This is a genomic window from uncultured Caulobacter sp. (genome assembly GCF_947036865.1).
Classification (GTDB): domain Bacteria; phylum Pseudomonadota; class Alphaproteobacteria; order Caulobacterales; family Caulobacteraceae; genus Caulobacter.
The window spans coordinates 1-42379 of sequence record NZ_CAMQSF010000032.1 but is presented as its reverse complement, the minus strand read 5'-3'; the positions used below and the strand labels follow the sequence as shown (position 1 = coordinate 42379).

The window sequence follows — 42379 nt, the reverse complement described above, 5'->3', positions numbered from 1 at the left end:
GGCGTGGCCGCGGCTTCCGCCGAAGCGGGGGCGCGCTCGCCGCCGTAGCGGGCGGTGGCGATCGGCGCGTCCGGGTCGTCGGCGGGCGCGGCGGCGCTGGCGCCAGGGCCGCCGGCCAAGGTCAGGGTCTGGTTGAATTCCTCGGGGGCGCGAGTCGACAGGGCCGTCGCGGCGCTGACCGCCGCGAGACCGATCCCCGCCAGCAGAGTTCCGAGCGCGACGCGTCGCATGCTCGTGATGCTCCCCATACCCCTGGCGCCAAAGCTAATGGCGCCTAGCGTGCCTGTATAGCCGCCTCGCGTGACAAGCGTGGCGCCGGGCCCTGGCCGTTACGCTTTTTCACAATTCAACGACCCGGTCTGGGCTCGAACGTGCGCCGCTCCTTGAGCTTGAGGCAGACCTCGTCAGCCTTTTGACCGTGCTGGGCCTTGGGTTCGGCCTTGGGCAGGCAGAAATTGGTCATGGGGTTCTGGTGCTGGAAGCCACTGGTCATGGTCTTTCCTCCCGCGCGCTCGTCCAGCATATCACGCCGCCGCGTCGACTTCATCGGCCAGGCGCACGTCCACGGAGACGTGAAGACGCGAGGCGCCCGGATCGCCGATGATCGCGCCCGACACCGGCAAGGCCTGGGCCGGCGTGCGGGTGGCGGCGACGCGGATCAGGTCGGACGACTCGGCCAGGCCGTTCGTCGGATCGAATTCCAGCCAGCCCAGGTCCGGCAGGAACACCTCGCACCAAGCGTGGGTGGCCCCCGAACCCCGGATCTCGCCGCCAGGGGAGTGGATGTAGCCGGTGGCGAACAGCGCCGCGTAGCCGAGGCGGCGCAGGCTCTCGACCATCAGCCACGCGAGGTCGCGGCAGGCGCCGCCGCGGTTCAGCAGGGTCTCGACCGGCGTCTGGACGCCTTCTTCCTCGCGGGCGCGGTATGCGAACCCCTCATGGATCAGGCGGTTGAGGCGCAGCAGGAAGGCGAGGGCGGACTCGTCGCGACCGCCGTCCAGCTCCCGCAGCCAACGCAGCAGGATGGCCTCGGGATCGTCGGTGGCCGGCGCGATGAACGGCTCCAGCGTGAAGCGGTCCTCGGCGGCGTAGATGATCGGGGTGAGGGTGTGCGGATCCTCGATGCGCGGCGGCGCCAGCGGGGCCGGATAGCGGTCGATCAGCAACTCGCTGGCCACCCGCATGGAGTCGGCCTCGCCCTCGGGCTGATAGACGCAGACGCAATTGCCGTTGGCGTCGTAGCTCCACCGCGTCTCGCCGGCCGGGAAAAGGGTCAAGGACGCCTCGACGATACGCAGGCCATGGCTGTCGCGCGGGCGGATGATCAGCCGCTGGGGGCCGAACCGCACCGGGCGTTCGTAGACGTACCGTGTCTCGTGGAAAATGCGCAGCCGTCCCATGCCCTGGCGCTAACGCGCCGGAGCCTGGGCGGTTGCGGGCTTGGGCTCTAGGCGCGGAAGCCCGCCTCGGCGAAGGCCAGCATGCGGTTCAGCAGGGCCACGACGTCGGCCTCGCTGGTCTGGCCCTCGGACAGCACGTTCAGGCGGTCGAACTCGGCGAAGCGGTTGTTGTGCAGCATGCCCAGCGTGAAGTGCAGCCGCCAGTAGACCTCTTCCGGCGACAGGTCCGGGCGGGCGCGCAGCAGGGCGTCGGAGAAGCGGCGCAGGTGCGAGACGTCGGTCTTCAGCACCTGGCGAATCTCGTCCGTGCCCTCGCTGCGGGCGCGGATCAGGAACTGCAGCGAAATGCGCCGCTCGTGGTCGGGCGCCAGCCAGCGCAGCGGTGGGGTCAGCAGGGCGGCCAGGATCTCGCGCAGCGGCGGCGAGCCGGCGTTCCGGTCGTTGGCCTCGTGCAGCATCTTGGCCCGCTCGCGGTTGAGCTCGGCCGTGCGCCGCTTGAAGATCTCGAACAGCAACGCGTCCTTCGATCCGAAGTGATAGTTCACCGAGGCCAGGTTGACGCCCGCGGCGGCGGTGATGTCGCGCACCGAGACGTTCTGGAAGCCGTGCAGCGCGAACAGGCGCTCTGCGGCGACGAAGACCAGGTTCTTGGTGGCGGCTTCGGTCTCGGCGGTCTCGGCTTCGTGCGAAGCGGCGCCGTCGGTGGTCGGACTCACTACTTATTCCCCTTTACCCACGGGGAAGTCTTACGGGCGTTCGAATTTGGCGCAAGCGTCAACATCGCCGGGATGCGCCCAAACGGCGGATGTTTGCCCCCTTCGCGGGGAAAATGGCGGCGCTGGCGCTTTGATCGGCAGGCTGACGGTTCGGGCGGTGCGCGCCGATCGTCCGCCGCTCAGTTGGCGCAGCAGCGGGCGGGCCAACGCGGCGCCGAGGATCAGCGGCGCCACCATCAGGACGAGCGCCTTGCGCGACGCGCCGTCGGCTCGCTTGAGGAAGTATCGGATCAGGCCACGCCCCTTGTGCCATTCGATCACGAGCGGGCTCTTCCGACTGGTCGAGCCGAGGTGGACGACGCGCGCGTGCGGCTGGAACAGAACGCTTCCGCCCTGGCGACGAGCCCGCCAGCACAGGTCGATGTCTTCGACGTGCAGGAAGAAGCCTTCGTCGAAGCCGCCCAGGCGGGCGAAGTCGGCCGCCGACATGTAGAAGCAGGCGCCCGAGATGGTGGGGGTATCCACCGGGTGCGAAGGGGGAGCTTCGCGTTCCCGGTGGATCTCGAAGCGGCGCAGCGGGGGCAGGGTGGCGCTAAGCTTCGAGAGGGTGAGCAGGGTCGTGACGGGCGTGATCTCGCCGCGCCGCGCGCCCCGCTGTTCCGTGCCGTCGGTGTCGAACACCCGCGCCCCGACCACGCAGGGCGATGGACGGTCGCGCGCGGCGTCCACCAGCGCTTCGACCGCGCCGGGGGCGAGAAAGGCGTCGGGATTGAGGAAGACCAGATGCCGGCCCCTGGCCGCCGCCGCGCCCAGATTGGCCGCGCGGGCGAAGCCGATATTGCCCAGCCCCTGAAACAGGCGCACGCGCGGCTCGCGGCGCGCCAGATCGCGCAGCCAGGCCGCGTCCGCCCAGGAAGAGCCATTATCGACGATGATGAACTCGTCGACCGCCGGCTCGGCCAGCACGTGACGCACGCTTTCCATCAGCGCGGGTCCGGTCATGAAGACGACCATGACCAGGGACAGGCGCGGGGCGGCCAGACCGGGGGCGACGGGCGCGGCGATGGGGTCGTGCGAGCGGTACATTATGGATGCATTCGAACTAGTTTCATTAAAACTGTATATGCGATGACGCCGTGTCGCAAGGGCCGCGCGTCTCAAGCGAGTGTTGCGTTTTTACACAATGTGTAACAACTAGGGCCGCGGCCCGCGAACGGGCGCGAAAGCGGCTAGGCCATGTCACGAACGGCGATGAATCCCGCCAAGGCGGCGCTCACCAAGTCCCTCCGTCGCGAGGCGGGGCGGTGGCTCAAGGCAGCGCGCGAGGCCGCGGGCCTGACCCAGGCCGAATTGGCCGAGAAGACGGGGCTGCGCTACTACACCTTCGTCTCGCAGGTGGAGAACGGCCTGGGGCGCGTGCCGATCGAGGCGCAGGCCGTCTGGGCCGAGAGCCTGGGCCTGGACCCGACCCAGTTCGCCCGCACGCTGCTGCGCTATTACGAGCCCGAGCTGCATCGCCTGTTGTTCGACGGCGAGGCCGAACCGGTGGTCGCCGATCGCGCGGCGCGGGCCTGATCGAGCCGCGCCATGGGTGAGATCCTGGCCTTCAACCCCAAGCCGCTCGGCGGAGACTGGTCTCCCAACGAACGGGGCTTGCTGGCGCTGTTGACCCGGCAGCTGGCCGAAAGCTACGGGGCGGTCGACGGCGTCTTCGGCAAGACGGATTCGGGCGATCCCTGGTACGTCGTGACCGACGCCAACCAGGACGTCCTGGTGCACATCGCCCGGATCGACGGTCAGTTCGTGGTCCACGACGCGGCCGTCGACATGTACCATCAGGTCAGCAGCCTCTGGGGCGCGCTGCGCCAGGTGTTGTCCTCCGGCGCGCCGCAGGAGGCGGGGTCGGTCGTCGTGGCGTTCAATCCGTCCAGCCGAGAAGCCCAGTCGTTCCTGTCGCTGGTGATCGCCGTCGGCCTTTATCTCGAGCTGCGCGGACCGGATCCCGGCGAGGCCGGCCGTCTGAATTTCGAAACCCTGCCGCACGTCGACGATCTGGTCGTCGAAGACCTGAGCTCGAAGCTGATCGCCGCGCTGAGCGTCGAGGCCGGTCGCGTCCAAGGCCACGTCGCGGGGCCGACCGCCGCGCCCGTCGCGAGCCCGCCGGCCGAGGCCCCGCAGAAGACGACGAGCCTTCAGAGCGCGCCACAGGCGCCGCCGCCGCCGCCGGCCGACGCGCTGCCGGTCGTCCATATCACCCCGGTCGCGCCGGCCGCCGCGCCCGCCAAGCTGGCCTCCGAGGATGCGCGCGCGCCGGTCCAGGAGCCGGCGCCGGAAGGGCGGTATGAACTGCCGATTTCCGGTCCGGCCTTCGCGTCGACGGGCTTGGCCAGCGCCAAGGCCACGATCTCGGGCACGGTCGGCAACGACGTCCTGGTCGGCGGCCCCACCGGCGAGGTCATCGCCGGCGGGCCGGGCAACGACTATATCGACGGCGGCGGCGCCGGTAAGGGCGAGGTCGATCGGATCGACGGCGGCGCGGGCGACGATCGCATCGTCATGAACGCGCGGGTCGTGGCCTCCGGCAGCGCCGGCGCGGACACCTTCCTGGTCTCGGCCAAGCCGCCGGCGACCCCCGCCGACGCGCTGCTGGGCGTCGTTCTCGACTACTCGGCCGCCAAGGGCGACCACCTGGCGGTGCAGGGGCAGGGCCATCTGACCGTGGTCAACACCGCCAACGTGGCGGATGTTCTGGCCGCGCAAGGCCACGCCCTGGGCGAGGGCAGCACCGCCGCGGCGGCGGGGATCGGGCAGATCGTCAGCGGCGCGCGCGTGGGCTTCGACATCGACGGCGACGGGCGCGAGGACGTCTTCATCCTGCTGGGCGGCGCCGTGGCCGGAACCTTCAAGGTCGGAACCACGATCGCCAACGATCACGACCCTACGCCGCCGGTGCCGCTGGTCGGCCAGCCCAGCGCCGACGTGGGCCACGTCGGCGAGACGCCGCCGCGGTTCTAACCCCGCACGAGCTCGCGCATTGCCTTGTCCAGGCCTTCGAGGGTCAGCGGGTACATGCGGTTCGACAGGATCTGCTTCATCACGCCGATCGACTGGGTGTAGTCCCAATGCCGCTCGGGCGTCGGGTTCAGCCAGACGCAGCTCTGATAGATGTCGGTGACCCGCTGCATCCAGATCGCGCCGGGCTCCTCGTTCCAGTGCTCGACGCTGCCGCCCGGATAGGTGATCTCGTAGGGGCTCATGGTCGCGTCGCCGACGAAGATCACCTTGTAGTCGGCCGGGAACTTGTGCAGCACGTCGAAGGTCGGGATCTTCTCGGTGTGACGGCGCTTATTGTCCTTCCAGACCGCCTCGTAGAGGCAGTTGTGGAAGTAGTAGAATTCCAGGTTCTTGAACTCGGTCTTGGCGGCGCTGAACAGCTCCTCGCAGAGCTTGATGTGGCCGTCCATCGAGCCGCCGATGTCGAAGAAGATCAGCACCTTGATGGCGTTGCGGCGCTCGGGCCGCAGCTGGATGTCCAGATAGCCCTTCTCGGCCGTGCCCTTGATCGTGCCGGGCAGATCCAGCTCTTCGGCCGCGCCGGTGCGGGCGAACTTGCGCAGGCGGCGTAGGGCGACCTTGATGTTGCGGGTGCCGAGTTCGACGCTGTCGTCGAGGTTCTTGTACTCGCGCTTGTCCCAGACCTTAACCGCGCGGCCGTGGCGGCTCTTGTCCTGGCCGATCCGGACGCCCTCGGGATTGTAGCCGTTGTTGCCGAACGGCGAGGTGCCGCCCGAACCGATCATCTTGTTTCCGCCCTCGTGGCGCTTCTTCTGCTCGCGCAGGCGCTCCTGCAGGGTCTCCATCAGCTTCTCGAAGCCGCCCATGGCCTCGATCTGGGCCTTTTCCTCGTCGGTCAGGAACTTCTCGGTCAGGGCCTTCAGCCATTCCTCGGGAATGTCGGCGGCGAGACCCTCGTTGACGGTCTCCAAGCCCTTGAAGACGTGGCCGAACACCCGGTCGAACTTGTCGAGGTTCTTCTCGTCCTTCACCAGACTGGCGCGCGACAGGAAGTAGAAGTCCTCGACCGTGCGGTCGATGACGTCCTTGTCCAGGGCCTCCATCAGCAGGAGGTATTCGCGCAGGGACACCGGCACCTTGGCCTGGCGGAGCTCGGAGAAGAAGCGAAGGAACATCGGCGCGGCTTTCGAACAGATGTTCGGATTGTGTAGGGGATCGCGAGCCGACGCAATCCAATCCTCCCCCCAGGGGGGAGGCGGCGCGAAGCGTCGGAGGGGCAAGCCCCGCGGACCTTGCCTCTTCCCCCTCCGTCACCGCTTCGCGTCGACACCTCCCCCACTGGGGAGAGGAGATTTCGCGCGGCCCTCAGCCCCGCCGCAGGATGAACTCCAGGTCCCGCGTCTCGCCAACGGGGAAGTGGTATTCACCCACCTTCTCGAAGCCCAGGCGACCATACAGCCTCTGCGCCCCGTAATTCTCCGACCAGACGCCGATCCAGATCCGGCGGGGCCCCAGCCAGTCCAGCGCGGTCTCCAGCAGCCGCGAGCCCCGGCCGCCGCCCTGATGCGACTTCAGCACATAGATCCGCTTGAGCTCGCCATCGCCCGGCGCGACCTCGTCGTGCGGCAGGTCGCAAGGGCCGGCGAGGGCGTAGCCGATCGCCTCGCCGTCCTCGTCCTCCAGCAGCCAGGTGGCCTTGTCCGGATGGGCCAGATCGTTCCGCGTTCGCTCCAGGCCGTAGGCATAGGCCAGGAAGGTCTCCAGATCCTCGGTCGGATAGAGGTGAGCGAAAGTCTCGGTGAAGGTCCGCGCGCCCAGGCTGGACACGGTGTCGGCGTCGTCGATCGTGGCGCGGCGGATGGTCGTGGCGTCGTGCAAGGTCTAGAACCCCCTGATGGCTCTGGCGCTGTACACCCATCTGGACATGCTCGACCACCAGCCCGGCGACGGGCACGTGGAGAGTCCCGCGCGGCTGCGGGCGGTGCTGGACGCGCTGGACGACGATCCGAACCTGGCTCTCGACCCTCGCGAGGCGCCTCTGGTGGCGGTCGAGGATCTGCTGCGGACTCATCCGAAGGCCTATGTCGAGGCGGTGTTCGACGCCGCCCCGGCGGCCGGCCGCGTGGCGCTGGATCCCGACACGGTGATGTCGCCCGGCAGCCTGGCCGCCGCGCGCCGCGCCGCCGGGGCCAGCGTCGCGGCGGTCCGGGCCGTGGCGGTGGGCGAGCTCGAGCGCGCCTTCTGCGCCGTTCGACCGCCGGGTCACCACGCCGAGCCGAGCGTGGCCATGGGCTTTTGCCTGTTCTCCAGCGTCGCCGTCGCCGCCCGCGCGGCCCAGGCGGCGGGGCTGAAGCGGGTGGCTATCGTCGACTTCGACGTCCACCACGGCAACGGGACCCAGGCGGTGTTCGAGCATGATCCGACGGTGCTGGTCGCCTCGATCCACCAGTCGCCGCTCTATCCCGGCACCGGCGATCCGTCGGAGACGGGCCTCGGCAATATCATCAACGCCACCGTGGCGCCGCACGCGCCGCGCGAGGTCTGGCGGTCGCGATTCGAGGGCCTGCTGGACAAGGTCGACGCCTTCGCGCCCGAGCTGGTGATCGTCTCGGCCGGCTTCGACGCCCACGCGCGCGATCCGCTGTCGGCCCAGAGCCTGGACGAGGACGATTTCGCCTGGGCGACCCGGGCGATCGTTTCGGTCGCGAACGCGCGGGCCAAGGGCCGGGTTGTGTCGTCGCTCGAGGGCGGTTACGACCTCCAGGCGCTCGGGCGGTCCGCCGCCGCGCATGTTCGCGCTCTGCAGGAGGGGTGAGGGCGGGGCGGCCAAGCGGCCGAACGGCTCTTCGACAAGATGGCCGACGTCACGACCGCCGACCCATCGTCTCCGCCCGCCCGGTCGGGGACCATCACCCTGGCTCGCCACGGCGAACCGGCCCTGTCGCGCGATCTCACGCTGAACGCGCCCGAATACGGCGACTGGTGGGCGCGCTACGAGGTCGGCGGGCTCAAGGCCGGGCAGACGCCGCCCGACGATCTGATCCGGATCGCCCGCGAGGCCGGCGTGATCATCGCCTCGACCCGCCGACGCGCGATCGAGACCGCCCAGGCGGTGGTCGGCGACCGCGCCTTCGCCACCGACGAGATCCTGATCGAGGCGCCGCTGCCGCCGCCGCCCTGGCCGCCGTGGATTCGTATGTCGCCGAAGCGCCTGGGCTTCTTCTCGCGGTTCTGGTGGTGGTTCTTCGACCATCACGGCGGGCAGGAGACCCGCGCCCAGGCCGAGGTCCGGGCCGGCCAGGCCGCCGACCGGCTGATCGCGCTGGCCGATCAGGGCCAGGACGTTCTGGTGCTGGCGCACGGCTTCTTCAACTGGATGATCGCCAACGCCCTGAAGCGGCGCGGCCTGACCCAGCTGCTTGATCAGGGTCATGGCTATTGGAGCCTCAAACGCTTCCGTCGCGTCTGATCCGCAAAGCCTCTTCCCTTAACCACGCCCAGGCTCTAGGCCGTTGCTCGCGCCGGCCGTCGCCACTAGGCTGACCGGCGTTCACCTGAGAGTTGAAATGACCGAAGCCGCGACCATTCCCGCCGACATCGCCGCCCTCAGCTTCGAGGAAGCCCTGGCGCAGCTGGAGCGGATCGTCCAGGAGCTGGAGTCCGGCCAGGCGGCGCTGGAGCGCTCGATCGACATCTACGAGCGCGGCGCGGCCCTGAAGGCGCACTGCGAGAAGAAGCTGGAGGCCGCGCGGCTGAAGGTCGAGAAGATCGTCCTGGGCCAAGGGGGCGCCGTCTCCGCCGAACCGGCCGAGTTCAACTGATGGCGGCGGCTAGCCCCAGGACGGCCGCGTGCAAGGCCGGGGAGCGAGGCGCTTGAACGACGCCGACGACCTTTCGCGGCGGATCGTCCAGGCCGCCGACATCGTCACCGTGGCGCTGGACGAGCTGCTGCCGCGCGCCGACGGCCCCGAGACGCGCCTGACCGAGGCCATGCGCTACGCCGCGCTAGGCCCCGGCAAGCGGCTGCGGCCGTTCTTCGCGCTTGAAACCGGCAAGATGTTCGACCTGCCCGAGCGGCCGGTGCTGCGGGCGGCGTGCGCGCTGGAGTGCATCCACGCCTACAGCCTGGTGCACGATGACCTGCCGGCCATGGACGACGACGACATGCGGCGTGGCCGGCCGACCGTGCACAAGCAATACGACGAAGCCACCGCGATCCTGGCCGGCGACGCGCTGCAGACGGCGGCCTTCGAGATCATGGCCCACCCCGACACCCACGACGACGGCCACGTGCGCTCGGAACTGGTGCGCAAGCTGGCGATCGCCTCGGGCGCCAAGGGCATGGCCGGCGGCCAGATGATCGACATTCTGGGAGTCCGCGACGACCTGGGCGCGGTGGCGCGGATGCAGCGCCTGAAGACCGGCGCCCTGATCGCCTTCGCCTTCGAGATCCCGCTGATCATCGCCCGCGCCAAGGAGGCCGAGCGCGCCGCCCTGATGGCCTTCGCCCAGGACCTGGGCCTGGCCTACCAGATCGTCGACGACATCCTCGACGCCGAGGGCGACGAAGCGATGCTGGGCAAGGCCGCCGGCGGCAAGGACGCCGCCAAGGGCAAGGCCAACTACGTCACCCTGCTGGGACTCGACGCGGCCAAGGAGCGCGTGGCGCTTTTGGCGGCCCAGACGCGTTCCCATCTCGATATCTTTGGCGAAAGGGCCGAACATCTGCGCGCGAGCGTCGATTTCGTGCTGGACCGCCGCAACTGACCGCGCTTTCTTCCGACATGTCCTCCAAAACACCCCTGCTCGACACCATCGCCTCGCCGGCGGATACGCGCGGCCTCTCGATCGCCGAGCTGAAACAGCTGGCCGCCGAGGTGCGCGCCGAGACGATCGACGCCGTTTCGGTGACGGGCGGGCACCTGGGCGCGGGCCTGGGCGTGGTCGAGCTGACCGTGGCCCTGCACCACGTGTTCGAGACGCCCAAGGACATTCTGATCTGGGACGTCGGCCACCAGGCCTATCCGCACAAGATCCTGACCGGCCGCCGCGACCGCATCCGCACCCTGCGCCAGGGCGGCGGGCTGTCGGGCTTCACCAAGCGGGCCGAGAGCGAATACGACCCATTCGGCGCGGCCCACGCGGCGACCTCGATCTCGGCGGCCCTGGGCTTCTGCGCCGCGCGCGACGCCCGCGTGGCGGCCGGCGGCGAGGACAACAACGTCATCGCCGTGATCGGCGACGGCTCGCTGGGCGCGGGCATGGCCTATGAGGCGATGAACGCGGCGACCGACACCACCAAGCGCCTGATCGTCATCCTGAACGACAACGACATGTCGATCGCCCCGCCGGTGGGCGGCATGAGCGCCTATCTGGCCAATCTGGTCTCGGGCGGCGCCTATCGCTCGGTGCGCAAGCTGGGCAAGACCGTCGTCGAGAACCTGCCGCTGCCGACCCCGATGCGCGAGGCGGCTCGCAAGGCCGAGGAATACGCCCGCGGCATGGTCACCGGCGGCACCTTCTTCGAGGAGCTGGGCTTCTATTACATCGGCCCGATCGACGGCCACGACATGGACGCCCTGGTCAGCGTGCTGAAGAACGCCAAGGCGTTCGAGGACAAGCCGGTGCTGGTCCATTGCGTGACCCAGAAGGGCAAGGGCTACGCCCCGGCCGAGGGCGCGGCCGACAAGCTGCACGCGGTGGTCAAGTTCGACGTGGTCACCGGCCAGCAGCAGAAGGCCGCCGGCGGCCCGCCGAGCTACACCAAGGTCTTCGCCCAGGAACTGATCGCGCAGGCCAGGAAGGACGACAAGATCGTCGCCATCACCGCCGCCATGCCCTCGGGCACGGGCCTGGACCTGTTCCAGAAGGCCTTCCCCGAGCGGACCTTCGACGTCGGCATCGCCGAGCAGCACGCGGTGACCTTCGCGGCGGGCCTCGCGGCCGACGGCATGAAGCCGTTCGCGGCGATCTATTCGACCTTCCTGCAGCGCGGCTACGACCAGGTGGTGCATGACGTGGCCATCCAGGGCCTGCCGGTGCGCTTCGCCATGGACCGGGCGGGCCTAGTCGGCGCCGACGGCCCCACCCACGCCGGCAGCTTCGACATCGGCTTCATGGGGGCGCTGCCCGGCATGGTGCTGATGGCCGCCGCCGACGAGGTGGAACTGGCCCGCATGGTCGCCACCGCCGCCGCCATCGACGACCGCCCCAGCGCCTTCCGCTATCCGCGCGGCGAGGGCCTGGGTCTGGAGATGCCGGCAAGCATCGACCCGCTGGAGATCGGCAAGGGCCGCATCGTCCGAGAAGGGACCAGCGTCGCCATCGTCTCGTTCGGCACGCGCCTGTCCGAAAGCCTGAAGGCCGCCGACTTGCTGGCCGCGCGCGGCCTGTCGGCCACCGTCTGCGACGCCCGCTTCGCCAAGCCGCTCGACATCGACCTCCTCCTGCGCCTGGCGCGCGAGCACGAGGCGATCGTGACGGTGGAGGAGGGGGCGATGGGCGGCTTCGGCGGCTTCGTGCTGCAGGCCCTGGCCCAGCATGGCGCTCTGGATCGCGGTCTGAAGGTCCGCACCCTGTGCCTGCCCGACATCTTCCAGGACCAGGACAAGCCCGACGCCATGTACGCCCAGGCGGGTCTCGACGCCGAGGGCATCCTGCGCGGCGCGCTAGCGGCGCTGGGCATGGACAATGTCACCGCGGCGGGGGCCGGGCGGCGGGCTTAGGGGTGGCCGAGAGGGGGATTGGCTTCCCGAGAGCGGTGTGAAGGGCGGGTTTCTGAAGGGGGGCGAGGCTGCTCACGGCCCCTAGCGGCCTATGTGGCGATGACGGCCATGACCACAACGAACGTCAGGACAGAAAGCCACAGCAACCCGATTGGCATTATTACAAGCCAAGCGACGCGCCGAAGTATTGTGCCTTGGAATCTCTTGGGATCGAGCGAGCGATAGACAGTTCACCCGGTCGGTAGGCTGGTTCGAACTTCACCCGATCGCCGGGCTTTCAAAAACGTCGGCGACGCCGTTTATCCAAGCGCCAGCCAACGATCCAAAAAGCAAAAGCATAAAAGCTGCATGGAGGATGGAAGTCAGGCAATCCATGACGGTTAGCTTAGCAACAACGTGGCCGCCTTCCATCCATGGTAGACGTGCAGCTCGATCTCTTGAATGAGTTTCTCAGCCGCATTTTGACGCGAACCTGTGTGGGATGCGCGCGAGGTTTCCGGTGCGAATGGCGTAGGCGCCGTTAGCCGGCGTGAGGACAAGCCAAAGGTCGACGTCTTCACGCAACTGACCATGCGAAAACCCGCTCACCGGAACAACCCGACGGGTTTCTTTGCCCCGAAGCACGCGCTTAATCCTGAGCTGCATATCATACCGGTCGTGGCCGAGCACATCGCCGCCACTGGTTAGGTCTGCATATGCGACTGTCTTGACGCGCCCGACGACGACAACCTCACCGCATCCATAAGCGACCGGCTCATTGCCGTCCGGCGTGCTGGCGTTACCTGCTCCGACAAGGACCGGCAGGATGAACACCAGGAGGGCGAGGGAGATCGTCTTCACGTGCCGGAGGTTAGAGGACACGACGTCTCCGTTCTACCCTTCTCAGACCTTCATCCGTTCGCCATCCCGCGCTTCTTTGTGCGCGGGATGACGGTTTCTAAACGCCGCACGCCCTGAAGAACGCCCGCACGCGTCCGCGATCCACACCGTCCGCCGTCAGGCCGTGCCGCTCGCCTTGGGTCACCAAGGTCAGCTCGCCCGAGCGTTTGAACGCCGCCAGGGCCGGGGCGCTGGCCTTGCCGTGGGCTTCAAGGTGACCGGTCTCGCTCATCTCGTCCTCTACATGCGCGCCGGGGAAGCGGCTCTCGATCCGGCCGGACGCCAGGACCAGCTCCTTGCCGGGGGCTTCGGCCCAGACGCTCACCTGGTCCCGACCCGGCTGACAGGTGAACATCAGCACCACGTCGTCGCTGTCCGGACGGCCATAGGCGAGGCGGGGGCCCTCCGCGCCCGCTTCCAGATAGGCCCAGTGGTAGCCGTCGAGGCCCGCCTTCTCGTGCGCGCAGCCCGCCAGCAGCGCGGCGAAACCCAAGGCGGCGAAGGCGATGCGGCGTTTCATGACGGCCCCTCCTTCCCCGATCAACGCCGGACGAAGCTGAACGGCTCCTGAAACGGAACGGGCGCGGAAGCCTCGCGGCCGCCGCGCCCGAAGGTCTTGGATGTCTCGCGCGTTCAGAACGGCGAGAACTTCTCGACCAGCGACTGGCCGGCCGGGGTCTTCTGGACGCGGCTGATGTCGCCTCGGCCGCCGTAGCTGATACGGGCCTCGGCGATCTGGGTGTGCTTGATGGTGTTGGCGGCCGAGATGTCCTCGGGGCGCACGATGCCGGCGACGGTCAGCTGGCGCAGCTCGGCGTTGGTGCGGACCTCCTGGGTGCCCTGGATGACCATGTTGCCGTTCGGCAGGACCTGGCTGACCACGGCGGCGATGGTCAGGCTTATCTTTTCCGACCGCTGGACGCTGCCGGCGCCGGCGTTGGTGGTTGCCGACTTGGTCTCCAGCGCGTTGGCCGGGTCGAACGCGCCCGGCAGGATCTTGCCCAGGCTGGACTCCAGGCCCAGGAAGTGCGGCACGCCGGCCTTGGTGGTCGAGGTCCGCGAGGAGTCGGTCTGGTTCTTGGTGTTGGCGCTGTCGTCGATGTCGATCATGACGGTCAGGATGTCGCCCACGCGGCTGGCCCGCTGATCCTTGAAGAAGGCGCGGGCGCCGACCCGCCACAGCGAGTTGGCGGACGCCGCCTGCGGGGCCGGCTCGCGGGCGGAGACATATTGCTGCTGCATGGGGGCCAGCTCGGCCGGATAGCCGACGGGCGCCAGTTGCGGGCCCTTCACGGCCTCGGTGACGGTGGAGCAGGCGGCCAGCGGGGCCAGCAGGACGGCGGCGGCGAGGACGACGGGGCGACGCATGGGCGGAATACCTCTTAGCGGGCGGCGAAACGGAGGGGTTGGGAGCGGGCCTGCAGCGCCAGGGCGCGCGGGCCGACGGCGGCGGTTCCAGGGCCGGTGGCGACCGCCTGGATGATCTTGTTGGACAGGGTGTTCTGGACGGTGAAGACCTCGCCCGCGGCGGCGGCGGTCATGGCCTTGGCCTGCAGCGCCAGGGAAATCCCGCCGTCGTCATAGGTGACGGTGATCAGATCGCCGGCCTTGATGACCTGGGCGGCGGCGACGTCGCGGGTGGAGACGGCGGCCCCCTCGCGCAGGGGGCGCTTGGCGGCCATGCCGATCACCGCGTCGGCGTCGCGCGGCGCGTCGACCGGCGCGCCGGCCATCTTCACATAGACCAGGTCCTGCGGCTGGACGATTTCGCCGGCCGCGAGGCTGCGGGCATAGGCAAGAACTTCCACATTGCCGCGCGGGGCGCTGGCCTGGACGGCGCCGTTGGCCGAGACGCCGCCGTTGTCGACGCCCTCGCGCACGATGATGCGGCGGATGCCGTTGGCGTTGTTCCAGTCGAACCCGGCGCGGCGGGCGGACATCTGCACCTGGCTGGCGTCGAGCACCGCGGTCGGGCCGACTCGGGCGGCGATCACCAGATTGGCGGCGGGGCCGCTGACGCCGTCGAACAGATCTCCCAGGGTGATGCGACCATCGGCGTCGGTGGTGTCGAGCCGCAGGGTGACCGGCGTCCCGGCGAAGGCGGGAGCCGAGAGCGCGGTGACGACCAGGGTCGCGGCGGCGGCGAGGAGCAGGGATCTCATCGGCTTACGACCTCATCTGCGAGGTGGTCTGCAGCATCTGATCGGCCGTGGTGATCACCTTCGAGTTCATCTCGTAGGCGCGCTGGGCGGTGATCAGGGCGGTGATTTCCGAGACGGCGTCGACGTTCGAGGCCTCGGTGTAGTGCTGCAGCAGCATGCCAAAGCCCGGCTGGCCCGGGGCGGCGAGGTTGGCCGCGCCCGAGGCCGCGGTCTCCAGGAACATGTTGTCGCCGATCGCCTCGAGCCCGCCCTCGTTCATGAAGTTGGCCAGCTGGATCTGGCCCACGGTCTGCGGCGCGGTCTGGCCGTCCAGCTTGACCTGCACCAGGCCGGTCTTGCTGATCGTGATGTCGGTGGCGTTCTGCGGGATCGTGATGCCCGGCTGGACGGTGTAGCCGTCCTCGGTGACGATCTGGCCCTGTTCGTTGGTCGAGAAGTTGCCGGCCCGGGTGTAGGCGGTCTCGCCCGAGGGCAGCAGGATCGGCAGATAGCCCTTGCCCTGGATCGCGACGTCCAGCGGGTTGTCGGTCAGGGTGGGGGTGCCCTGTTCGGTGATCCGATAGGTCGAACCGGCCTTGACGCCGCCGCCGACCTGCACGCCCGTCGGCACGATGTTGCCGTTGCTGGACGACTGCGAGCCGGCGCGCTCGATGGTCTGGTACAGCAGGTCCTGGAACTCGGCCCGCTGACGCTTGAAGCCAACGGTGTTCATGTTGGCGATGTTGTTCGAGATGACTTCGACGTTCAGCTGCTGAGCAGCCATGCCCGAAGCGGCGGTGCGGAGAGCTTGCATCGGCTAGCGTTCCCTTAGTTCAGCTTGCCCAGGCGCTCGACGGCGCTGCGCGAGAGTTCGGCGGTGTTGTCCATCATCTTGGCCACGCCCTCGTAGGCGCGCTGGATCTCGATCAGCTTGGTGATCTCGAGGACCGAGTTGACGTTGGAGGCCTCCAGCATGCCCTGCTGGACCTGCGCGTCCTGGACGGGCTGCAGGCTGGTGTTGGCGGTGTTGCGGTAGAGGTTGTCGCCGTCCTTGGCCAGGCTGGACAGGTCGTCGGGGCGGACCACGGCGATCTTGCCGACCCGGACCGCGCCCTGGCTGACCGTGCCGTCCTTGCCGATGTGCACCGGCCCGAGCGTGGGATCGATGGTGATCTGGCCGCCGCCCTCGTCGAGCACCTGGTTGCCCGCCTGGGTGACCAGCACGCCTTCCTGGTTGGTCGTGAAGCGTCCGTCGCGGGTGTAGCGCTCGCCGCCGGCCGTCTGGACCTTGAAGAAGCCCTTGCCTTCGATGGCGAGGTCGAAATCGCCGCCGGTCTTGGTCAGGGCGCCCTGGCTGAAGTCGCGGGCCACGCCCGAGTCGAGCACGAACTTGACCGGCGCGGCGCCGTCGAGGGTCTTGGCCGGCTTGGCCTGCTCGGTGCGGACCATCAGGTCCTCGACCTTGAAGCCGGTGGTGTTGGCGTTGGCGACGTTGTTGGCCACGATGTCGAGCTGGCGGCGCAGCGTCATCTGACGCGAGAGGCCGACGTAGAGCGCGTTGTCCATGGCGAGTTAACTCGGGCGGCTGGCGCGACAATTGCGCCGAACCTCCTGAAGCAACCTTCGTGCCAGGCCGAAAAGTTCCGATAAATCAGAGAATAGGAAGGTTAACGCGGGGTGGTGGGTCGGAGTCTGCCGGGCAGATTCAGCCTGCGACCAAATGGCCGGCAAAACACATCGTTAACCATGCCTCGCGCATGAGTACGGGTATAGATTCCAAGGAACCGCGCGCGTGGCCAACAAACCCGAGAAGGAAGCTCCCGCTCCCGAAGGCGAAGAGGGCGCCGAGGGCGAAGCTCCGGCGAAGAAGAAGCCTCCGATCCTGATCATCGCGATCGCCGCGGGCGTGCTCGTCCTGGGCGGCGGCGGGGCCACGGCCTTCTTCCTTCTGAAGCCGAAGCCGGCCGCCGAGGCGGGCGAGCACGGCAAGGAAAAGAAGGAAAAGAAGAAGGAAAAGAAAGAAGAAAAGGGCGGCGAGAAGAAGGGCGAGGGCAAGGACGCCGCGGCCGGCGGCGCCGGCGTGCCGACGATCAAGGAAGGCCCCGACGGCGTGGTCTTCTACACCCTGCCCGACATCGTCGTGAACATGCAGACGGCCGACGGCAAGTCGACCTTCCTGAAGCTGAAGTTGACGTTCGAGCTGCCCGACCAGGATACGGCCGACGCGCTGACGCCGAATCTGCCCAGGCTGCAGGACATGTTCCAGACCTTCCTTCGCGAACTGCGCCCCGAGGACCTGAACGGCTCGCAAGGCACCTACCAGCTGCGGGTCGAGCTGCTGCGCCGGGTGAACCTGGTCGCCGCGCCGGCCAAGGTGAACGCGGTGCTCATCGAGGAGATGCTGATCAACTAAGCCCTCGGGCGGGTTGGGGCGAACCATCATGGCGGACGAACTCGACGATCAGGAGGCGATGGCCCAGTGGGCCTCGCAAAATCCCCCCGGCGCCTTCGACGGCGCGGGCGAGGGGACCAATGAGTTCGGCGACTTCTCCGGCGGCATGGGCGGCTGGGACGACGGCGGCGGCGAGGGCGGCTCCGAGCGCATCCTGAACCAGGACGAGATCGACAGCCTGCTGGGCTTCGATCTGTCCGGCGACGGCGCCGACGACCGCACCGGCATCCGCGCGATCATCAATTCGGCGCTGGTCAGCTACGAGCGCCTGCCGATGCTGGAAATCGTCTTCGACCGCCTGGTGCGGTTGATGACGACCAGCTTGCGGAACTTCACGTCCGACAACGTGGAAGTCAGCCTCGACAACATCAGCTCGATCCGCTTCGGCGACTATCTGAACTCGATCCCGCTGCCGGCCATCCTGGCGGTGTTCCGGGCCGAGGAACTGGACAATTACGGCCTGCTGACGGTCGACTCGAACCTGATCTACTCGATCGTCGACGTGCTGCTGGGCGGCCGTCGCGGCACGGCGGCGATGCGCATCGAGGGTCGGCCCTACACCACGATCGAGCGCGTCTTGGTGCAGCGGATGATCGAGGTGGTGCTGCACGATCTGAAGAGCGCCTTCGAGCCGCTGCATCCCGTCTCGTTCAGCCTTGACCGCCTCGAGACCAATCCGCGCTTCGCCGCCATCGCCCGGCCGGCCAACGCGGCGATCCTGGTCAAGCTGCGCATCGACATGGAAGACCGGGGCGGGCGCATCGAGCTCCTGCTGCCCTACGCCACGCTGGAGCCCATCCGGAAGATGCTGCTGCAGCAGTTCATGGGCGAGAAGTTCGGCCGCGACAACATCTGGGAAGGCCACTTGGCCACCGAGCTGTGGACCACCCAGATGGAGGTGCGCGCCGTGCTCGACGAGCAGCAGGTGCCGCTGTCGCGCGTGCTGAACATGCAGGTCGGCGACACCCTGATGCTGAACGCCACGCCCGACAGCCTGGTCGAGCTGCGCGCCGGCGCCATTCCGCTGACGCGCGGCCGCATGGGTCGCCGCAACCACTCGATCGCCGTGCGCGCCGAGGCGCCGCTGACGCCCGCGGCCAAGAAGGCGGTTCAGAAGCTGAAATGAGCGTCGTCGCCCTGGCCATGAACGGGTTTCTGGCGGTGCTGCTGATCGCGGCGCTCGCCTTCGGCTGGCGTCTGGAGCGGCGGCTGAAGGCGCTGCGCGACAGCCACGAGGGTTTCGCCAAGGCCGTCAAGGACTTGGACACCGCCGCCGCCCGCGCCGAGCAGGGGCTGGCCGATCTGCGCGCGGCCACCGACGAGGCCGCCGAGACCCTTGCGGTGCGCATCGAGCGCGCCCAGGCTCTTGCCGCCCAGCTGGACGAGCGGATCAATCGGCCGCTGGCCGCGCCTTCCGCGTCGACGCCGCGTCCCACGCGCGCGTCGGAGCCGCCGCCGACCGTCGCGCCGGCCCCTGGCGAGCGCCGTCTGTCGGCCGCCGATTTCGAGCGCCTGCTGGATCGCGAGGACCGGGTCGAGCGCGCCGCGCGCGGCGAGCCCCTCCCGCGCCCGATTTCACGCCCGACTCCGCCCGCCGAAACCCCGCGTTCACGGGCGCGGATCGATGATGACTTGTTCGACGGGCCCGCCGACGGCCCGCGTCCTGGAAGCAATCCAAGAGCGCCCCGCCGATGAAGAACGTTCCGCGCATCCTGCCCCTGGTCGGCGTCGCCGCCGGCGGCGTGCTGGCGATCAACGCCCTGGCCGGCGCCCGGTCGCTGCCGGATCTGGTGGGCGGGGCCAAGGCCTTCGCCGAGGGCGTGGCCAAGCCCGACTCCCAGAAGGGCGCCAAGAAGGACGCCGCCAAGGACGGCGAGCAGGCGACCTCCGCCGAGAGCGCCGGCCAGCCGGCCGCCGCCAACGCCCCGCCGCCGCGCGTCTGCGCGCCCTCGGCCGACGCCCTGGCCAAGGAGGCGGGTCTGTCGCCGGCCGAACTGCGGGTGCTGCAAAGCCTGGGCGCGCGTCGCGGGCAGCTGGATCAGCGCGAGCAGGACATCGACGTCCAGCTCCAGCTGCTGGCCGCCGCCGAAGCCAAGCTCGACACCAAGATGAAGGCGCTGAGCGGTCTGAAGGGCGACATCCAGGGCCTGCTGGGCCAGGTCGACGCCCAGAAGCAGGCCGAGACCGACCGTCTGGTCACCGTCTATCAGGGCATGAAGCCCAAGGACGCCGCCGCTCGCATGACGTTGCTGTCCGACGAGGTGCGCCTGCCGATCGCCGCCAAGATGAAGGAGCGGGCGCTGTCGCAGATCCTGGCCAATATGGCGCCGGGCGACGCGAAGATCCTGACCGAGCGCCTGGCCTCGCGCATGGCCAATCCGGCCGTCGAGAAGGGCAAGGCCGCGGTGGCCGACAACGCCGCCGCCACGCCCGCCGCCTCGGGCTCCGCGCCTGGCCAGCAGGCCGACGCGGCCTTGGCCGGGGCCGCGCCGAAAGGGGCCAAGTCGCCCGCCAAGAAGGCCGGTTAAGGGAGGACCATGACCCTTCGCCAGCTCCTGCGCTCCAGCGTCGCCGCCGCGTGCATCGCGGGGACGCTGGCGCCGTCCGTGCAGGCCGCGCCGCCGCCCCAGGCGGCGCGCGGCGCGCTGGACGTGCGCGTGGCGCAGGCGGCGGACTTCTCGCGCCTGGAATTCCACTGGGCGGGCGGGGCCAAGATGGTCTCGCACCGCGAGGGGCAGACCCTGGTGCTGCGGTTCAGCCGCGACGCCAATCCGGACCTCTCGACCCTGAAGATCGCGCCGCCGCGCTGGGTGAAGGCCTCCGAGGCCCGTCACGTGAACGGCGCGCTGGAACTGGTCGTCACCCTGACCGACGACGCCGACGCGCGGCTCGGAAACGCCGACGGCGTCGACTTCGTCAACATCTTCGCCAAGCCCGGGGCGGCGCAGGCCCCGCAGGCGGCCACGCCGGCCGCGCCGATCGGGCGGCCCAATCCGATGCCGGCCGGCGGCGTGGTCAAGGTCGGTTTCGAGCGGCAGGACCAGCAGGTCACGCTGGTCTTCGACTGGGCCGCGGCGGCCGGCGCCGCCGTGTTCCGGCGCGGCGAGGCGATCTGGGTCGTGTTCGACACGCCCGCGCGGCTGGACATCTCCAAGCTGCCGACGTCCAGCGTCCGCTATTCCAAGGTCCAGGCCTTCAAGGGCGCCGACTACACGGCCCTGCGCATCGTCGCCCAGGCCGGCACGCCCTATGTGGCCGAGGGGTTGGGCGGGCAGTGGAAGATCAGCCTGGGTCCCGGCTCGCAGCAGACGCCCGACGTCATCAAGGTGGCGCGCGACGAGAGCGTGCACCCCGCGACCCTGTCGGCCACCGTCTCGGGCGTGACCAAGGCGGTATGGGTCGACGACCCGGCCGTCGGCGACAAGATGATCGTCGCCCCGGCGCTGGCCCCGTCCAAGGGCCTGCCGTCGCGCCGCGACTATGTCGAGATGGCGCTGCTGCAGTCGGTGCAGGGCCTGGCCATCGAGACCTACGCGCCCGACCTTCTGGTGCAGGCCAATGGCGACCTGTTGCGGATCGGGCGGCCCAAGGGGCTGGCGCTGTCGCCGATCTCGGCCTCGACCCCGCCTGAAGAGGCCGCCGCTGGCGCGCCGCAGCCGATGTCGATGCCGGCCCTAATCGATCTCGACAACTGGCCCAAGACGGGCAGCGGCGGGTTCCTGGCCCGCTACAACGCCCTGCAGAACGCCATCCCCGCCGCGCCGGAGGGCGACGGCAAGGACAGCGACACCGGCGCGCGGATGGCGCTGGCCCGGTTCCTGGTCGGCTCGCAGATGTCGTTCGAGGCGATCGGCGTCCTCAACGCGGCTGGCCGCAAGCACCAGACCCTGCTGGGCGACGCCGAGTTCCGCGGCCTGCGTGGCGTGGCCAAGGTGATGGCCGGGCGCTTGGCCGAGGCCGACGCCGACTTCTCCTCGCCGGTCCTGGCGGACGATCCGTCCAGCGCGCTCTGGCGCGGCTACATCTCGACCAAGCAGGGCCAGTGGGCCGACGCGCGGACCAAGTTCGTCGGCGGGGGCAGGGCGCTGGACCTCTTCCCGCCGCTGTGGCGCGCCCGCTTCCTGCACGCCGAGGCGCAGGCGGCCCTGGGCGTCGGCGACCTGACCGGCGCCATGCAGTTCGTTCAGAAGGCTCTCGCCCAGCCCAAGGTCCCGATCGAGGATCAGCTGGACATCCGCCTGACCCAGGCCCGGATCTTCGAGGCCAAGGGCGAGAAGGTGCGCGCGCGCCGGATGTTCGAGGCCATCGCCAAGGCGCCGATCGATCGGATCGCGACGCCCGCCATGCTGCACGCCACCGAGCTGGGCTACGCCAAGGGCCAGATCAGCGCCGCCCAGGCCGCCGACACCCTGAACCAGCTGCGCTATCGCTGGCGCGGCGACGGGGTGGAGCTGGAGGTCATCCGGGCGCTGGGCAAGCTGTTCATCGACCAGGGCCGCTATCGCGAGGCGCTGGAGGTGCTGCGCTCGGCGGGGCGTCAGCTGCCGGACCGCCCCGAGGCCGTGGCGCTGCAGAACGACCTCTCCAACACCTTCCGCCAGCTGTTCCTGCAAGGTCTTGCCGACGGCATGCAGCCGATCCAGGCCGTGGGCCTGTTCTACGACTTCCAGGACCTGACCCCGATCGGCGCCGACGGCGACCAGATGGTTCGCAACCTGGTGCGGCGCCTGGTCGATGTCGACCTGCTGGACGACGCCGGCAAGCTGCTGAAATACCAGGTCGACAACCGCCTCGACGGCGTGCCGAAGGCTCAGGTGGCCACGGACCTGGCCTGGATCTACCTGATGAACAAGAAGCCCGAGGACGCGCTGGACACCATCAACGCGACCCGGACGACGATCCTGCCGCCGGCCCTGAACGCCGAGCGCCGCCTGGCGACCGCGCGCGCCCTGATGGGCCTTGGCCGCTACGACGCCGCGCTGGAGCTGGTCGACAAGGACACGAGTCGCGATGGCCAGGAGATCCGCGCCGAGATCGCCTGGAAGCAGCACGCCTGGCCGCTGGCGGGCGCGCTTTACGAGCGGGCGCTGGGCGACCGCTTCAAGGCCACCGGACCCCTGAGCCCCGGCGACGAGGCGCGGCTGCTGCGCGCGGCGGTGGCCTACAGCCTGGCCGACGACAACGCCTCACTGGCCCGCCTGCGGACCCGCTGGTCGGGCTTCGTGGATCTGGCCGGCAATCCGGACGGACTTCGGGTCGCCTTGCAGGGCATGAACGTCGAGTCGCTGTCGGCCGCGGACTTCAGCCGCGTCACCGCCGACAACGAAGCCTTCAGCGGCTGGATCGGCCGGATGAAGGACCGGTTCCGCACCGGCCAGCCGGCCGGCTCCCCCGCACGCGCGGGGCGGTAGGGCAAGGTTTTCTCGTGGAGGCGCGTAGCGCGCCGCCATCCGGGCACGCGCCGCCTCGAAAGGCGGCCTCGCGCCACAAAATATCCGCCAAAACCCGATTGGTCTTATGGCGGGCTCCAGACGTTTGGCCTAGTTAGGGCCCGCCGTCCTTCCGCGAGGGAACGGCGCTCGCCGACCGCTTGCCTTTGTCTCGAAGGCATGCCATGACAACGTTGTCATAGGGTGGAAGACATTGGCTAGGAACAAGACCGAAGACGCCGAGGCCGGCGAAGTCCTGGTGCTGCTTGGCGGGGCGGGGGATCTGGCCCTGCGGATGCTGTTGCCTTCGCTCTATTTCTTGGAAGTCGATCGACTGCTGCCGCACGACCTTCGCATCGTCGGCGTGGCGCGCGCCGACCACACCGCCGAGAGCTACAAGGCCCTGGTACGCGAGCAACTGGCCAAGCGCGCGACGCTGGAGGAGGCGGCCTGGAAACGCCTGGCCGAGCGGCTCGACTATGTCGCCGTCGACATCACCAAGCCCGAGGATACCCAGCGCCTGGCCGATCGGATCGGCCCGCACGGCCTGATGGTGATCTTCTTCTCGCTGTCGCCCAGCCTCTATGGGTCCGCTTGCGCGGCGCTGCAGGCCGCCGGCCTGACCGGCCCGACGACGCGTCTGGTGCTGGAGAAGCCGATCGGCCGAGACCTGGAAAGTTCGAAGAAGACCAACGCCGCCGTCGCCGCCATCGTCGACGAGAGCCAGGTCTTCCGGATCGACCACTATCTGGGCAAGGAGACGGTCCAGAATCTGACGGCGCTGCGCTTCGCCAACGTGCTGTTCGAGCCCTTGTGGGACCGCAACACGATCGACCACGTGCAGATCACCATCGCCGAGACCGAGAAGGTCGGCGACCGCTGGCCCTATTACGACGAGTACGGCGCGCTGCGGGACATGGTGCAGAACCATATGCTTCAGCTGCTGTGCCTCGTCGCCATGGAAGCGCCGTCGGGCTTCGATCCGGACGCGGTGCGCGACGAGAAGGTCAAGGTTCTCCGCAGCTTGCGTCCGTTCACCCGCGAGACGGTGGCCCACGACACCGTGCGCGGGCAGTACGTGGCGGGCGTCGTGGAGGGCTCGGCGCGGCCCGGCTATGTCGAGGAGGTGGGCAAGCCCACCAAGACCGAGACCTTCGTGGCCATGAAGGTGGCCATCGACAACTGGCGCTGGGACGGCGTGCCGTTCTTCCTGCGCACCGGCAAGAACCTGCCGGACCGCCGCACCCAGATCGTGGTCCAGTTCAAGCCGCTGCCGCACAACATCTTCGGTCCGGCCACCAGCGGCGACCTGCACGCCAACCGGCTGGTCATCGATCTGCAGCCGGACGAGAACATTGTCCTTACACTGATGAACAAGCGACCGGGCCTGTCGGAAGAGGGCATGCGCCTGCAGTCGCTGCCGCTGTCGCTGTCGTTCAGCCAGAGCGGCGGCCGTCGCCGGATCGCCTACGAGAAGCTGTTCCTGGACGTGTTCCGCGGCGACCGCACCCTGTTCGTGCGCCGCGACGAGGTCGAGGCGGCGTGGAAGTTCATCGACGACGTCTCGGCCGCCTGGGCCGACGCCAATATCGAGCCGGCCCACTACGCCGCCGGCACCTGGGGGCCGCAGTCGGCCCAAGGGCTGATCTCGCCCGGCGGCCGGTCCTGGAAGGCTTGAGCGTGATGTCCAAGCCCCAGATCGAAGCCTTCCCGACCCGCGAGGCGCTGTACGACGCCGCCGCCGCGACCATCGTCCAGGCGCTGACGACGGCGGTGGCCGCCCACGGCGTCACCGGCTTCGCGGCGACCGGCGGCACGACCCCCGCGCCGGTCTATGACCGCCTGGCCCAAGCGACCGCGCCCTGGGACAAGGTCATGGTCACCCTGACCGACGAGCGCTGGGTTCCGCCGACCGATCCCGGCAGCAACGAGGGCTTGGTGCGCCGTCACCTGCTGACCGGCGAGGCGGCCAGGGCGGGCTTCTCGCCGCTCTATTTCGAGGGCCTCGGCCACGAGGAGGCGGCCCTGAAGGCTCAGGCCGGCATCGCCGCCGCCGCGCCGTTCGGCGTGGTGCTGCTGGGCGTCGGCGCCGACGGCCATTTCGCCTCGCTGTTCCCGGGAAGTCCCGCCCTGGCCCAGGGTCTGGACCCCGCGTCCGAGCGGCTGGTGCTGGCCGTGCCGCCTGGCGACCCGGCGCCCGACATGGCCCGGATCAGCTTGACCTTCAACGCGTTGACCAACACGGCGCTGATCGTGCTGCTGATCACCGGCCAGGCCAAGCGCGCCCTGCTGGACGGCGAGGTCGACCCGGCCCTGCCGATCGCCGCCATCCTGAACCAGGACCGCGCCAAGGTCCGCATCCTCTGGGCGGAGTAGATCGCCATGAGCCTGAACCCCGTCATCGCCGACGTCACCGCCCGCATCGTGGCCCGCAGCCGCGACAGCCGCGCGGCCTATCTGGCGAACATGCAGGCGGCGATCGACAGCAAGCCCGGCCGCGCCAAGCTGTCCTGCGCCAACTGGGCCCACGCCTTCGCCGCCTCGCCGGGCGTCGACAAGGTCCGCGCGCTGGATCCGAACGCGCCGAACCTGGGCATCGTCTCGGCCTATAACGACATGCTGTCGGCCCACCAGCCGCTGGAGGCCTATCCGGCGTTGATCAAGGCGGCCGCGCGCGAGGTCGGGGCCACGGCCCAGTTCGCCGGCGGCGTGCCGGCCATGTGCGATGGCGTCACCCAAGGGCGTCCCGGCATGGAGCTGTCGCTGTTCTCGCGCGAGGTCATCGCCATGGCGACGGCCGTGGCCCTGACCCACGACGCCTTCGACGCGGCGCTGTATCTCGGCGTCTGCGACAAGATCGTCCCGGGCCTGGTGATCGGGGCCCTGACCTTCAGCCACTTGCCGGCCTTGTTCGTGCCCGCCGGCCCGATGACCTCGGGCCTGCCCAACAGCGAGAAGGCCCGCATCCGCGCCCTCTACGCCGAGGGCAAGGTCGGCCGCGCCGAACTGCTGGAGGCCGAGCAGGCCAGCTATCACGGCCCGGGCACCTGCACCTTCTACGGCACCGCCAACACCAACCAGATGCTGATGGAGCTGATGGGCTTCCATCTGCCCGGCTCGGCCTTCGTGCATCCCAACACGCCGCTACGCGAGGCGCTGGTCAAGGAGGCCGCCCGCCGCGCCGCCGCCGTCACCGCCAAGGGCAACGAATATATCCCAGTCGGGCGGATGATCGACGAGAAGTCGATCGTGAACGGCGTCGCCGGCCTGATGGCCACCGGCGGCTCGACGAACCTCGCTCTGCACCTGGTGGCCATGGCCCACGCGGCCGGGATCATCCTGACCCTCGAGGACATGGACGAGATCTCGCGCGCCGTGCCGCTGCTGGCCCGGGTCTATCCGAACGGCTCGGCCGACGTGAACCACTTCCAGGCCGCCGGCGGCATGGCCTTCGTGGTCCGCGAACTTTTGAAGGCGGGCCTGGTCCACGAGGACGTCCAGACCATCGCCGGCCCCGGCCTGTCGCGCTACGCCCAGGAGCCCTATCTGGACGGCGGCGAGCTGAAGTGGCGCGACGGCGCGGCCGAGAGCCTGGACCCGGCCATCGTTCGCCCGGTCTCGAACCCGTTCAGCCCCGAGGGCGGGCTGCGACTGCTGCACGGCAATCTCGGCCGCTGCGTTATGAAGATCTCGGCCGTGAAGCCCGAGCACCACGTGATCACCGCCCCGGCGGCGGTGTTCCAGGAGCAGGAACACTTCATCGCCGCCTTCAAGCGCGGCGAGCTGGATCGCGACGTCGTGGTGGTGGTCCGCTTCCAGGGGCCGTCGGCCAACGGCATGCCGGAGTTGCACAATCTGTCGCCGTCGATCTCGGTGCTGCTGGATCGCGGCTACAAGGTCGCCCTGGTCACCGACGGCCGCATGTCGGGCGCTTCGGGCAAGACGCCGGCCGCCATCCACGTGACGCCGGAAGCGGCCAAGGGCGGGCCGCTGGCCTATGTCCAGGACGGCGACATGATCAGCGTCAACGCCGAGACCGGCGAACTCAACATCCTGGTGGACGAGGCCGTACTGCGGGCTCGGACGCCGGCGAACGTCCCGGCGTCGAAGCCGGGCTTTGGGCGGGAACTGTTCGGATGGATGCGGGCGGGGGTCGGCGCCGCCGACGCCGGCGCTTCCGTCTTTGGCTGAGGAAGCGCTGGACCATGGACGGCAATCATAGCGGCGGGCTGGGCCTCGTCGGCGACATCGGCGGCACCAACGCCCGCTTCGCCCTGGTCGAGTTCGACGGCCCGGATCCGCGCCTGATCGAGCCGACCGCCTTCAAGGGCGAGAACTATCGCCGCGCCGAGGACGCGATCGAGGACTATCTGCGGCAGGTCGGCGTGCGCCATCCCGACCAGGCCGTGGTCGCCGTGGCCGGTCCGATCGAGCACGGCTCGGTGCACATGACCAATCTGGACTGGCGGATCTCCGAGGACTCCTTGCGCCGGGCCGGCGGCTTTCGCGCCGCCAAGCTGATCAACGACTTCACCGCCCAGGCCCTGGCCGCGCCGCGCCTCGGGCCGAAGGACCTGCGCCAGATCGGTTCTCTGCCGACCTCGGGAGAGGGGGATCTGGCGATCCTCGGCCCGGGTACGGGTTTTGGCGTCGCGGGCCTGGTGCGCCGTCACGGCCAGGAGATCCCGTTGGCCACCGAGGGCGGCCACGTCGCCTTCGCGCCGGTCGACGAGGTCGAGATCGAGGTGCTGCGCGCCCTGACCCGACATCTGGACGGCGGCCGCGTCTCGGTCGAGCGGATCCTGTCGGGCCCGGGCCTGGAAGACCTGCACGTGATGCTGGCCGCCGCCGAGGGGCGGAAGGTCGAGGCGCTCTCCGCCAAGCAGATCACCGAACGCGCGGTCGAGGGCTGCGCCGACAGCCTGGCCACGGTGAACCGCTTCTGCGCGATCCTGGGCTCGACGGCCGGCGACATCGCCCTGACCCTGGGCGCGCGCGGCGGCGTGTTCATCGCCGGCGGCATCGCGCCGCGGATCATCGACATCCTGGAAAAGAGCCCGTTCCGCGCGCGCTTCGAGGCCAAGGGCCGGCTGTCGGGCTTCACCGTGGCGATCCCGACCCACGTGATCCTGCACCCGCACACCGCCCTGATCGGCGCGGCCGTGGCTCTGACGCCGGAGGGCCGGGCGGCGGTGGGGTAGGGGAGGGGGCAAGGCTGGCTCACGTCTCCCTTCCCCCTTGATGGGGGAAGGGTCGGGGATGGGGGTGACCTGCTGAGGCGGGGCCCTGCGCGACCTCCGCCGCCGTATCACCCCCACCCCTGCCCCTCCCCCATCAAGGGGGAGGGAACTAGCCTTCACGAACTTCCGCCACCCACCCGTTGCGGTACTTCGCTGCGGCTGCTTCTCACCACCGGTTGCGGACCTGGGCCGAAGCGCTAGCCTGCGGTCATGAAAAAGAACCGAGCGCATCGAGCCGCGACGCTCCTGATCGGGCTCGCCGTACCCGCTCTATCGGCGTGCAAAGGTGAAGCCCTTCGGTCAGCCGCGCCGGAAAACGCTACGGGTGTTTGCTATCGGCGACTTGAATGGTTTGACGCGGGTGCGCTTCACGACCGCTTCGAGACGCTTGTCGTCGTGCAGTCGTCCAAGGCTGCGACGGATATGGCGCGCTTGGCCGATATGGAAGAGGCCGGCCTAGGTTCGCCGTCTCGTCATCATCTGGTACCCAATCGCTGGCATAGCGCTTGGCTGACCGACACGATGCATGACTTCACTCACGGGCCTTCGTGTGCGCACCTACCGGCATTTGCCGAGCGCCGATGAAGTCTGCTCACCACCCATTGGTGACGTTGCCTGGTCCGTTCTGGCGCAACACCGCAAGGGGCTCGCCATGACAACCCTGTCATGGCTAAGTATCCGCCGCGCCGGACGGACTCGGCGGGGCGGGGAACGGAATTGAGCGTCAAAGTCACGATCCACGATGTGGCCCGCGAGAGCGGGGTGTCGATCAAGACCGTTTCGCGGGTCCTCAATCGCGAGCCCAACGTCAAGGCCGATACCCGCGACCGGGTGCAGGCGGCCGTGGCCGCGCTGAACTACCGACCCAACATCTCGGCCCGGAGTCTGGCGGGTTCGAAGGCCTATCTGATCGGCGTCTTCTTCGACAATCCCAGCCCCGGCTACGTCACAGACGTGCAGCTGGGCGCCATCGCGCGGTGTCGGCAGGAGGGCTATCACCTGATCGTCGAGCCGATCGACTCGACGGCCGACATCCACGAGCAGGTCGAGCCGATGCTGGCCACCCTGCGCATGGACGGCGTAATCCTGACGCCGCCGCTCAGCGACCATCCGGTGGTGCTGTCCGCGCTGGAGCAGGCCGGCGTGGCCTATGTCCGGGTCGCGCCCGGCGGCGACATCGATCGCGCCCCCTGGGTCAGCATGGACGACCGCCTGGCCGCCTACGAGATGACCCGGCATCTGATCGGCCTGGGCCACCGGGACATCGGCTTCATCATCGGCCACCCCGACCACGGCGCCTCGCGGCTGCGTCACGAGGGGTTCCGGGACGCCATGCGCGACAGCGGTCTGGCCGTCCGCGAGGGGCGGGTGGAGCAGGGGATGTTCTCGTTCCGCTCGGGCTTCGAGGCGGCCGAGCGGCTGCTGGGCGGCGCCGATCGCCCCACCGCGATCTTCGCCTCGAACGACGACATGGCGCTGGGTGTGATGGCCGTGGCCAATCGCCTGCGGCTGGACGTGCCGGCGCAGCTGTCGGTGGCCGGCTTCGACGACACGCCCGGCGCCAAGATCACCTGGCCGCAGCTGACCACCGTGCGCCAGCCGATCGCCGCGATGGCCGGCGCGGCGGCCGACATGCTGATGCGCGGGGTCGAGCGCGAGGACGGCGCGCCGCCGCCCTCCCAGGTGCTGGATTTCGAACTGGTGGTGCGGGAATCGACCGGTCCCGCGCCCCGGTGAGGCCGTACCGCCGCCAAGAGGGCCGCTCACCTCTTCATTTGACTACTTGACAGCGCTGTCCAACCCAAGTGAGATCGGGGCGATCAAGACGGTCGCCCACGGAAGGCGGCGTCGGGAGGAAACGCCATGATCCCGCCATTCAGCGCCCGTCGCACCCTGCGTGCACGATCACTCCCCTCCAAGCGGACCTAAAGCCGCTGCTTTTCGCTCGGCGCGGTCCCCTCGCAAGCGCCGCGCCGAGCGCTTTTCCAGACCTGCTATCGCTCCGCCCGCCGGAGGCCCTCCGAGGACCGCCCATGCTTCCCCGTCGCTCCGCCCGCGCTTCCGCCCTGGCCCTGATCCTCGCCTGCGGGCTGACCAGCCAAGGCTTGGCCGAGGCGCCCGCCGCCACGGCGCACCCGGCGCTGTGGCCTAAGGCGGCGAGCCCTCCGGCGATCACTGACGCCAAGACCGAGGCCTTCATCACCGACCTGATGAGCAAGATGAGCCTGGAGGAGAAGGTCGGCCAGACCATCCAGGCCGACGGCTCGACGATCACGCCCGAGGATCTTCGCAAATATCCGCTGGGTTCGGTGGAGGCGGGCGGCAACACCGCGCCGGGCGGCGACGACCGCGCGCCGGCGCCCAAGTGGGTCGAGTGGATCGAGGCCTATCGCGCCGTGGCCCTCGAGAAGCGGCCCGGCCACACGCCGATCCCGATCATCTTCGGCATCGACGCCGTGCATGGGCACAACAACATCGTCGGCGCCACGCTGTTTCCGCACAATATCGGCCTGGGCGCGGCGCGCGATCCGGACCTGATCCGCCGCATCGGCGAGGTGACCGCGCGCGAGGTCGCCGCCACCGGCGTCGACTGGACCTTCGGGCCGACGGTGGCCGTCCCGCGCGACGAACGCTGGGGCCGCGCCTATGAGGGCTATGCCGAGGATCCGGAAGTGGTTCGGAGCTATGCAGGCCCGATGACCCTGGGCCTGCAAGGCGCGCTGGTCGCCGGCAAGCCGCTGGCGCACGAACACGTCGTCGGCTCGGCCAAGCACTTCCTGGCCGATGGCGGCACCGAGAACGGCAAGGACCAGGGCGACGCCAAGATCTCGGAAACCGACCTGATCCGGCTGCACGCCCAGGGCTATCCGCCCGCCATCGACGCCGGCATCCTGACGGTGATGGTCTCGTTCTCCAGCTGGAACGGCGTCAAACACACCGGCAACAAGAGCCTGCAGACCGACGTGCTGAAGGGCCGGATGGGCTTCCAGGGCTTCGTGGTCGGCGACTGGAACGCCCACGGCCAGGTCGAGGGCTGCACCACGACCAACTGCCCGAAGGCCTACGACGCCGGCATGGACATGATCATGGCCCCCGACAGCTGGAAGGGCCTGTTCGAGAACACCCTGGCCCAGGTCAAGGACGGCACGATCCCGATGGCGCGGCTGGATGACGCCGTCCGACGCGTGCTGCGGGTCAAGGTCAAGGCGGGGCTGTTCGACAACAAGCGGCCGCTCGAAGGCAAGTTCGAGCTGCTGGGCGCGCCGGCCCACCGCGCGGTCGCGCGCGAGGCCGTCCGCAAGTCGCTGGTCCTGTTGAAGAACGAGGGCGTTTTGCCGCTGAAGAGCTCGGCCCACGTGCTGGTGGCCGGCGACGGGGCCGACGACATCGGCAAGGCCGCCGGCGGCTGGACCCTGACCTGGCAGGGCACCGGCAACAAGAACAGCGACTTCCCGCACGGCCAGTCGATCTATGCTGGGATCGCCGAGGCGGTGAAGGCGGGCGGCGGCAGCGCCGAGCTGTCGGTGGCGGGCGACTTCAAGCAGAAGCCAGACGTCGCCATCGTGGTTTTCGGCGAGAACCCCTATGCCGAGTTCCAGGGCGACCTGACCAATGTCGAGTACCAGCCGGGCGACAAGACCGACCTGGCCTTGCTGAAGAAGCTGAAAGCCGCCGGCGTACCGGTGGTGTCGGTGTTCCTGAGCGGCCGGCCGCTGTGGACCAATCCCGAGATCAACGCCTCGGACGCCTTCGTCGCGGCCTGGCTGCCCGGCTCGGAGGGCGGCGGCGTGGCGGACGTGCTGATCGGCGACAAAGCCGGCAAGCCGCGCTTCGACTTCAAGGGCAAGCTCTCCTATTCCTGGCCCAAGCGCGCCGACCAGGAGCCGATCAATGTCGGCGACAAGGGCTATGACCCGCAGTTCGCCTATGGCTACGGCCTCAGCTACGCCAAGCCAGGCAAGGTGGGGAAGCTGTCGGAGGATCCGGGCGTCGCCTCGGCGGCCGTCAATGTCGACCGCTATTTCGTGGCCGGCCGCGCGCCCGCGCCGTGGGCCCTGACCGCCACGGGCGCTGTTTCGCTGAAGACGGTGGACGCCGGGGCCCAGGAGAACGCCCGCGAGGCCGCGTGGAACGGGGAGGGCGTCGGAGCCCTCACGGTTCAGGGCCAGCCGGTCGATCTGTCGCGCCAGACGACCGGCGACATGGCGGTGATGTTCCGTTACAGGGTGGACGCGCCGCCGGGGAAACCGGTTTCCTTGAGCCTCGCCTGTGGCGAATCCTGCGGGGCGGCGGTAGACGTAACGTCAACGTTGTCAGGTGCGAAATCGGGCGAATGGCGTACGGCCAAGATCAAACTTTCCTGCTTCAAGGCCAAGGGCGCGGACATGACGCATGTTTCGTCCCCGTTCACGCTGTCGACCTCCGGACGCATGACTCTGTCATTCACCGAAATCAGACTGGCCTCCAACGAGGGCGACGCTTTCTGCCCGCCCAGCTGATTCTAGAAGGAGCGACGGCATGATCCGCGCCCGTCGCTCGCGCATCGTCGCCACCCTGGGTCCGGCGTCGAGCTCGCTGGAGATGATCGTCAGCCTGGCCAAGGCCGGGGCAGACGTCTTCCGGCTGAACTTCAGCCACGGCGCGCACGAGACGCATGCCGGCGTCTATGGCGCGATCCGGCAGGCGGAGACGATCGTCGGGCGTCCGCTGGGCGTCCTGGCCGATCTGCAGGGGCCGAAGCTGCGGGTCGGCAAGTTCAAGGACGGGCCGGTCATGCTGAAGCCGGGCCAGGCCTTCCGCTTCGACGACGATCCGACGCCCGGCGACGATACCCGGGTTTGCCTGCCGCATCCCGAGATCCTGACCGCCATGCGGTCGGGCGCGACCCTGTTGCTCGACGACGGCAAGCTGCGGATGACGGTGACGGAAGCGGGCCCTGGCTATGCCGCGACCACCGTGGTCAACGGCGGCAAGCTCTCCGAACGCAAGGGCGTGGCGGTGCCGGACGTGGTCATCCCGATGTCCCCGCTGACGGCCAAGGACCGCGAGGACCTGGCCTTCGCCTTGCGTCTGGGCGTCGACTGGATCGCCCTTTCGTTCGTCCAGGCCCCCGAGGACATGGCCGAGCTGCGTCGCATCGTCGAGGGCCGCGCCGCGGTGCTGGCCAAGATCGAAAAGCCCCAGGCCTTGAAGGTGCTGGGCCCGATCCTCGACCTCTGCGACGGCGTGATGGTGGCGCGCGGCGACCTCGGGGTCGAGATGGCCCCGGAAGAAGTGCCGGTGGCGCAGAAGGAGATCCTGCGGGCGGCGCGCGAGCGCGGCATCCCGGTGATCGTCGCCACCCAGATGCTGGAGTCGATGATCAGCTCGCCGACGCCGACCCGAGCCGAAGCCTCGGACGTGGCCAACGCCGTCTATGAGGGCGCGGACGCGGTGATGCTGTCGGCGGAGTCGGCGGCCGGGGAGTATCCGGTCGAGGCGGTGTCGATGATGAACCGGATCATCGAGCGGGTCGAACGCGATCCGCGCTGGCCCGAGCTGATGCAGGCCGAGCAGAGCCACGACGATGTCGACGCCGACGTGCTGGTGGTCGCCGCCGCCGGCGCGGCCAAGTCCGGCTCGACCAAGTGCCTAGTGGCCTTCACCACGACCGGAGCCACGGCCCGGCGGCTGTCGCGCGAGCGTCCGTTGCAGCCGGTCCTGGCCCTGTCGCCGGACCTCAACGCCGTGCGCCGCATGGCCCTGTGCTGGGGGATCGAGCCCCGCGTCAGCGCCCAGCCCGACAGCCTGGAGGTCGTGACCACCGACGCTTCGAGCAAGGCGCTGGAACTGGGCCTGGTGGCGCCGGGCGAGCGCCTGCTGGTGGTTGCGGGGACGCCGTTCGGCGCGCCGGGCGCGGCCAATCTGCTGCGCCTGGCCCACGCGCCCGCGCCTGCCCGACGCCGCTAGAACCCGTTAGCCGAACGAAGCGGGCAACAGCCGCTCGTAGCCCCGTCGCACCGTGCCGTAGCACTCGCAGGCCGCCGCCTCGAGGCCGGCGCGGTCGAGGATGTCCACGACCCCGCGGCGATAGCGGATCAGGCCCTTGGCCTGCAGCGCGCCGGCGACGGCGGTGACGGTGGTCCTCTGAACGCCCAGCATGTCGGCCAGGAATTCCTGGGTCAGATTGACCGTGTTGCTGTCGATGCGGTCATGGCACGACAGCAGCCAGCGGCAGAACCGCGCCTCGACCGCGTGCAGGGCGTTGCAGGCCACCGATTGGATCGTGTGGCCGAAGAGCGCCTCGTTATGGCGGTCCGTCAGATCGCGCAGCGCTGGGCTGCGCGACCAGACGTCGTGCAGCGCCCCGGCGGCGACACGCGTCGCCGCGCCCGACGCCTGAACGAGGACGCGGCTCAGCGACTGTCGCGGCGCCACGGCGGCCATCAGACCCACGGCGCCCTCGCGGCCGATGGTGGCCGACTCGATGGCCGCGCCGTTCTCCATAAGGGTCATCATCGAGACCACGCAGTCTTCGGGGAAGTAAACCTGATCGATGGGGTCGCCAGGGTCATAGAGCAGGCGGCCCTTATCCAGGTCGACCATGGAGAGGTGCGGTCCGAGCAAAGCTCTGTCTTCGGAGGGCAGGGCGGTAAGCAGGCGGTTCTTCAAGATGGCTAACGGCCCAGTCATGTCGAATCGAACGCCGTCTTACGGCAAGGGTTGCAAGCTATAGGTTGCGTTGAAAACGCACGCCGTCGCGTACCCGACACAATCGATCGCCGTACGACATGAAAGCAGATGTCGCACCGCGATGGCATCTGTTCGGCCAACATTTGTTATGCGATCCATTCGTCGACTGGTCGACTTAAGGCTCCACGTAGGGCGTGCCTTAATTTCGGATCGGTTGGGCCGCGCAAAAGAAAAGGCTGTTTTAGCCTTGCGTGTTGATGGCCCCTACAGTGCCGTCCGCCCTTCGAAAGGCTCGGGTCAAAGGGCGACGGTCGGCCCCGCGAGCACGAAATCCTCATCCCGGGCTTGTCGAAGGACTAGGATTTCGATCCGGACCAACCTCCACATTCAACGTCAACACAGCCAAAGAAAAAGGCCGCCCTGAAGGGCGGCCTGTGACACGCGCGGTCGAGGCGATCAGGACAGGGTGACGTGATCCTGATGGCCGATATCGGGGAGGGTCCCGGTGATGTTGGCCTTGGCGATCTCCCAGGCGAAGCGGACCGCGCCCTTGGACGCCCAGGTCTGCGCGTCGCTCATGTCGAAGCGCAGCAGGGTCAGGCTGGGATCGTCCTTGCCTCGCGGAAACCAGGCCGCGACCATCGGGTTCCAGTAGCGCTCGATGCGCTCGCGGTCGGGGTCCTCGGACAGTCGGCCGGCGACGCAGGCCTGGAAGTCCTGGTCCTTGGCCTCGACGATGAACATGGCCTTGTCCTGCCCGTCGCGCACGGACTTGAGAAGGTCCGTGTCCTTGCTGGTGAAGAACCAGAGGGCCTTGTCTTCCGGCTCGGCGAAGGCCGTCATAGGCTGGAAGTGGCCGCCGGTGGCCGGGATGCCCAGCATGCCGAAGCGGGCGTGGTCGATTTCCTTCCACAGGCGGCGTTCGGCGTCGTCCTGGTCGTGAGAGGCGTCGTGCATGGGAGCTCTTCCTTGCGATCGTGGAATCGCAAGGAAGAACCGTCAGCGCTGGCGGCGGTTCCTCGACGCCGCCGGCCGCCTCAGAAGCCCATCAGCCGGGCATAGCGATCGCGGTGGAAGCTGGCGCCGCCGAACAAGGCCTCGGTGACCCGCGCGCGCTTCATGTAGAGGCCGGCGTCATGGGCGTCGGTCATGCCGATGCCGCCGTGCATCTGGACCATCTCGTTGGACGCCAGGTGGACCAGTTCCGAGGCCTTGGCCTTGGCGAGAGACGCGAGGGCGCGCGTGTCCCCACCGGCGTCCAGGGCCTCCAGGGCGGCCTCGACGCAGGAGCGGGTCGTCTCCAGGTCGGTGAACCACTTGGCGGCGCGGTGCTGCAGGGCCTGGAACGTGCCGATGACCTGGCCGAACTGGGTGCGGGTCTTCAGATAGTCCAGGGTGATGTCGAAGGCGGCCGAAGCGCTGCCCAGCATCTCGGCGGCGACGCCGGCATAGGCGCGGTCCAGGGTCGGTTCCAGAACGGCCCAGCCCTGGTCGACCTGGCCCAGCACGGCGTCGGCGGCGACCTGCACGCCGTCGAAGGCGATCCGCGCCGCGCCGCGCGAGTCGGCCAGCGCCAGATGCGTCCGGGTCACGCCAGCCGTGTCGCCGGGAACCAGGAACAGGGTCAGGCCGTCGGTCCCGGAGCCGCTGGTGCGGGCCGCGACGATCAGCAGGTCGGCGGCCTCGCCGTCCAACACGAAGGTCTTGGTCCCGTTCAGCACGAAGCCGTCGCCGCTCTTGGTCGCGGTCAGGGCGATGCGGGCGGGGTTGTGGTGCGAGCCTTCGTCGACGGCCAGGGTGGCGACGGCCTCGCCGGCGGCGATCCTCGGCAGCCACGCCTGCTTCTGGGCGTCCGAGCCGCCCAATTGCAGCGCCGAAGCGGCGATCATCGCCGTCGACAGCAGCGGGGAGGCGGCCAGGGTGCGCCCGGTCTCCTCCAGGATCAAACCTAGGCCTAGATAGCCGAAGGCCGAGCCGTCATAGGCTTCGGGCACGATCACCCCGGCCCAGCCCATCTGGCCCATCTCGGCCCAGGCGGCGGGGTCGAAGCTCTGCTTGGAGCCGCCGTCGCGAAGCTTGCGCAGGGCGGCGACGGGGGCGCTCTCGCTGGCCCAGCCCTTGGCGGCGTCGCGCAGCATCGTCTGTTCTTCGGTCAGGACGGCCATATCAGGCGTGCTCCCTGGATTGATGACGGGCGGCCCAGTCGAGGGCCTGTTCCAGACGGTCGTTGCCCCAGAAGAGCTCGCCGTCGGCGGTGAGGAAGCTGGGGGCGCCGAACAGGCCGCGCTCGCGGGCCTGACGGACGTGATCCTTCAGCCGGGTCTTGATCGGTTCGGATTGGGCGGCGGCCAGCACGTGGTCTGGTCCCGCGCCGACGGCCGCGATCAGCGGCGCCAGGACCTCGGGGCTGCCGATGTCCCGGTCGTCGACGAAATTGGCCTCGTAGACGGCGCGGCTGAAGGCCGGCGTCCAGCCGTCCTCCAGACCGACGATCGCCACCCGGGCGGCCAGCAGGCTGTTGCGCGGGAACTGGCTGGGGTGGCGCAGGGGCAGGCCCGACGCCTCACAGACCCGTTCCAGGTCGCGCCACATGTACTGACCTTTCACCGGCACGACGTTGAAAGGACTGTCGTTCAGGCCCTGCTGCTCATGGAACAGCGGACCCACGATGAAGGGCCGCCACGCCACCGCCACGCCCCGATCGGCCGCCATCCGCTCGATGCGCATGGCGGCCGGATAGGAGTAGGTCGAGGCGAACTCGTACCAGAACTCGATCATGGCCTTACTGGTGATCCAGGAGGCCCAGAACGCGCTTGGCGACGACGTTCAGGTTCACCTCGCTGGTGCCGCCCTCGATCGAGTTGCCCTTGGCGCGCAGCATCGACCGCATCGCGCCCAGCTCCTCGCTGGAGAACCCTTCGCCTTCCCAGCCGAGGCCTTGCAGGCCCAAGGCCTCGACCAGCAGTTCGGTGCGCTCCTGGTTCATCTTGGCGGCGGCGTACTTGATGATAGAGACGGCGGCGCTGGGACCCGAGCCCTGCTTCGACTCCGCCTCGGCCCGGCGCACGGTCAGCATGAAGGCGTGGGCGTCCATCGAATGGGCCGCCAGGCGGGCGCGGAAGTCGCCGTCCGCGATGCGGCCTTCGCCGTCGACGCCGATCTCCTTCCTGGCCGCGTCGACCGGCGAGAGACCGCCGCCGCCGCCGAAGCCCGACGCCGAGATGTTCTGGCGCTCGTACTGCAGGAGCCGCTTCGCGATGTCCCAGCCGCCGTTCAGCTTGCCGACCAGCTGGTCCTTGGGGACCTGGACGTTGTCGAAGAACGTCTCGCAGAAGGGCGAGGAGCCGCTGATCAGCTTGATCGGCCGCGCCTCGACGCCGGGCGAGGTCATGTCGAACAACACGAACGAAATGCCCTCGTGCTTCTTGCTGGTGTCGGTGCGAACCAGGCAGAAGATCCAGTCGGCCTGGTCGGCGTAGCTGGTCCAGACCTTCTGGCCGTTGATCAGGTAGTGATCGCCTTTGTCCTCGCACTTGGTTTGGAGACTGGCCAGGTCGGAGCCCGCGCCGGGTTCGCTGTAGCCCTGACACCAGCGGATCTCGCCGCGCACGATCGGCGGCAGGAACCGTTGCTTCTGCTCCTCGGTGGCGTATTCCAGCAGCACGGGCCCCAGCATCCAGACGCCGAAGCTCATCAGGGCGGGGCGGGCCTTGATCCGGCGCAGCTCCTGCTCCAGCACCTTGTTCTGGGCCTTCGACAGGCCGCCGCCGCCATACTCCTTGGGCCACATCGGCGCGGTCCAGCCGCGCTCGGCCATGCGGTCCAGCCACAGCTTGGCGTCGGGGTTCTTCCAGACCATCTTGCGGCCGCCCCACGGGGCCTCGTCCTCGCCCATCGGCGCCTTCAGCGACGGCGGATAGTTGGCCTCCAGCCAGGCGCGGGTTTCGGCGCGGAAGGCGTCGAGTTCGGTTCCGCCGAAGTCGGCCATGGTCTCGTCTCCCTAGGTTCGTTGCGCCCCACACTACGCGCGGCGGCGACGGCGGCAAGTCGATTCAAACGCTCGTTCGCATCTTGGCCCGCGACCACGCCGACGTTTGCGGGGTATAGGAGGGGCCTCTGCTGGATCCCCTCGGGGATTCGTCATTCCGGGATCTGGATGCCCTCGACCGTTTTCAGGCCCGCGGCCCTGGCCATCGCCCCCACCTTGGCGGCGATCCTGACCGCGTCGGCCGGGGTGATGCTGCTGGCCTCGGGCGCGACGCCGTCGGAGCCGACCCGATTTCTGCTGCTGCTGGCCTTCGCCCCGGACCTGCTGATCGAGATCAGCCACTTCTTCTCGTCGATCCTGGGGCTCGTGCTTCTCCTGCTGGCGTTCGGCCTGCGGGCGCGCCTCGGGGCGGCCTGGTGGGCGGCGCTGATCGTGCTGGCGGCTTCGGCCGTGCTGGCGATCTTCAAGGGGCTGAACTGGGAAGAGACCGCCACCTTGTCGGTGTGCTGCCTGGTGCTGCTGCCGTTCCACGACGCCTTCCCGCGTCAGGCGGCGCTGACCAAGATGGAGATCACCCCCGGCTGGCTCCTGTCGGCCGCCGCCGCGATCGGCGGGGCGGGTCTCCTGGGCTGGTGGTCGTTCCACCACACCGAGTTCGCCGACAAGTCGTGGATCAAGGTCCTGCAGGACCACGACGAGGCGGCGCGCGCCATCCGCTCTTCGGTGGCGGCGGCCATCGTGCTGCTGGCGGTCGGCGTCTGGCGCCTGGTCGCCACGGCCGCGACGCCGTCGGTCGTCGACGACACCGATCCCGAATTCGACCGCGTCCGGGCGATCCTGGCCAAGGCCGAGGGCGCCGAGCCCAGCGCCAACCTGGCGCTGCTGGGCGACAAGCGGTTCCTGTTCTCGGCCTCGGGCGAGACCTTCCTGATGTTCGGCGTGCGGGGGCGATCGTGGATCGCGCTCGGCCCGCCGGTCGGCAAGCGCGAGGAGCGGATGGAGCTCTTCTGGCGCTTCCGTGAACTGGCCGACGCCCACGCCGCGCGCGCGGGCTTCTACGGCCTCGGCCCCGACGACCTGCCCGACACCGTCGATCTGGGTCTGGCGATCCAGAAGACTGGCGAGAGCGCGGCCGTGCCGCTGGAAGCCTTCAGCCTGGCCGGCCGCCGTCGCGAGGTGCTGCGCCGCAACTGGCGCAAGGCCGGGGAGGGCGGGGCGGCCTTCGAGGTGCTGCCGGCCGGCGCGGCGCTGGAGATCATGGATCAGCTTCGCGCCATCTCCGACGACTGGCTGGCCCACCACGCGGGCGGCGAAAAGAGCTTCTCGATGGGCGGCTTCGAGCCGCGCTACGTGGCCGAGTTCCCGGTGGCCGTGGTCCGCGCCGAGGGCAAGATCGTCGCCTTCGCCACCCTGTGGCTGACGGCGGCCAAGACGGCGTTCTCGATGGACCTGATGCGCTATTCGGACGAGGCGCCCAAGAACGTCATGGACTACCTGTTCGTCGAGCTCCTGCAGTGGGGCAAGGACGAGGGCTATCAGGCGTTCGAGTTCGGCGTCGCGCCGCTGGCGGGCCTGGAGGATCGGCCCCTGGCGCCGATCATGTCCCGCGTCGGCCGACTGCTCTACGAGCGCGGCGAGGAGATCTATAACTTCCAGGGCGTGCGTCGCTACAAGGACAAGTACGACCCGGTCTGGCAGCCGCGCTACATTGCCGCGCCACAGAAGTGGGCCATCCCGTTCCTGCTCGCCGATATCGGTCTCTTGTCCTCCGGCGGGGTCTCGGGCCTGGCCAAACGACCCAAGAAGGCGCCCGCCGCGCCCGCGACCTAGTAGCGCGGCTGGCCCCCGGTCGAGACCCCCAGCAGGTTGACCAGATGCACCGCCATCAGCATCAGGCCGACCACGCAGGCCATCATCATCGGACGCCACGGCATCAGGCGCGGACCCTTGAGAACATTGATCGGACGGGCGCCCAGCCAGCCGAAGATCACGGCCAGGATCAGGAAGGCCGCGCCGGCGGCCAGGGTCACGGGAAGGTCCATGGCCGCTTCTAGGCCTGCGACAATCGGCCTGGCAAATGGTTAACGTGTGTTAACCCTCTTGCTTTTGAAGCGCGCTACACAGTCCTGGGACTCTGTCCTGATTCCTCCACAGTGAATCGCGTAGCCACTACATCTGGCGTTTCCGTCGCGTTTACACCCCAGGAATCGGTGACTAGCGTTTTCCCCAGATGCGGGGAGATCGATTCGCATGACGGCGGCTTCGCCATGGAGCGTTAAGGGGATAGACCCCAAGGCACGGGAGGTCGCGAAGGACCTCGCCCGCCGCTCCGGCATGACCCTGGGCGAGTGGCTGAACCGCATGATCATCGAGGGCGATGGTCAGGCGACGGAGCACCGCGCCAACGATGAAGGCGCTCCGAACCGCGCCTATCTCGAGATCGTCAAGGAAAACGACGCGCCGCCGCGCATGGAGATCGCCGAGCATCCGGCCGATGAGGTCGGGCGCGTGGCGTCCGCTCTGGATCGTCTGACCCAGCGCATCGAGGCCGCCGAGGGCCGCAACGCCGCCGCCATCACCGGCATTGATCATTCCGTCCGCGAGGCCCTGGCCCGTCTGGGGCGTTCGGAGCGCGAGCAGATCGCCGTCGCCGCCCGCTTCGAGGGCGTGGTGGACGAACTGCGCACCGAGCAGGCGCGCGCCGCCGAACGGGTGCGCCGCATCGAGGCCGAGGCCGCCGGACCGCGCTCGGCCGAGGCGCTGCGCGCGCTGGAAGGCGCGCTCGGCAAGGTCGCGGGCCATCTCTACGAAGGCGAGGCCCGCACGCGCGAGGCGATCGCCGCCCTGGAAGCTCGGGTCGACGCGCAGTCGGCGGGCGCGGCTCCCGACCCGTCGGCCGTCGTCGACGCCGTCGTCGCCCGGCTGTCCGAGCGCCTGGAAGCCGCCGAGACCCGCACGGCCGAGGCGCTGCGCGAACTGGGCTCGTCCTTCTCGGCCCTCGACCAGCGGCTCGGCGCGGTGGAAGCCGCCAATCCGGCCTCGGGCGTGCAGGAACGCCTCGACACCCTGGCCGCCAGCCTCGGCCAGAAGATGGAGGCCGCCCGCCTCGAGATGGCGGCCAAGCTGAGGGAAGCCGCCGACGGCCGCTTCGACCGCATGGAGCGCAAGCTGGGCGAGATGGCCGCGCACGTGCAGGCCGCCGAGCAGCGCTCGGCTCAGGCCATCGAGCGCATGGGCCGCGAGATCGTCGGCGTCGCCGACGCCTTCAACCGCCGCGTCCACGCCGCCGAGAGCCGCAGCGCCGCCGCCATCGAGCAGGTCGGCGGCGAGGTGGCGCGCATCGCCTCGAGCGTCGAGCACAAGCTGAACCGCGCCGACAGCGTCCAGGCCCAGGCCCTGGAGAAGCTGGGCGCCGAGATCGCCCGCATCACCGAAAAGCTGGCCGAGCGCATCAGCAGCGCCGAGCGTCGCAACGCCCTGGCGATCGACGACGTCGGCGAGCAGGTGGCGCGCGTCACCGAACGCCTGAACCAGCGCCACGAACGGTCCAGCCAGGAACTGGTCGATCGCATCCGTCAGAGCGAGGAGCGGACGCTCCGCATGCTCGAGGAGGCGCGGGACAAGATCGACACCCGCCTGCACGAGGCCCAGCGCAAGCTGGAACAAGCGCCGCCGGCGGCGGCGGCGGCGCGCGAGCAGGCGCAAGCCGCGGGCGTCCCTCT

General features: G+C 69.2%; 37 protein-coding genes and 3 pseudogenes. 21 read left to right on the top strand and 19 right to left on the bottom strand.

From position 1 onward, the window contains the following. From Q0V34_RS15585 to Q0V34_RS15565, 5 genes and pseudogenes are all read right to left on the bottom strand, one after another. A pseudogene (locus Q0V34_RS15585) lies at positions 1 to 230 on the bottom strand (hypothetical protein); the annotation flags it as partial. Between the two features lie 116 nt (positions 231 to 346). After that, on the bottom strand, positions 347 to 493 hold the full coding sequence (locus tag Q0V34_RS15580; protein ID WP_297513500.1) for a hypothetical protein: 147 nt from the start codon (positions 491 to 493) through the stop codon (positions 347 to 349). 31 nt (positions 494 to 524) lie between these two features. Continuing rightward, positions 525 to 1400: a transglutaminase family protein gene (locus Q0V34_RS15575; protein ID WP_297513498.1), complete on the bottom strand. Its 876-nt coding sequence runs from the start codon at positions 1398 to 1400 to the stop codon at positions 525 to 527. A gap of 47 nt (positions 1401 to 1447) precedes the next feature. Then, a complete protein-coding gene (locus tag Q0V34_RS15570) occupies positions 1448 to 2116 on the bottom strand; it encodes a TetR/AcrR family transcriptional regulator (RefSeq protein ID WP_297513495.1) in 669 nt (222 codons plus the stop codon). A gap of 132 nt (positions 2117 to 2248) precedes the next feature. After that, positions 2249 to 3202: pseudogene (locus Q0V34_RS15565) on the bottom strand (glycosyltransferase); the annotation flags it as partial. A gap of 150 nt (positions 3203 to 3352) precedes the next feature. Between Q0V34_RS15565 and Q0V34_RS15560 the strand changes: the two are divergent. Together Q0V34_RS15560 and Q0V34_RS15555 are read left to right on the top strand one after the other, a co-directional pair. Beyond that, a complete protein-coding gene (locus Q0V34_RS15560) occupies positions 3353 to 3691 on the top strand; it encodes a helix-turn-helix transcriptional regulator (RefSeq protein ID WP_297513493.1) in 339 nt (112 codons plus the stop codon). 12 nt (positions 3692 to 3703) lie between these two features. Further along, positions 3704 to 5131 (top strand): calcium-binding protein, encoded by a 1428-nt coding sequence (locus tag Q0V34_RS15555; RefSeq protein WP_297513491.1) that lies wholly within the window; start codon positions 3704 to 3706, stop codon positions 5129 to 5131. Here Q0V34_RS15555 and Q0V34_RS15550 read toward each other — a convergent pair. Together Q0V34_RS15550 and Q0V34_RS15545 are read right to left on the bottom strand one after the other, a co-directional pair. Further along, positions 5128 to 6306: a VWA domain-containing protein gene (locus tag Q0V34_RS15550; protein WP_297513489.1), complete on the bottom strand. Its 1179-nt coding sequence runs from the start codon at positions 6304 to 6306 to the stop codon at positions 5128 to 5130. The genes Q0V34_RS15555 and Q0V34_RS15550 overlap by 4 nt on opposite strands. A 190-nt stretch (positions 6307 to 6496) precedes the next feature. Then, on the bottom strand, positions 6497 to 7009 hold the full coding sequence (locus Q0V34_RS15545; RefSeq protein ID WP_297513487.1) for a GNAT family N-acetyltransferase: 513 nt from the start codon (positions 7007 to 7009) through the stop codon (positions 6497 to 6499). 16 nt (positions 7010 to 7025) lie between these two features. On the opposite strand from Q0V34_RS15545, the gene Q0V34_RS15540 reads away from it, so the two are divergent. The 5 genes from Q0V34_RS15540 to dxs all read left to right on the top strand — a co-directional run bounded on the left by Q0V34_RS15540 (position 7026) and on the right by dxs (position 11856). After that, a complete protein-coding gene (locus tag Q0V34_RS15540; RefSeq protein WP_297513485.1) occupies positions 7026 to 7946 on the top strand; it encodes a histone deacetylase family protein in 921 nt (306 codons plus the stop codon). Positions 7947 to 7985: 39 nt separating this feature from the next. Then, a complete protein-coding gene (locus Q0V34_RS15535; protein ID WP_297513483.1) occupies positions 7986 to 8600 on the top strand; it encodes a histidine phosphatase family protein in 615 nt (204 codons plus the stop codon). A 97-nt stretch (positions 8601 to 8697) separates the two neighbouring features. Further along, on the top strand, positions 8698 to 8952 hold the full coding sequence (locus tag Q0V34_RS15530; RefSeq protein ID WP_297513481.1) for an exodeoxyribonuclease VII small subunit: 255 nt from the start codon (positions 8698 to 8700) through the stop codon (positions 8950 to 8952). 52 nt (positions 8953 to 9004) lie between these two features. Then, positions 9005 to 9898 (top strand): polyprenyl synthetase family protein, encoded by an 894-nt coding sequence (locus Q0V34_RS15525; RefSeq protein ID WP_297513479.1) that lies wholly within the window; start codon positions 9005 to 9007, stop codon positions 9896 to 9898. 17 nt (positions 9899 to 9915) lie between these two features. Further along, positions 9916 to 11856 (top strand): 1-deoxy-D-xylulose-5-phosphate synthase, encoded by a 1941-nt coding sequence (gene dxs / locus Q0V34_RS15520; protein ID WP_297513478.1) that lies wholly within the window; start codon positions 9916 to 9918, stop codon positions 11854 to 11856. A gap of 450 nt (positions 11857 to 12306) precedes the next feature. On the opposite strand, the gene Q0V34_RS15515 is transcribed toward dxs, so the two are convergent. The 6 genes from Q0V34_RS15515 to flgF all read right to left on the bottom strand — a co-directional run bounded on the left by Q0V34_RS15515 (position 12307) and on the right by flgF (position 16442). Further along, entirely contained in the window at positions 12307 to 12717 is a 411-nt protein-coding gene (locus tag Q0V34_RS15515) for a hypothetical protein (RefSeq protein WP_297513476.1), read from the bottom strand. 76 nt (positions 12718 to 12793) lie between these two features. After that, the gene (locus Q0V34_RS15510; protein ID WP_297513474.1) at positions 12794 to 13255 is read right to left on the bottom strand and encodes a hypothetical protein; all 462 of its coding nucleotides are present in this window, start codon (positions 13253 to 13255) and stop codon (positions 12794 to 12796) included. A 113-nt stretch (positions 13256 to 13368) separates the two neighbouring features. Next, positions 13369 to 14103 (bottom strand): flagellar basal body L-ring protein FlgH, encoded by a 735-nt coding sequence (gene flgH / locus Q0V34_RS15505; RefSeq protein ID WP_297513472.1) that lies wholly within the window; start codon positions 14101 to 14103, stop codon positions 13369 to 13371. Between the two features lie 14 nt (positions 14104 to 14117). After that, complete coding sequence (flgA, locus tag Q0V34_RS15500; protein ID WP_297513470.1) at positions 14118 to 14897, bottom strand: flagellar basal body P-ring formation chaperone FlgA; 780 nt, start codon at positions 14895 to 14897, stop codon at positions 14118 to 14120. A gap of 4 nt (positions 14898 to 14901) precedes the next feature. After that, positions 14902 to 15690: a flagellar basal-body rod protein FlgG gene (gene flgG, locus Q0V34_RS15495; protein WP_297513468.1), complete on the bottom strand. Its 789-nt coding sequence runs from the start codon at positions 15688 to 15690 to the stop codon at positions 14902 to 14904. A gap of 14 nt (positions 15691 to 15704) precedes the next feature. Continuing rightward, positions 15705 to 16442 carry a flagellar basal-body rod protein FlgF gene (flgF, locus tag Q0V34_RS15490; protein WP_297513466.1) on the bottom strand — a complete coding sequence of 246 codons (738 nt, stop codon included), beginning with the start codon at positions 16440 to 16442 and terminating at the stop codon, positions 15705 to 15707. Between the two features lie 226 nt (positions 16443 to 16668). Between flgF and fliL the strand changes: the two genes are divergently transcribed. The 12 genes from fliL to pyk all read left to right on the top strand — a co-directional run bounded on the left by fliL (position 16669) and on the right by pyk (position 33946). Continuing rightward, entirely contained in the window at positions 16669 to 17289 is a 621-nt protein-coding gene (gene fliL / locus Q0V34_RS15485) for a flagellar basal body-associated protein FliL (RefSeq protein WP_297513464.1), read from the top strand. Between the two features lie 28 nt (positions 17290 to 17317). Beyond that, positions 17318 to 18454, top strand: a complete 1137-nt coding sequence (gene fliM / locus Q0V34_RS15480) for a flagellar motor switch protein FliM (RefSeq protein ID WP_297513462.1) — start codon at positions 17318 to 17320, stop codon at positions 18452 to 18454. Continuing rightward, a complete protein-coding gene (locus Q0V34_RS15475; RefSeq protein ID WP_297513460.1) occupies positions 18451 to 19023 on the top strand; it encodes a DUF6468 domain-containing protein in 573 nt (190 codons plus the stop codon). Before fliM ends, Q0V34_RS15475 begins: the two co-directional genes overlap by 4 nt. Further along, entirely contained in the window at positions 19020 to 19856 is an 837-nt protein-coding gene (locus tag Q0V34_RS15470) for a MotE family protein (RefSeq protein WP_297513459.1), read from the top strand. The genes Q0V34_RS15475 and Q0V34_RS15470 overlap by 4 nt, the downstream gene beginning before the upstream one ends. Positions 19857 to 19865: 9 nt before the next feature. Beyond that, positions 19866 to 22739 (top strand): endoglucanase, encoded by a 2874-nt coding sequence (locus Q0V34_RS15465; protein ID WP_297513458.1) that lies wholly within the window; start codon positions 19866 to 19868, stop codon positions 22737 to 22739. Between the two features lie 232 nt (positions 22740 to 22971). Next, on the top strand, positions 22972 to 24435 hold the full coding sequence (zwf, locus tag Q0V34_RS15460; protein WP_297513457.1) for a glucose-6-phosphate dehydrogenase: 1464 nt from the start codon (positions 22972 to 22974) through the stop codon (positions 24433 to 24435). 5 nt (positions 24436 to 24440) lie between these two features. Then, entirely contained in the window at positions 24441 to 25133 is a 693-nt protein-coding gene (gene pgl, locus Q0V34_RS15455; RefSeq protein ID WP_297513455.1) for a 6-phosphogluconolactonase, read from the top strand. Positions 25134 to 25139: 6 nt separating this feature from the next. Further along, positions 25140 to 26948: a phosphogluconate dehydratase gene (gene edd / locus Q0V34_RS15450; protein ID WP_297513452.1), complete on the top strand. Its 1809-nt coding sequence runs from the start codon at positions 25140 to 25142 to the stop codon at positions 26946 to 26948. A 14-nt stretch (positions 26949 to 26962) separates the two neighbouring features. Then, positions 26963 to 27958, top strand: coding sequence for a glucokinase (glk, locus tag Q0V34_RS15445; RefSeq protein WP_297513450.1), 996 nt, complete (start codon positions 26963 to 26965; stop codon positions 27956 to 27958). 756 nt (positions 27959 to 28714) lie between these two features. After that, the gene (locus tag Q0V34_RS15440) at positions 28715 to 29734 is read left to right on the top strand and encodes a LacI family DNA-binding transcriptional regulator (protein ID WP_297513448.1); all 1020 of its coding nucleotides are present in this window, start codon (positions 28715 to 28717) and stop codon (positions 29732 to 29734) included. A 296-nt stretch (positions 29735 to 30030) separates the two neighbouring features. Next, a complete protein-coding gene (locus tag Q0V34_RS15435; protein WP_297513446.1) occupies positions 30031 to 32496 on the top strand; it encodes an exo 1,3/1,4-beta-D-glucan glucohydrolase in 2466 nt (821 codons plus the stop codon). A 19-nt stretch (positions 32497 to 32515) separates the two neighbouring features. Further along, a complete protein-coding gene (gene pyk / locus Q0V34_RS15430; protein ID WP_297513444.1) occupies positions 32516 to 33946 on the top strand; it encodes a pyruvate kinase in 1431 nt (476 codons plus the stop codon). Positions 33947 to 33952: 6 nt separating this feature from the next. On the opposite strand, the gene Q0V34_RS15425 is transcribed toward pyk, so the two are convergent. From Q0V34_RS15425 to Q0V34_RS15405, 5 genes are all read right to left on the bottom strand, one after another. After that, a complete protein-coding gene (locus Q0V34_RS15425; RefSeq protein WP_297513441.1) occupies positions 33953 to 34582 on the bottom strand; it encodes a Crp/Fnr family transcriptional regulator in 630 nt (209 codons plus the stop codon). Between the two features lie 543 nt (positions 34583 to 35125). After that, positions 35126 to 35626: a pyridoxamine 5'-phosphate oxidase family protein gene (locus Q0V34_RS15420; RefSeq protein ID WP_297513439.1), complete on the bottom strand. Its 501-nt coding sequence runs from the start codon at positions 35624 to 35626 to the stop codon at positions 35126 to 35128. Between the two features lie 80 nt (positions 35627 to 35706). After that, complete coding sequence (locus tag Q0V34_RS15415; protein WP_297513437.1) at positions 35707 to 36834, bottom strand: acyl-CoA dehydrogenase family protein; 1128 nt, start codon at positions 36832 to 36834, stop codon at positions 35707 to 35709. Position 36835: 1 nt separating this feature from the next. Beyond that, positions 36836 to 37447, bottom strand: coding sequence for a 2-hydroxychromene-2-carboxylate isomerase (locus Q0V34_RS15410; protein ID WP_297513435.1), 612 nt, complete (start codon positions 37445 to 37447; stop codon positions 36836 to 36838). A 4-nt stretch (positions 37448 to 37451) separates the two neighbouring features. Beyond that, on the bottom strand, positions 37452 to 38657 hold the full coding sequence (locus tag Q0V34_RS15405) for an acyl-CoA dehydrogenase family protein (protein ID WP_297513433.1): 1206 nt from the start codon (positions 38655 to 38657) through the stop codon (positions 37452 to 37454). A gap of 168 nt (positions 38658 to 38825) precedes the next feature. On the opposite strand from Q0V34_RS15405, the gene Q0V34_RS15400 reads away from it, so the two are divergent. Then, positions 38826 to 40487, top strand: a complete 1662-nt coding sequence (locus Q0V34_RS15400; RefSeq protein WP_297513431.1) for a bifunctional lysylphosphatidylglycerol flippase/synthetase MprF — start codon at positions 38826 to 38828, stop codon at positions 40485 to 40487. On the opposite strand, the gene Q0V34_RS15395 is transcribed toward Q0V34_RS15400, so the two are convergent. Further along, entirely contained in the window at positions 40484 to 40699 is a 216-nt protein-coding gene (locus tag Q0V34_RS15395) for a hypothetical protein (protein ID WP_297513429.1), read from the bottom strand. The two genes, Q0V34_RS15400 and Q0V34_RS15395, sit on opposite strands and share 4 nt — an antisense overlap. Before the next feature lie 208 nt (positions 40700 to 40907). On the opposite strand from Q0V34_RS15395, the pseudogene Q0V34_RS15390 reads away from it, so the two are divergent. Further along, positions 40908 to 42379: pseudogene (locus Q0V34_RS15390) on the top strand (Localization factor PodJS); the annotation flags it as partial.

Bases quoted from the DNA above. Each gene is read 5' to 3' on its own strand.
- Q0V34_RS15580 (WP_297513500.1), bottom strand. From the start codon at position 493: ATGACCAGTGGCTTCCAGCACCAGAACCCCATGACCAATTTCTGCCTG.
- Q0V34_RS15575 (WP_297513498.1), bottom strand. From the start codon at position 1,400: ATGGGACGGCTGCGCATTTTCCACGAGACACGGTACGTCTACGAACGC.
- Q0V34_RS15560 (WP_297513493.1), top strand. From the start codon at position 3,353: ATGTCACGAACGGCGATGAATCCCGCCAAGGCGGCGCTCACCAAGTCC.
- Q0V34_RS15555 (WP_297513491.1), top strand. From the start codon at position 3,704: ATGGGTGAGATCCTGGCCTTCAACCCCAAGCCGCTCGGCGGAGACTGG.
- Q0V34_RS15550 (WP_297513489.1), bottom strand. From the start codon at position 6,306: ATGTTCCTTCGCTTCTTCTCCGAGCTCCGCCAGGCCAAGGTGCCGGTG.
- Q0V34_RS15540 (WP_297513485.1), top strand. From the start codon at position 7,026: ATGGCTCTGGCGCTGTACACCCATCTGGACATGCTCGACCACCAGCCC.
- Q0V34_RS15535 (WP_297513483.1), top strand. From the start codon at position 7,986: ATGGCCGACGTCACGACCGCCGACCCATCGTCTCCGCCCGCCCGGTCG.
- Q0V34_RS15530 (WP_297513481.1), top strand. From the start codon at position 8,698: ATGACCGAAGCCGCGACCATTCCCGCCGACATCGCCGCCCTCAGCTTC.
- dxs (WP_297513478.1), top strand. From the start codon at position 9,916: ATGTCCTCCAAAACACCCCTGCTCGACACCATCGCCTCGCCGGCGGAT.
- Q0V34_RS15510 (WP_297513474.1), bottom strand. From the start codon at position 13,255: ATGAAACGCCGCATCGCCTTCGCCGCCTTGGGTTTCGCCGCGCTGCTG.
- flgH (WP_297513472.1), bottom strand. From the start codon at position 14,103: ATGCGTCGCCCCGTCGTCCTCGCCGCCGCCGTCCTGCTGGCCCCGCTG.
- flgA (WP_297513470.1), bottom strand. From the start codon at position 14,897: ATGAGATCCCTGCTCCTCGCCGCCGCCGCGACCCTGGTCGTCACCGCG.
- flgG (WP_297513468.1), bottom strand. From the start codon at position 15,690: ATGCAAGCTCTCCGCACCGCCGCTTCGGGCATGGCTGCTCAGCAGCTG.
- flgF (WP_297513466.1), bottom strand. From the start codon at position 16,442: ATGGACAACGCGCTCTACGTCGGCCTCTCGCGTCAGATGACGCTGCGC.
- fliM (WP_297513462.1), top strand. From the start codon at position 17,318: ATGGCGGACGAACTCGACGATCAGGAGGCGATGGCCCAGTGGGCCTCG.
- Q0V34_RS15475 (WP_297513460.1), top strand. From the start codon at position 18,451: ATGAGCGTCGTCGCCCTGGCCATGAACGGGTTTCTGGCGGTGCTGCTG.
- Q0V34_RS15470 (WP_297513459.1), top strand. From the start codon at position 19,020: ATGAAGAACGTTCCGCGCATCCTGCCCCTGGTCGGCGTCGCCGCCGGC.
- Q0V34_RS15465 (WP_297513458.1), top strand. From the start codon at position 19,866: ATGACCCTTCGCCAGCTCCTGCGCTCCAGCGTCGCCGCCGCGTGCATC.
- pgl (WP_297513455.1), top strand. From the start codon at position 24,441: ATGTCCAAGCCCCAGATCGAAGCCTTCCCGACCCGCGAGGCGCTGTAC.
- edd (WP_297513452.1), top strand. From the start codon at position 25,140: ATGAGCCTGAACCCCGTCATCGCCGACGTCACCGCCCGCATCGTGGCC.
- glk (WP_297513450.1), top strand. From the start codon at position 26,963: ATGGACGGCAATCATAGCGGCGGGCTGGGCCTCGTCGGCGACATCGGC.
- Q0V34_RS15435 (WP_297513446.1), top strand. From the start codon at position 30,031: ATGCTTCCCCGTCGCTCCGCCCGCGCTTCCGCCCTGGCCCTGATCCTC.
- pyk (WP_297513444.1), top strand. From the start codon at position 32,516: ATGATCCGCGCCCGTCGCTCGCGCATCGTCGCCACCCTGGGTCCGGCG.
- Q0V34_RS15425 (WP_297513441.1), bottom strand. From the start codon at position 34,582: ATGGTCGACCTGGATAAGGGCCGCCTGCTCTATGACCCTGGCGACCCC.
- Q0V34_RS15420 (WP_297513439.1), bottom strand. From the start codon at position 35,626: ATGCACGACGCCTCTCACGACCAGGACGACGCCGAACGCCGCCTGTGG.
- Q0V34_RS15415 (WP_297513437.1), bottom strand. From the start codon at position 36,834: ATGGCCGTCCTGACCGAAGAACAGACGATGCTGCGCGACGCCGCCAAG.
- Q0V34_RS15410 (WP_297513435.1), bottom strand. From the start codon at position 37,447: ATGATCGAGTTCTGGTACGAGTTCGCCTCGACCTACTCCTATCCGGCC.
- Q0V34_RS15405 (WP_297513433.1), bottom strand. From the start codon at position 38,657: ATGGCCGACTTCGGCGGAACCGAACTCGACGCCTTCCGCGCCGAAACC.
- Q0V34_RS15400 (WP_297513431.1), top strand. From the start codon at position 38,826: ATGCCCTCGACCGTTTTCAGGCCCGCGGCCCTGGCCATCGCCCCCACC.
- Q0V34_RS15395 (WP_297513429.1), bottom strand. From the start codon at position 40,699: ATGGACCTTCCCGTGACCCTGGCCGCCGGCGCGGCCTTCCTGATCCTG.